Annotated in this window: 58 protein-coding genes (1 of these 58 only partly in view); 33 read left to right on the top strand and 25 right to left on the bottom strand. The window is 59.8% G+C overall.

Features of this window, described 5'->3' with window-relative positions; all coding sequences use genetic code 11:
- Nucleotides 1–79, top strand: the end of a protein-coding gene (locus ACOYQJ_RS13435; protein WP_422906542.1) for a taurine ABC transporter ATP-binding protein. The gene continues 728 nt to the left of window position 1, outside the view; the window shows 79 of its 807 coding nt (coding positions 729–807); its start codon lies beyond the left edge, outside the window; the stop codon is at nt 77–79.
- Nucleotides 76–1,341, top strand: coding sequence for an ABC transporter permease (locus ACOYQJ_RS13430; RefSeq protein WP_422906541.1), 1,266 nt, complete (start codon nt 76–78; stop codon nt 1,339–1,341). Before ACOYQJ_RS13435 ends, ACOYQJ_RS13430 begins: the two co-directional genes overlap by 4 nt.
- A gap of 61 nt (nt 1,342–1,402) precedes the next feature.
- Here the strand turns inward: ACOYQJ_RS13430 and ACOYQJ_RS13425 are convergent, their stop codons facing one another.
- A complete protein-coding gene (locus ACOYQJ_RS13425; RefSeq protein ID WP_422906540.1) occupies nt 1,403–2,335 on the bottom strand; it encodes a zinc-ribbon domain-containing protein in 933 nt (310 codons plus the stop codon).
- Nucleotides 2,336–2,487: 152 nt separating this feature from the next.
- On the opposite strand from ACOYQJ_RS13425, the gene ACOYQJ_RS13420 reads away from it, so the two are divergent.
- Genes ACOYQJ_RS13420 through ACOYQJ_RS13405 form a run of 4 tightly spaced genes read left to right on the top strand, consistent with a single transcriptional unit; the run spans nt 2,488 to nt 5,381 of the window.
- Nucleotides 2,488–3,165, top strand: a complete 678-nt coding sequence (locus ACOYQJ_RS13420) for a cell division ATP-binding protein FtsE (protein WP_422906539.1) — start codon at nt 2,488–2,490, stop codon at nt 3,163–3,165.
- Between the two features lie 14 nt (nt 3,166–3,179).
- Nucleotides 3,180–4,067, top strand: coding sequence for a cell division protein FtsX (locus tag ACOYQJ_RS13415; protein ID WP_422906690.1), 888 nt, complete (start codon nt 3,180–3,182; stop codon nt 4,065–4,067).
- On the top strand, nt 4,067–4,801 hold the full coding sequence (locus ACOYQJ_RS13410) for a lysophospholipid acyltransferase family protein (RefSeq protein WP_422906538.1): 735 nt from the start codon (nt 4,067–4,069) through the stop codon (nt 4,799–4,801). The genes ACOYQJ_RS13415 and ACOYQJ_RS13410 overlap by 1 nt, the downstream gene beginning before the upstream one ends.
- Nucleotides 4,779–5,381: a pyridoxamine 5'-phosphate oxidase family protein gene (locus ACOYQJ_RS13405; protein WP_422906537.1), complete on the top strand. Its 603-nt coding sequence runs from the start codon at nt 4,779–4,781 to the stop codon at nt 5,379–5,381. The genes ACOYQJ_RS13410 and ACOYQJ_RS13405 overlap by 23 nt, the downstream gene beginning before the upstream one ends.
- Before the next feature lie 6 nt (nt 5,382–5,387).
- Here ACOYQJ_RS13405 and ACOYQJ_RS13400 read toward each other — a convergent pair whose 3' ends face one another.
- From ACOYQJ_RS13400 to ACOYQJ_RS13390, 3 genes are all read right to left on the bottom strand, one after another.
- Nucleotides 5,388–5,903: a hypothetical protein gene (locus tag ACOYQJ_RS13400; RefSeq protein WP_422906536.1), complete on the bottom strand. Its 516-nt coding sequence runs from the start codon at nt 5,901–5,903 to the stop codon at nt 5,388–5,390.
- A gap of 100 nt (nt 5,904–6,003) precedes the next feature.
- Nucleotides 6,004–7,392, bottom strand: coding sequence for a dihydrolipoyl dehydrogenase (lpdA, locus tag ACOYQJ_RS13395; RefSeq protein WP_422906535.1), 1,389 nt, complete (start codon nt 7,390–7,392; stop codon nt 6,004–6,006).
- 118 nt (nt 7,393–7,510) lie between these two features.
- A complete protein-coding gene (locus ACOYQJ_RS13390; protein WP_422906534.1) occupies nt 7,511–7,900 on the bottom strand; it encodes an MAPEG family protein in 390 nt (129 codons plus the stop codon).
- A 92-nt stretch (nt 7,901–7,992) separates the two neighbouring features.
- Between ACOYQJ_RS13390 and ACOYQJ_RS13385 the strand changes: the two genes are divergently transcribed.
- Nucleotides 7,993–8,214: a hypothetical protein gene (locus ACOYQJ_RS13385; protein ID WP_422906533.1), complete on the top strand. Its 222-nt coding sequence runs from the start codon at nt 7,993–7,995 to the stop codon at nt 8,212–8,214.
- Nucleotides 8,215–8,298: 84 nt separating this feature from the next.
- Here ACOYQJ_RS13385 and odhB read toward each other — a convergent pair whose 3' ends face one another.
- From odhB to mdh, 8 genes are all read right to left on the bottom strand, one after another.
- Nucleotides 8,299–9,834: a 2-oxoglutarate dehydrogenase complex dihydrolipoyllysine-residue succinyltransferase gene (gene odhB, locus ACOYQJ_RS13380; RefSeq protein WP_422906532.1), complete on the bottom strand. Its 1,536-nt coding sequence runs from the start codon at nt 9,832–9,834 to the stop codon at nt 8,299–8,301.
- A 46-nt stretch (nt 9,835–9,880) separates the two neighbouring features.
- Complete coding sequence (locus ACOYQJ_RS13375) at nt 9,881–12,847, bottom strand: 2-oxoglutarate dehydrogenase E1 component (RefSeq protein WP_422906531.1); 2,967 nt, start codon at nt 12,845–12,847, stop codon at nt 9,881–9,883.
- 112 nt (nt 12,848–12,959) lie between these two features.
- Nucleotides 12,960–13,721, bottom strand: coding sequence for a hypothetical protein (locus ACOYQJ_RS13370; protein ID WP_422906530.1), 762 nt, complete (start codon nt 13,719–13,721; stop codon nt 12,960–12,962).
- A gap of 2 nt (nt 13,722–13,723) precedes the next feature.
- Complete coding sequence (sucD, locus tag ACOYQJ_RS13365) at nt 13,724–14,611, bottom strand: succinate--CoA ligase subunit alpha (protein ID WP_422906529.1); 888 nt, start codon at nt 14,609–14,611, stop codon at nt 13,724–13,726.
- Nucleotides 14,612–14,644: 33 nt separating this feature from the next.
- On the bottom strand, nt 14,645–15,190 hold the full coding sequence (locus ACOYQJ_RS13360) for a hypothetical protein (RefSeq protein ID WP_422906528.1): 546 nt from the start codon (nt 15,188–15,190) through the stop codon (nt 14,645–14,647).
- Nucleotides 15,191–15,194: 4 nt separating this feature from the next.
- Nucleotides 15,195–16,388, bottom strand: coding sequence for an ADP-forming succinate--CoA ligase subunit beta (sucC, locus tag ACOYQJ_RS13355; protein ID WP_422906527.1), 1,194 nt, complete (start codon nt 16,386–16,388; stop codon nt 15,195–15,197).
- Between the two features lie 607 nt (nt 16,389–16,995).
- A complete protein-coding gene (locus ACOYQJ_RS13350) occupies nt 16,996–17,259 on the bottom strand; it encodes a hypothetical protein (RefSeq protein ID WP_422906526.1) in 264 nt (87 codons plus the stop codon).
- Between the two features lie 262 nt (nt 17,260–17,521).
- Nucleotides 17,522–18,484, bottom strand: a complete 963-nt coding sequence (gene mdh / locus ACOYQJ_RS13345; RefSeq protein WP_422906525.1) for a malate dehydrogenase — start codon at nt 18,482–18,484, stop codon at nt 17,522–17,524.
- A gap of 159 nt (nt 18,485–18,643) precedes the next feature.
- Here mdh and ACOYQJ_RS13340 point away from each other — a divergent pair, with 159 nt between their 5' ends.
- On the top strand, nt 18,644–19,399 hold the full coding sequence (locus tag ACOYQJ_RS13340; RefSeq protein ID WP_422906524.1) for a sulfite exporter TauE/SafE family protein: 756 nt from the start codon (nt 18,644–18,646) through the stop codon (nt 19,397–19,399).
- A 115-nt stretch (nt 19,400–19,514) separates the two neighbouring features.
- Here the strand turns inward: ACOYQJ_RS13340 and ACOYQJ_RS13335 are convergent, their stop codons facing one another.
- Nucleotides 19,515–19,835 (bottom strand): hypothetical protein, encoded by a 321-nt coding sequence (locus ACOYQJ_RS13335; protein WP_422906523.1) that lies wholly within the window; start codon nt 19,833–19,835, stop codon nt 19,515–19,517.
- Nucleotides 19,836–20,148: 313 nt separating this feature from the next.
- Here ACOYQJ_RS13335 and ACOYQJ_RS13330 point away from each other — a divergent pair, with 313 nt between their 5' ends.
- From ACOYQJ_RS13330 to ACOYQJ_RS13260, 15 genes are all read left to right on the top strand, one after another.
- Nucleotides 20,149–20,997, top strand: a complete 849-nt coding sequence (locus ACOYQJ_RS13330) for an HpcH/HpaI aldolase/citrate lyase family protein (RefSeq protein ID WP_422906522.1) — start codon at nt 20,149–20,151, stop codon at nt 20,995–20,997.
- Between the two features lie 36 nt (nt 20,998–21,033).
- Nucleotides 21,034–21,579 carry an NnrU family protein gene (locus ACOYQJ_RS13325; protein WP_422906521.1) on the top strand — a complete coding sequence of 182 codons (546 nt, stop codon included), beginning with the start codon at nt 21,034–21,036 and terminating at the stop codon, nt 21,577–21,579.
- Between the two features lie 5 nt (nt 21,580–21,584).
- Nucleotides 21,585–21,788: a DUF1737 domain-containing protein gene (locus ACOYQJ_RS13320; RefSeq protein WP_422906520.1), complete on the top strand. Its 204-nt coding sequence runs from the start codon at nt 21,585–21,587 to the stop codon at nt 21,786–21,788.
- A gap of 2 nt (nt 21,789–21,790) precedes the next feature.
- The gene (locus tag ACOYQJ_RS13315; RefSeq protein ID WP_422906519.1) at nt 21,791–22,819 is read left to right on the top strand and encodes a MaoC family dehydratase; all 1,029 of its coding nucleotides are present in this window, start codon (nt 21,791–21,793) and stop codon (nt 22,817–22,819) included.
- Nucleotides 22,820–22,928: 109 nt separating this feature from the next.
- Nucleotides 22,929–23,132: a hypothetical protein gene (locus tag ACOYQJ_RS13310; RefSeq protein ID WP_422906518.1), complete on the top strand. Its 204-nt coding sequence runs from the start codon at nt 22,929–22,931 to the stop codon at nt 23,130–23,132.
- A gap of 215 nt (nt 23,133–23,347) precedes the next feature.
- Nucleotides 23,348–23,731, top strand: a complete 384-nt coding sequence (gene sdhC / locus ACOYQJ_RS13305; RefSeq protein ID WP_422906517.1) for a succinate dehydrogenase, cytochrome b556 subunit — start codon at nt 23,348–23,350, stop codon at nt 23,729–23,731.
- Between the two features lie 14 nt (nt 23,732–23,745).
- Nucleotides 23,746–24,117 (top strand): succinate dehydrogenase, hydrophobic membrane anchor protein, encoded by a 372-nt coding sequence (sdhD, locus tag ACOYQJ_RS13300; protein ID WP_422906516.1) that lies wholly within the window; start codon nt 23,746–23,748, stop codon nt 24,115–24,117.
- Nucleotides 24,118–24,134: 17 nt separating this feature from the next.
- Nucleotides 24,135–25,937, top strand: a complete 1,803-nt coding sequence (sdhA, locus tag ACOYQJ_RS13295) for a succinate dehydrogenase flavoprotein subunit (protein WP_422906515.1) — start codon at nt 24,135–24,137, stop codon at nt 25,935–25,937.
- A complete protein-coding gene (locus ACOYQJ_RS13290) occupies nt 25,937–26,344 on the top strand; it encodes a hypothetical protein (RefSeq protein WP_422906514.1) in 408 nt (135 codons plus the stop codon). The genes sdhA and ACOYQJ_RS13290 overlap by 1 nt, the downstream gene beginning before the upstream one ends.
- Nucleotides 26,344–26,667 carry a hypothetical protein gene (locus tag ACOYQJ_RS13285; protein ID WP_422906513.1) on the top strand — a complete coding sequence of 108 codons (324 nt, stop codon included), beginning with the start codon at nt 26,344–26,346 and terminating at the stop codon, nt 26,665–26,667. Before ACOYQJ_RS13290 ends, ACOYQJ_RS13285 begins: the two co-directional genes overlap by 1 nt.
- Nucleotides 26,668–26,677: 10 nt before the next feature.
- A complete protein-coding gene (locus ACOYQJ_RS13280) occupies nt 26,678–27,457 on the top strand; it encodes a succinate dehydrogenase iron-sulfur subunit (RefSeq protein WP_422906512.1) in 780 nt (259 codons plus the stop codon).
- A gap of 183 nt (nt 27,458–27,640) precedes the next feature.
- Nucleotides 27,641–27,772, top strand: a complete 132-nt coding sequence (locus ACOYQJ_RS13275) for a hypothetical protein (protein WP_422906511.1) — start codon at nt 27,641–27,643, stop codon at nt 27,770–27,772.
- A gap of 429 nt (nt 27,773–28,201) precedes the next feature.
- Nucleotides 28,202–28,921, top strand: a complete 720-nt coding sequence (locus tag ACOYQJ_RS13270; RefSeq protein WP_422906510.1) for a hypothetical protein — start codon at nt 28,202–28,204, stop codon at nt 28,919–28,921.
- Between the two features lie 210 nt (nt 28,922–29,131).
- Nucleotides 29,132–30,316 carry a type III PLP-dependent enzyme gene (locus ACOYQJ_RS13265; RefSeq protein WP_422906509.1) on the top strand — a complete coding sequence of 395 codons (1,185 nt, stop codon included), beginning with the start codon at nt 29,132–29,134 and terminating at the stop codon, nt 30,314–30,316.
- Nucleotides 30,317–30,570: 254 nt separating this feature from the next.
- Nucleotides 30,571–31,416, top strand: coding sequence for an urea carboxylase-associated family protein (locus ACOYQJ_RS13260; protein ID WP_422906508.1), 846 nt, complete (start codon nt 30,571–30,573; stop codon nt 31,414–31,416).
- Nucleotides 31,417–31,646: 230 nt separating this feature from the next.
- On the opposite strand, the gene deoD is transcribed toward ACOYQJ_RS13260, so the two are convergent.
- From deoD to ACOYQJ_RS13245, 3 genes are all read right to left on the bottom strand, one after another.
- Nucleotides 31,647–32,351: a purine-nucleoside phosphorylase gene (gene deoD / locus ACOYQJ_RS13255; protein WP_422906507.1), complete on the bottom strand. Its 705-nt coding sequence runs from the start codon at nt 32,349–32,351 to the stop codon at nt 31,647–31,649.
- A 12-nt stretch (nt 32,352–32,363) separates the two neighbouring features.
- Nucleotides 32,364–32,672, bottom strand: coding sequence for an H-NS histone family protein (locus ACOYQJ_RS13250; protein WP_422906506.1), 309 nt, complete (start codon nt 32,670–32,672; stop codon nt 32,364–32,366).
- Nucleotides 32,673–32,845: 173 nt separating this feature from the next.
- A complete protein-coding gene (locus ACOYQJ_RS13245; protein ID WP_422906505.1) occupies nt 32,846–34,810 on the bottom strand; it encodes a methylmalonyl-CoA mutase family protein in 1,965 nt (654 codons plus the stop codon).
- Between the two features lie 261 nt (nt 34,811–35,071).
- Here ACOYQJ_RS13245 and ACOYQJ_RS13240 point away from each other — a divergent pair, with 261 nt between their 5' ends.
- From ACOYQJ_RS13240 to ACOYQJ_RS13220, 5 genes are all read left to right on the top strand, one after another.
- Nucleotides 35,072–36,415 (top strand): 1-acyl-sn-glycerol-3-phosphate acyltransferase, encoded by a 1,344-nt coding sequence (locus tag ACOYQJ_RS13240; protein WP_422906504.1) that lies wholly within the window; start codon nt 35,072–35,074, stop codon nt 36,413–36,415.
- 189 nt (nt 36,416–36,604) lie between these two features.
- Nucleotides 36,605–37,891, top strand: a complete 1,287-nt coding sequence (gene ccrA, locus ACOYQJ_RS13235; protein WP_422906503.1) for a crotonyl-CoA carboxylase/reductase — start codon at nt 36,605–36,607, stop codon at nt 37,889–37,891.
- 356 nt (nt 37,892–38,247) lie between these two features.
- The gene (locus tag ACOYQJ_RS13230; RefSeq protein ID WP_422906502.1) at nt 38,248–38,976 is read left to right on the top strand and encodes a helix-turn-helix transcriptional regulator; all 729 of its coding nucleotides are present in this window, start codon (nt 38,248–38,250) and stop codon (nt 38,974–38,976) included.
- Between the two features lie 113 nt (nt 38,977–39,089).
- A complete protein-coding gene (locus ACOYQJ_RS13225) occupies nt 39,090–39,728 on the top strand; it encodes an acyl-homoserine-lactone synthase (RefSeq protein ID WP_422906501.1) in 639 nt (212 codons plus the stop codon).
- Between the two features lie 95 nt (nt 39,729–39,823).
- On the top strand, nt 39,824–41,353 hold the full coding sequence (locus ACOYQJ_RS13220) for an ATP-dependent DNA helicase (protein WP_422906500.1): 1,530 nt from the start codon (nt 39,824–39,826) through the stop codon (nt 41,351–41,353).
- Here ACOYQJ_RS13220 and ACOYQJ_RS13215 read toward each other — a convergent pair.
- Nucleotides 41,350–42,366, bottom strand: coding sequence for an NADP-dependent oxidoreductase (locus ACOYQJ_RS13215; RefSeq protein WP_422906499.1), 1,017 nt, complete (start codon nt 42,364–42,366; stop codon nt 41,350–41,352). The genes ACOYQJ_RS13220 and ACOYQJ_RS13215 overlap by 4 nt on opposite strands.
- A gap of 97 nt (nt 42,367–42,463) precedes the next feature.
- On the opposite strand from ACOYQJ_RS13215, the gene ACOYQJ_RS13210 reads away from it, so the two are divergent.
- Genes ACOYQJ_RS13210 through ACOYQJ_RS13190 form a run of 5 tightly spaced genes read left to right on the top strand, consistent with a single transcriptional unit; the run spans nt 42,464 to nt 47,180 of the window.
- Entirely contained in the window at nt 42,464–44,098 is a 1,635-nt protein-coding gene (locus tag ACOYQJ_RS13210; RefSeq protein ID WP_422906498.1) for a long-chain-fatty-acid--CoA ligase, read from the top strand.
- Nucleotides 44,070–44,531, top strand: coding sequence for a MaoC family dehydratase (locus tag ACOYQJ_RS13205; RefSeq protein WP_422906497.1), 462 nt, complete (start codon nt 44,070–44,072; stop codon nt 44,529–44,531). The genes ACOYQJ_RS13210 and ACOYQJ_RS13205 overlap by 29 nt, the downstream gene beginning before the upstream one ends.
- The gene (locus ACOYQJ_RS13200; protein WP_422906496.1) at nt 44,532–45,767 is read left to right on the top strand and encodes an acyl-CoA dehydrogenase family protein; all 1,236 of its coding nucleotides are present in this window, start codon (nt 44,532–44,534) and stop codon (nt 45,765–45,767) included.
- Nucleotides 45,767–46,786 (top strand): phosphotransferase family protein, encoded by a 1,020-nt coding sequence (locus tag ACOYQJ_RS13195; protein WP_422906495.1) that lies wholly within the window; start codon nt 45,767–45,769, stop codon nt 46,784–46,786. The genes ACOYQJ_RS13200 and ACOYQJ_RS13195 overlap by 1 nt, the downstream gene beginning before the upstream one ends.
- Nucleotides 46,779–47,180 carry a PaaI family thioesterase gene (locus ACOYQJ_RS13190; RefSeq protein ID WP_422906494.1) on the top strand — a complete coding sequence of 134 codons (402 nt, stop codon included), beginning with the start codon at nt 46,779–46,781 and terminating at the stop codon, nt 47,178–47,180. The genes ACOYQJ_RS13195 and ACOYQJ_RS13190 overlap by 8 nt, the downstream gene beginning before the upstream one ends.
- A gap of 16 nt (nt 47,181–47,196) precedes the next feature.
- Here ACOYQJ_RS13190 and rpe read toward each other — a convergent pair whose 3' ends face one another.
- The 8 genes from rpe to ACOYQJ_RS13150 all read right to left on the bottom strand — a co-directional run.
- Nucleotides 47,197–47,880, bottom strand: coding sequence for a ribulose-phosphate 3-epimerase (gene rpe, locus ACOYQJ_RS13185; RefSeq protein ID WP_422906493.1), 684 nt, complete (start codon nt 47,878–47,880; stop codon nt 47,197–47,199).
- A 28-nt stretch (nt 47,881–47,908) separates the two neighbouring features.
- Entirely contained in the window at nt 47,909–48,844 is a 936-nt protein-coding gene (locus ACOYQJ_RS13180) for a 2-hydroxyacid dehydrogenase (protein WP_422906492.1), read from the bottom strand.
- Nucleotides 48,844–49,983 carry a rod shape-determining protein RodA gene (gene rodA, locus ACOYQJ_RS13175; protein WP_422906491.1) on the bottom strand — a complete coding sequence of 380 codons (1,140 nt, stop codon included), beginning with the start codon at nt 49,981–49,983 and terminating at the stop codon, nt 48,844–48,846. The genes ACOYQJ_RS13180 and rodA overlap by 1 nt, the downstream gene beginning before the upstream one ends.
- Nucleotides 49,980–51,896 carry a penicillin-binding protein 2 gene (gene mrdA / locus ACOYQJ_RS13170; RefSeq protein WP_422906490.1) on the bottom strand — a complete coding sequence of 639 codons (1,917 nt, stop codon included), beginning with the start codon at nt 51,894–51,896 and terminating at the stop codon, nt 49,980–49,982. Before mrdA ends, rodA begins: the two co-directional genes overlap by 4 nt.
- A complete protein-coding gene (locus ACOYQJ_RS13165; RefSeq protein WP_422906489.1) occupies nt 51,893–52,432 on the bottom strand; it encodes a rod shape-determining protein MreD in 540 nt (179 codons plus the stop codon). Before ACOYQJ_RS13165 ends, mrdA begins: the two co-directional genes overlap by 4 nt.
- Nucleotides 52,425–53,345 carry a rod shape-determining protein MreC gene (gene mreC / locus ACOYQJ_RS13160; protein ID WP_422906488.1) on the bottom strand — a complete coding sequence of 307 codons (921 nt, stop codon included), beginning with the start codon at nt 53,343–53,345 and terminating at the stop codon, nt 52,425–52,427. Before mreC ends, ACOYQJ_RS13165 begins: the two co-directional genes overlap by 8 nt.
- Nucleotides 53,346–53,420: 75 nt before the next feature.
- A complete protein-coding gene (locus tag ACOYQJ_RS13155; RefSeq protein ID WP_422906487.1) occupies nt 53,421–54,467 on the bottom strand; it encodes a rod shape-determining protein in 1,047 nt (348 codons plus the stop codon).
- A 610-nt stretch (nt 54,468–55,077) separates the two neighbouring features.
- Nucleotides 55,078–55,215 (bottom strand): transposase (locus ACOYQJ_RS13150; RefSeq protein WP_422906275.1); only part of this gene is annotated, 138 nt, incomplete at its 5' end.

The following is a 55,215-nucleotide window of genomic DNA, read 5'->3' as shown; positions in this document are numbered from 1 at the left end:
GCCAAAACGCGAAGAGATCCTCAGCATGATCTGGGACATGGAAGAGGAAATCATGGGCCGCACGGAGGAAAGCGCATGATCGTCCTTCTGCTTTATGTTGCGATCTTCGTCGCCGCCTTCTTTATCGTCAAATTCGTCGCGCATAAAACGGTGAACGACTACACCTCGCTCAAGACCGTGACCTTTGGTGACGAAAGCGCGGTGACCCCGAACCGGATCGCCTCGGTTGTGTCGATCCTTGCGATTTTCCTGCTTTGGGGGGCCTTCACCGGCTCCAGGCTGATTCCCTCCTTCCTGCACGCTCCGGGCCCTTTCATGGGCGACGCGACATTTACCTATACCGCCGAGGCCGACGGCGTCGCGCCAGACGATGCCACCGTAACTGTCCGTGTCTTTGAGGTGGGGCAAGATGTAACTGCCCCCGAGGTCGATCCGGGCGACGGATGGGCCAAGAACGACAGCGAAACCGTCGGCGCATGGCGGTCGGGGCTGATCCGAGTAGACAAGAACGATGACTTCGGGCGCGACGCGAACCACCGTGTCGTGGCGGTCAACGGCCAGCCCATTGCTCCCGGAGGCTCGGTCCAGACGGACTTTGGCCGGGTGGGCATGTCGCCGAAAGGGACGCTGAACTTTGAACCGGCCAAGGGCTGGCAGATGGAGCCGATCTGGCTGCCAGCCCCCGAGGCCGTGCTTGCACGCCTGTCCGAGATTGCCAGCGAAGGGTATCGCGGCAGCACCCTGTGGGAGCATTTGGGCTATTCGCTGTTCCGCGTCGTGGTGGGCTTTGTACTGGGCGCGCTGGTGGGCATTCCGCTGGGCTACGCCATGGGCCTGTCGAACTGGTTTCGCGGCTGGTTTGATCCGATTGTCGAGTTCATGCGCCCGGTGCCGCCCTTGGCCCTGATCCCGCTGGTGATCATCTGGGCGGGGATTGGCGAGACCGGCAAGATCATCCTGCTGTTCCTTGCTGCGCTCTGGATCATGGCAATTTCTGCGCGCTCAGGGGTGTCGGGGGTGAATATCTCGAAGGTGCATGCGGCCTATTCGCTGGGCGCAAGCAAGGTGCAGATCATGCGCCATGTGATCGTGCCGAATTCACTTCCGGAGATTTTCACAGGCGCGCGCGTTGCAATGGGGGTGTGTTGGGGAACGGTTGTGGCCGCTGAACTGGTCGCCGCCGAAAAGGGCGCGGGCATGATGATCATGGTCGCATCCAAGTTTCAGCAGACCGATATCGTGCTGATGGGGATCATCCTGATCGGCGTGATCGGCTTTGGTATCGATATCCTGATGCGGTTGGCAGAAAAATCTCTGGTGCCGTGGAAAGGCCGGAGCTGATCGGCTGGCAGAAACGCAAAAGGGCGGGAGTTTCCCGCCCTTTCCTTCAATTTTCCAGGTCTTAACCTTGGTCTTCCGGGGTCGTCTCTGAACTCATCCCGTCAAGCGAGTGCATCAGGGTGGTGACCTTCGCGTCCAGCCAGATCCGCAAGGCATCGACCTTGGCGACATAGGCATCCATTACGGCAGCCGACTGCGGCAGCGCCTCTTTGATGCGCGGGGCCGAGGCATAGGAGCCAATCGCAAGCGCGAAGAGAAGCACCACCAGAAAGAAGCCGCGAGAGAACCCGCCTTTGGCGCGCGGGGCGGCCTCCTCGACTGTGACCCGGCCTTCGTTCGAATCGGTGACCCGTGGCTCGGAACTGGCGCGCAGGGTCTGGTTGATCTCTTCCACGTCCGGCAACAGTTCGCGCCGGGATTCTGCGGCAGCGGCGGCGGCTTCGGCGGCGGCACGACCAGCCAAGGCTGTCTCCGAGAGAGGTTGCGCAGGTTCGGGCTGTTCGGCCGGAGCGTCGGATTCCTCTTCAATCAAATCCTCGCCGCGGATATGGGCCATGCGTTCGCGGGCTTCGCGCGAACGGCGGGCCTGCTCGTCTTGGTCGGGATCACGCAGACCCAGATCGGGCTGCATTTCGAAAGACGCGGCTTCGGCCTTGCGCTGACGGCGCTCGCGCTCGGCCTCTTCACGCAGAACTTCGGCCACCTGCGGATCAAGCCCGCGCTTGGTTGGCGCCGGGGCTTCGGGCGCATCATCCTGTTCGAGGTCGTCCGCATCATCGGACGCCGGCGGCGCATCATCTTGCGAGTCCCATTCCTCTGCCGGGCTGGGCTGGCCAAGTTCATCGGCCAATTCCACATCGTCGTCAGGATGGCGTTGAAACCAGGTATGCGCGCAATTCGAACATTGCACGTCGCGCCCGCCTTCAGGGATCACCTCGACAGGCACCTCGTATTGAGCGCCGCAATTGGGGCAGATCAGCCGAATTCTGCTCACGTCCAGTCCTCTTCCCGTCCACGGAACGTTTTCTCTACAATAAGTTGCCTGTCTGTAGGGGAAAAGTCCAATCCTTAACAGCGGAACATTGAAACCTGTGCGAAGCTGTAGCAAATAGGGTGAACCCAAAGGCAGGAACAGGGCAGACAGACGTGATCGAGCTGGACAACGTGGCCTATTCCTACAGTGGCGAAGCGCTGCTGACGGATCTGAGCCTAAGACTTGCTGCGGGGTCCTTTCATTTTCTGACGGGGCCATCGGGTGCGGGCAAAACGACCTTTCTCAAGCTGTGCTATGGCGCGTTGAAGCCGACCGAAGGGTCCGTGCGCCTGTTCGGTGAGGACATGACGACATTTGACCGCGATGCGGTGGCCTATGCGCGGCGCAGGATCGGCGTGGTCCATCAGGATTGCCAATTTCTGGATCACCTGTCGGTTTCCGAGAATATCGCCTTGCCGCTGAGCGTGACGGGGCAGGCGACACCGGATCAGCTGGATAACCTCAACGAGCTTTTGACATGGGTGGGCCTGACAGGGCGCGCCGATGCTTTGCCGCCGGAATTGTCTGGGGGCGAACGTCAACGCGCCGCGCTGGCCCGCGCGCTGATCCTGTCGCCCGACGTGATTCTTGCGGACGAGCCCACCGGCAACGTGGATTGGGAGATGTCGCAGCGTCTGTTGCGGCTTCTTGTCGAGCTGAACAAGATGGGCAAGACGGTGATGATTGCCACCCACGATCTGGCCCTGATACGGGCCGCCAAAGCGCAGGTACAGGCGCGCGTTCTGCGGATATCCAATCGCAGTATTCAGGCTGCAGGGGCAGACCTTTGAGCGCCTGGATCGAGATGATGCGCGCGGTGCTGACCCGCGATGCCGGCGCGGACCGCGTGGTTCCCCCGGCGGGTTTTACCGTCTGGCTGACGCTGTTCACCAGCGGCGCCATGGCCTTTCTGACGGTCTTTGCCCTGGCGCTGTCGCTGGCCTCTGGGCGGCTGGCCAGCGCCTGGGATCATGAATTGGCGCGCAGTGCGACGCTGCGCATCTCGGCCCCGGCCGACCAGATGGCGGCACAGACCGCTGCCGCCTTGCGCGTGCTTGAACAAACGCCCGGAATTGCCTCGGCCCGCGCACTGACTGATGAAGAACAAAAGGCACTGCTTGAGCCGTGGTTTGGCCCCGACCTGCCAATCGAGACCCTGCCGGTGCCGCAACTGATCGAAGTGATCGAAGCCGACGACGAATACGACAGCGAAGGCCTGCGCCTGCGCCTGCAAGCCGAGGTGCCCGGCGCCGTGCTGGACGAACACACTCGCTGGCGCCGCCCGCTGGTTGCGGCGGCAGCGCGGCTGCGATCGCTGGGCTGGCTGTCGATCCTGTTGATCGCCGCTACTACGGGCGCGATGGTGACGCTGGCGGCCAATGCCGCGCTGGCGGCCAACTCGCGGGAGATCGCCGTTTTGCGGCTGGTCGGCGCGACGGACGGCTATATCGCCAGCGCTTTTGTCCGCAGGTTCACTCTGCGTACGCTGATCGGCGCCGGCGTTGGGTCGGCCTTGGGGTTGATCGCGATCCTGTTGATGCCCGGCGCGGGGGATACCGGCGACTTCCTGACCGGCTTGCGGTTCCAGGGCTGGCATTGGCTTTGGCCGTTTCTCGTTCCGCCACTGGCTGCCTTGGTGGCTTTCCTGGCCACCGGCTTTGCCGCAAGGCGCGTACTTGAGGGGCTTGACTGATGCTGCAATGGATCCGCTCCTGGATCTTCTTGATCCAGATGTATCTTGCGATGGCGGTGCTTGGCATCGTCTTTTTCCCATTCGCTTTGGTCTCGCGCCATGCCGCGCGATATGCCTGCCGAACATATACGCGCTGGGTACGCTGGACGGCATCGTGGATGGTCGGGCTGCGCAGCGAGGTGCGCGGAGAGATACCCTCGGGCGAGGTGCTGATTGCCGCCAAGCACCAGTCGTTTCTGGACATCATCATGATCTTCGGATCACTTCCGGCCGCCAAGTTCATCATGAAGCGTGAATTGCTATGGACGCCGTTCATCGGCCTCTACGCATGGCGCATTGGTTGCGTCCCGGTGGACCGGGGCAAACGGGCGCAGGCGATTACCAAGATGATGAAAGATGTCCAAAAGGGTGCGGCCGAGGCCGGTCAGTTGATCATCTATCCGCAAGGCACGCGCATCGCGCCGGGGGTAAAGGCACCCTACAAGGTCGGTGCGGCGGTTCTGTACAAACAGATGCAGCAACCCTGCGTTCCCGCCGCCACAAATGTCGGCGTTTTCTGGCCGCGCACCGGGGTGTATCGCAAACCCGGTCTGGCGGTGGTCGAATTCCTGCCGCCGATCCCGCCGGGTTTGCCGCAGGCCGATTTCAACCTCCGGCTTGAGCAAGAGGTCGAAGCGGCCTCTGACGCCTTGATGAAGGAGGCGGGCTTTGATGCGCAAACTGCAAACACTTAAGGATTTGCACGCGCTTTACGGCGATCCGGTTCCGACCTCGATCGCAAAGGTCGCCCGGCATCTGACGCCGCTCTATCAACGCTGGATCGAAGGATCACGCTTTTGCGTTCTGTCGACGGTTGGTCCCGAAGGGGTGCACGGCAGCCCGCGCGGCGACAACGGTCCGGTTGTGCGTGTGCAGGACGACAAGACGCTTTTGATGCCCGATTGGTGGGGCAACAACCGCTTGGATTGCCTGCGTGACATCATCCGCGATCCGCATGTCGCACTTCTGTTCCTCGTTCCGGGTTCGACAACGACTGTGCGGGTCAACGGTCGCGCATTTCTGACCGATGATGTCGATCTGCGAGCCAGTTTCGAGAAGAAGGGGCGCCAGCCTGCCACCATTGTGGTGATCGAGGTGGACGAGGTTTACAGCCAATGTGCCAAGGCACTGATCCGCTCGGAAATCTGGAAGCGGGATGACAAGCATACCGTGCCAACGGTTGGGCAAATTCTGGCGGATATGATGGGTGGAGCCGAAGGTGGCGCGGATTACGACGCCAATTATGAGGCCAAGGCGCAACCCAAGCTGTGGTAAGCACTTTCAGGCCCGGGCGCGCACATCCAAGGCCCGATGCGCGCGAAATTTGCGCGAACTGACAAACGTGGCGCTCCCAAATAGCAATGCCAATATACCCAAGCCCCAGGCTTTGGTCAGCCGCTCGCGCAGGAGCAAAGCTGGGACCGTGGGCAAGGTCTGCGGCACCAGACCGAGGCTTTGGATCTGTGTGAACTCGGCCAGCGACAATTCCATGAAGATGTCGGTTACGCAGGCATTGGTGGCCAACGCATATGCCTTGGCGTTGTGCCACATGGGAACGGACAGCGCGTGGAACGTACGGGTTATCTGGCAAAGCGACAGCGGTTCGCCATCTGCGCCGGGGATGGCGCTTGGGGCAACATAACTCAGGGTTTCAATACGTCTGCCGAGGCCCGAATTGGGCTCGGCCAGCGCGCCTGATGCTGAACTTGCCGCGAAAAGAGCGGCGAATACATGCTGTAAAATACCCATTACATTTAACTCAGCTGTCCACTCCTTGGGGTTGAGTGGTGTACCCATTTGGCGACTTTAACGCGTTTCTATGCTTAAATCTTGGCAGTTAATAAAATGTAGCCCCCGGTCAAAACCTGTCTGACCGGGGGCAGAGTATTGAGGACGTTCAGGCGTGGATCGCGCCGTCGCCGCAAGCAAGGGCAGCCTCGCGCACGGCCTCGGAGAAGGTCGGGTGCGCGTGGCAGGTCAGCGCGATATCCTCGGCGCTGGCACCGAATTCCATGCCGACGCAAATCTCGTGGATCAGATCGCCTGCGCCCGGTCCAATGATGTGACAACCTAGCACGCGGTCGGTTTCCTTGTCCGCCAGAAGTTTGACAAAGCCGTCACCTTGGAACACGGCCTTGGCGCGGCCATTGCCCATAAAGCTGAACTTGCCAACCTTGTAGGACACGCCCTCGGCCTTAAGTTGATCCTCTGTCTTGCCGACGCTGGCAACCTCGGGGGCGGTGTAGATCACGCCGGGGATCACGCCATAGTTCACGTGGCCATGTTTGCCCGCGATCACTTCGGCGGCGGCCATGCCTTCGTCTTCGGCCTTGTGCGCCAGCATCGGGCCTTCGATCGCGTCGCCGATGGCATAGATGCCAGGGACGTTGGTGCGCCACTGGTCGTCGGTCTTGATCTGGCCACGGTCGGTCATCTCGATGCCCAGAGCGTCAAGGCCCAGACCATCGACATAGGGGCGGCGACCCGTGGCAACCAGCACCACATCGGCGTCGATATCATGCTCGCTGTCGTCCTTGCGCAGCTTGTAGGTGACCTTGGCCTTGGTCTTGGAAGCTTCGACCTTTTGCACGGCGGCGCCCATGGTAAACTTGAGACCCTGCTTGGTCAGGATCTTCTGGAAGGCGCGCTGCACTTCGCTGTCCATTCCCGGGGTGATGAAATCGAGGAATTCGATCACCTGCACTTCGGTTCCCAGACGGGCATAGACGCTGCCCAATTCCAGCCCGATGACGCCCGCGCCGATCACGACCATCTTTTTCGGTACCTTAGGCAATTCCAACGCGCCGGTCGACGTCACGACAACCTTTTCGTCGATCTCGACACCCGGCAGGCTGCTGGGTTCCGAGCCGGAAGCGATCACGATGCTCTTGGCCTCATGGATATCGTCGCCGACCTTGACCTTGCCGGCCTCGGGGATGCTGCCCCAGCCCTTGAGCCAGTCGACCTTGTTCTTCTTGAACAGGAACTCGATGCCCTTGGTGTTCTGGCCAATCACGTCGTCCTTGTAGGCCAGCATCTGTTTCCAGTCGACCGAAGGGGATTTGCCCTTGAGGCCCATCTTGGCAAAGTTGTGCTCGGCCTCGTGCAACTGGTGCGACGCGTGCAGCAGGGCCTTGGACGGGATGCAGCCGACGTTCAGGCAGGTGCCGCCAAGGGCGTCACGCCCTTCAACGCAGGCGGTTTTCAGGCCAAGCTGCGCGCATCGGATCGCCGAGACATAGCCGCCGGGGCCCCCACCGATGATGATCACGTCATAATTTGCCATTGGATTTCCTTTCGTTTTCGCGGGCAGGGCCGTGGCCCCTCACTCCCGGGATATTTGTGGTCCTTACTGAATGGGCTGGTGGCGCGGCGTCCAGAGCCAATTTCTCCGTTTCGGACAATCATAGCAGGGCCAGAACAAGCATGGCGAGTGTTGCAAGAAACCCGACCGCCCAGATCAACGACCGCCACGGCGCAAGGCCCAGCAGATAGGCGGGCAGGTACAGCACGCGGGCGATCAAGTATATCACAGCGAGCAAGGCCGTGGTTTCCGTTGCCTTGTCGGCAAAGGTCAGGGTCAGAGCGGCGATGCCGAACAGGATCAGCCCTTCGAAGTGGTTGTTCATCGCCCGTTGCGCGCGGCCTGCGATACCGGTCAATTGGCGCGGCGTGTCGCGGGGGGAAGCGGCGTATTTTGTGCCGACCTGCATCTGTGCTGTGACCGAGTAGATCGAGAAGTGGATCACTTGCAGGAGGGCGGCGAGGGTGAGGGCGGTGAGTTCGGGGGTCATGACAGCCTTAACCTGTACTTCTGCTTGATCTTTCCCTTGCTGAAGGAAAGGCTGAGGTCGAAGGATCGAAAATTGCAATTGAAAGGGCCAAAATGGACGATGAACTCTTTGAAACGGTAAAAGACTTGCTTGCCAAGGCAGCGGCCCAAGAGATTGCAATGCAAATTATCGTGGCAGGCTTAGACAGTGCAAAGTCTGGCCTAAAAGAAAAAGTGGTTGCAGCTTTGCATGATGCTGCTCGACAATCTTCAAGAAACTCAGAAATGCAAGACGTCACTGCCGAGTTGCAGCATCTGGCTCTACTTCTCAAGTAGCCAACGAACATCAAGCAATCCATTCTTCGTAAGTTGCGTCTTCAACGAACGATTTTGTCGTTCGTTGAAGACTAGCTTGTGGGATCACAGATCCATCAACAACCGGCGCGGGTCCTCAAGCGCTTCTTTGACGCGCACGAGGAAGGTCACTGCGCCTTTGCCGTCGACGATGCGGTGATCGTAGGAAAGCGCGAGGTACATCATCGGGCGGATCTTGATCTCGCCGTTGATGACCATCGGACGGTCCTGGATCTTGTGCATGCCGAGGATGCCGGACTGCGGGGGGTTGAGGATCGGCGAGGACATCAGCGAGCCATAGACGCCGCCGTTCGAGATGGTGAAGGTGCCGCCCTGCATTTCCGCCATCGACAGCTTGCCGTCGCGGGCGCGCTTGCCCTTTTCGGCGATGGCCTTCTCGATCTCGGCAAAGGACATCTGGTCGGCGTCGCGGATGACCGGAACGACGAGGCCCTGCGGGGTGCCCGCAGCGATGCCCATGTGCACGAAATTCTTGTAGACGATGTCCGTGCCGTCGATCTCGGCGTTCACTTCCGGCACTTCTTTCAAAGCGTGGCAGCAGGCCTTGGTGAAGAAGGACATGAAGCCAAGCTTGACGCCGTGCTTCTTCTCGAAGAGTTCCTTGTACTCCTTCCGCAGCGCCATGGTCTCCGTCATGTCCACCTCGTTGTAGGTGGTCAGGATCGCGGCGGTGTTCTGCGCGTCCTTAAGGCGGCGGGCGATGGTCTGGCGCAGGCGGGTCATCTTGACCCGCTCTTCGCGCGCGGCGTCATCGGCAGGCACCGGTGCGCGCGGCGCGCTGGCCGGGGCCGAGGCAGCAGGCGCGGATTTCGCGGCGGCAACAGCAGCAGAGACATCGGCCTTGGTCGCGCGGCCATCACGGCCCGAACCCGTGACCTGGTCGCGGCTGATGCCAGCCTCGGCCATGGCCTTTTCGGCGGCGGGGCCATCCTTGATGTCCTTGCCGGGTCCAGCATTCCCCGCCTCGGGCGTGTCGTACTGCGCTCCTTTCGAGGCGTCGTCGCCGGTGGCCGGGGCCCCGGCGTCACCGGACGAGATCACCGCCAGCTTGGCGTCGGCCTGCACCGTGTCGCCTTCGTTCGCGACGATCTCGGTCAGGGTGCCAGCCGCGGGGGCGGGCACTTCGACCGACACTTTGTCGGTTTCCAGCTCGCAAAGCATTTCGTCCTGTTCGACGCTGTCGCCAACGTTCTTGAACCAGGTCGAAACGGTCGCTTCGGAAACGCTTTCGCCCAGGGTCGGGACCATCACGTCAACCGTTTCGCCACCATTTGCAGGCTTCAGGCCAACCTCTTCCTTTTGCGAGCCTTCGGCGCGCGGCTTTGGATCGGACGGCCCGGCATTGTCCGACGCCGAGATATTGGCCAGCAGGGCATCGACGCCGACGGTTTCACCTTCGCCCGCCACGATATCGGCCAGGATGCCGGCGACGGGCGAGGGGACCTCGACCGTGACCTTGTCGGTTTCCAGCTCGCAAAGCATTTCGTCAACAGCCACGGCATCGCCCGGCTTCTTGAACCAGGTTGCCACGGTTGCCTCGGTTACCGATTCCCCCAGCGTGGGGACGCGCACTTCGGTCATAGTCATAGTTCCTTTTTGTTACCCTAGCGCTTGGCTACTTGAGGGTTCAATCAATCGTCAGCGCTTCGTCAACGAGCGCGGCTTGCTGTGCTTTGTGCTGGCTGGCCAGACCCGTCGCGGGCGAGGCCGAGGTGGCGCGGCCCACGTAACGTGGTCGCTTGTGGGTGGCGTCGATGCGCCCCAGCACCCATTCGAGGTTGGGTTCGATAAAGGTCCATGCGCCCTGGTTCTTGGGCTCTTCCTGACACCAGATCATTTCGGCGTTCTTGAAACGCTCAAGCTCTTTCACGGCGGAGATCGCCGGGAAGGGGTAGAACTGCTCGAAACGCATCAGATAGACGTCCTCGATGCCGCGGGCATCGCGTTCTTCGAGAAGGTCGTAATAGACCTTGCCCGAACACATCACGACGCGCTTGATCTTGTCGTCAGAGACCAGCTTGGTGTCGGAATGGCCTTTCTCCGCATCGTCCCAAAGGACGCGGTGGAAGGATGAACCAGTGGTGAACATCTCGGCGTCCGAGACGCAGAGCTTGTGACGCAGCAGCGATTTCGGCGTCATCAGAACCAGCGGCTTGCGGAAGCTGCGGTGCAGCTGGCGGCGCAGGATGTGGAAATAGTTTGCCGGGGTCGAACAGTTCGCCACGATCCAGTTGTCCTGACCGCACATCTGCAAGAAACGCTCCAACCGCGCGGACGAATGCTCGGGTCCCTGACCTTCAAAGCCATGCGGCAGCAGGCAGACCAGGCCGGACATGCGCAACCATTTGCTTTCGCCCGAGGAGACGAACTGATCGAACATGATCTGTGCGCCGTTGGCAAAGTCGCCGAACTGCGCTTCCCACAGGGTCAGGGCGTTGGGTTCAGCCATCGAGTAGCCGTATTCAAAGCCCAGCACCGCGTATTCGGACAGGGCGCTGTCGATCACTTCGTACTTGGCCTGACCTTCGCGGATGTGGTTCAGCGGGTAATAGCGTTCTTCGGTCGACTGGTCGATAAAGGCGGAGTGGCGCTGCGAGAAGGTGCCGCGCGTGCTGTCCTGTCCGGCCAGACGCACCGGATAGCCTTCGGTCAGGAGAGAGCCAAAGGCCAGCGCCTCGGCGGTTGCCCAGTCATAGCCCTGACCGGTTTCGACCATGTTCGCACGGGTTTCCACGAGTCGGCCAACCGTCTTGTGCAGCGGGAAGCCGTCGGGCACGCGGGTGATCGCGCCGCCAACTTCCTTGAGCGTCGATTCTTCGATCGAAGTCTTGCCGCGCTGGTATTTGCCTTGCTTCTGGCGATCCAGATGCGACCAACGGCCGTCCAGCCAGTCGGCCTTGTTCGGCTTGTAGGTTTTTCCAGCCTCGAATTCTTCGTTCAGCCTGGCCTGGAAAGCGGCCTTCATATCCTCAATCTCCCCCTCGGGGATGAGGCCATCCTTGACCAGCCGTTCAGTGTACAGCGACAGGGTCGTTTTGTGGCCCTTGATCTTTTTGTACATGATCGGATTGGTGAACATGGGCTCATCGCCTTCGTTGTGACCGAAGCGGCGATAGCAGAAAATGTCGATGACCACGTCCTTGCCAAACTTCTGACGGAACTCGGTCGCGACTTTGGCGGCATGCACCACGGCCTCGGGATCGTCACCGTTGACGTGGAAGATCGGCGCCTCGACCACCAGCGCGTTGTCGGTGGGGTAGGGCGAGGAGCGCGAGAAATGCGGCGCCGTGGTAAAGCCGATCTGGTTGTTCACCACGATATGGATTGTGCCGCCGGTCTTGTGACCGCGCAGACCGGACAGGGCAAAACATTCCGCAACCACACCCTGACCGGCAAAAGCGGCATCGCCGTGCAGCAGGATCGGCAGAACCTTGGTGCGGGTCGGATCGCCCATCTGGTCCTGCTTGGCGCGAACCTTGCCCAGAACCACGGGGTTCACCGCCTCAAGGTGCGAGGGGTTGGCGGTCAGCGACAGGTGCACGGAGTTGCCATCGAATTCGCGGTCCGAAGACGCCCCGAGGTGGTATTTCACATCGCCCGAGCCGTCGACATCCTCGGGCTTGAAGCTGCCGCCCTGGAATTCGTTGAAGATCGCCTTGTAGGGCTTTTGCATGACGTTCGCCAGAACCGACAAACGGCCACGGTGGGGCATGCCGACGACGATTTCCTTGACGCCAAGGTTGCCGCCGCGCTTGATGATCTGCTCCATCGCGGGGATCAGGCTTTCGCCACCATCAAGGCCAAAGCGCTTGGTGCCCATGTATTTGACGTGCAGGAATTTCTCGAAACCCTCGGCTTCGACCATTTTGTTCAGGATGGCTTTGCGGCCTTCACGGGTGAACTGGATTTCCTTGCCAAAGCCTTCGATCCGCTCTTTCAGCCAGGCGGATTGCTCGGGGTCGGAAATGTGCATGTATTGCAGCGCGAAGGTGCCGCAGTAGGTGCGTTTGACGATGCTCAGGATCTCGCGCAGCGAGGCGATCTGCAGGCCCAGCACGTTGTCGATAAAGATCGGGCGATCCATGTCGGCTTCGGTAAAGCCATAGGATTTCGCGTCCAGTTCCGGATGGTTGGTGCTGTCCCGCATCCCCAGTGGGTCCAGGTCGGCGGCCAGATGGCCCCGGATCCGGTAGGCGCGGATCAGCATGAGCGCGCGGATGCTGTCCAGAACAGCGCGCTGGATGGCTTCGTCGCTGACCTCGACACCCTTGGCCGCAGCGGCGTCCTTGATCTTTTGACCTGCGCCCTTGGCTTCGGCAGGGACCATCGGCATCGGCCATTCGCCTGTCAGCGCGCCGGTCAGGTCGTCATTGGGAACGGGCGGCCAGTCGCCACGCGCCCAGGACGGGCCTGCGGCCTCTTTCTTGACGTCCATGTCGTCGTCGCCGAGCTGCGAAAAGAAGGCCTGCCACGAGGCGTCTACCGCGTTCGGGTCATTGGCATAGCGGGCATACATCTGTTCGAGGTATTCCGCGTTGTGCCCCTGCATAAAGCTGGAAGCATGAAACAGGTCATTGGGGCTTTGGTCGTTCATTTTAGCACCTCGGGGTTGCGGGGGCGTTGGGTCACGTTGGGCAGGGTGTCTGGATTATCGGATTTGCACGGCGTGTCGGGTCGGTGCCGCAAGGCCATCAGGCATCGCGTGGTCATATCTGGCCTTCCCTCTGAAACGTGGCAAGGCCGTCCGTCGGCCCGCTCCAGCCGGCTTGGCGGCAGGCCGGCGGCTGCAGTGCATCATCGGGATGGCGGGAGTAGCCGTAAAGATCGAAGATCCAACCATAGGCGGCCTCAATTCTGCGGCGGGCGTCCGGCGAAATGAATTCGCCCGGATGGCGGGATTTGAGCGCATTCTCGTTCGACTGGAGGCGCGGCCGGGAGGGGTGCGGCGGGGTAAGTCCGCGATCCGCGGCCAGCGCCTGAAGATCGCCTTCGAGGGTCTCCGTGAACAGGATATGGGTCAGGGCATATCGCCCGTCCAGATGCGTGAGCTCCCGAGTCCTCAGACCCATGCCTTCGATATCCATGGCGTCGATCTGCCCGCGTACAACATCGGCATCCTCGCTGGCTTCGATCCGGCCCTGACGTTCCCAGACATTCCGGATCGACATCGTCCGCGTGTAAGGATTTCGCATGTTCGACACGATGGCACAGCGATCCCAGATCTCGGCTCCAAGGCCCGCGTGCATGGCGTCGAGCGCCATGTGGACCTGAAACCGCGGCTCAACCGTAAAGGTCTCGCGCGCGCCAACACGTCCGACGACACCGGAGTTCGAGATGATCTCCGGCGTCCAGGGGGTCGTTGGGGTGAAGTCAGGGCCACAAAACTGACGCAGGTAGAGCCCGGTCGAAGAACTCCCCGTCCGGTTCAACTGCGAATAGATAAAGGCGTGGCCCCGACTGTACAGCATTCTCAGCCCTTGTTGATCGCTTCCATCACGGCCTCACCCAGCGTGGCGGGGCTGTCGGCGACGACGATGCCAGCGGCCTTCATCGCTTCGATCTTGTCCTCGGCGCCGCCCTTGCCACCGGCGACAATCGCGCCAGCGTGGCCCATGCGGCGGCCCGGAGGTGCCGTGCGGCCCGCGATGAAACCAGCGGTTGGCTTCCAGCGGCCCTTCTTCTTCTCGTCGGCCAGGAACTGCGCGGCTTCTTCTTCCGCGCTGCCACCGATTTCACCGATCATGATGATCGAGGTGGTTTCCGGATCGGCAAGGAACATCTCCAGCACGTCGATATGCTCGGTGCCCTTGATCGGATCGCCGCCGATGCCCACGGCGGAGGACTGGCCAAGGCCGATGTCAGTGGTCTGCTTGACAGCCTCGTAGGTCAGCGTGCCCGAGCGCGACACAACGCCGACGGAGCCGCGCTTGTGGATATGGCCCGGCATGATGCCGATCTTGCAGGCCCCGGGCGTGATTACGCCGGGGCAGTTCGGCCCGATCAGACGGCTCTTGGAGCCATCCAGAGCGCGCGCCACGCGCATCATGTCGAGCACCGGAATGCCTTCGGTGATGCAGACGATCAGCTCCATCTCCGCGTCGATCGCTTCGAGGATACTGTCGGCGGCGAAGGGGGGCGGGACGTAGATCACGGAGGCATTGGCCTCGGTGACATGCTTGGCCTCATGGACCGAGTTGAAGACCGGCAGGTCGAGGTGCGTCATGCCACCCTTGCCCGGTGTCACGCCTCCGACCATCTTGGTGCCATAGGCGATGGCCTGTTCGGTGTGGAACGTGCCCTGCGAGCCGGTAAGGCCCTGACAGATCACTTTGGTGTTTTCGTCGATGAGGACTGCCATTTTGGCGTTCTCCTTGATTTTTCAAGCTCGTTTTCAGTTGTCTGAAACGGAATGAACGATGTGGACAGTGAAAGAACCGACCGGCCCTTTCGATGATTTGAAGTGAAAAGCTTCGAGTAGCAGCGAGCGACCCTTGGACTTGAATTCGGCACGGCGGCCAGAAATGTAACGGTCGTAGGGAGCATCATCCCATTTCGCCGGTCCTGTAGAGGTGGGTTTCTTTCCGTTGCCCGCCTTCTTTTGGACCCATGCGAAATACTTGGTTACATCGTCCGCTGTCAGGTCTTTCGACGAAACATGGCACCAATAGTCGCTTTCGGTTCTGTCGCGAGAAACCGTCACCTCCGGACGACCCGACAGTCCTTTTGTTATTCCCTGCCGCTTTGCAGCTGCAAACGTATGATCTGCAACTGCAACCGCTCGAACGCCGTCCTCAAAGGAGCTTCGCCTATCTAGGGCGAGAGCCTCGGAGTTCAGACAGGCGCTAACGAACAATTTGGCGCCGCGTTCTGCCAAGTCTTGAGCGCTGGCTGGTCCAGCCAAAACCAAGCAAAAGGGGATAATCGCCGCAAGCCTCAAAGCCTTATCCCTTCACAGCTTTCACGATCTTCTCCGCGCCGTCGCTCAGGTCATCCGCCGCGATCACGTCAACATCGCTGTTGTTGATGATGGCTTTGCCCTCTTCGACGTTGGTGCCCTCAAGTCGGACTACCAGCGGAACTTGCAGGCCGACCTCTTTCACAGCGGCAATGACGCCCTCGGCGATCACATCGCAGCGCATGATGCCGCCGAAGATGTTGACGAGGATGCCTTTGACGTTGGGGTCAGAGGTGATGATCTTGAACGCCTCGGTGACCTTTTCCTTGGTCGCGCCGCCGCCCACGTCGAGGAAGTTGGCAGGCTCTGCGCCGTACAGCTTGATGATGTCCATCGTCGCCATCGCCAGTCCCGCGCCATTGACCATGCAGCCAATCTCGCCGTCCAGCGCGATGTAGTTCAGGTCGTACTTCGACGCTTCGAGCTCCTTGGAGTCTTCCTCGGTTTCATCGCGAAGTTCCGCGATGTCGGGATGGCGGTACATGGCGTTCCCGTCGAAACCGACCTTGGCATCCAGAACCTTGAGGTCGCCGCCGGGCATGACGATCAGCGGGTTGATTTCCAGCATCTCCATGTCCTTCTCGACGAAGGCCTTGTAGAGAATGCCCATTAGCTTGACGCACTGCTTGACGGCACCGCCGGTCAGGCCCAGCGAAAAGGCAACGCGGCGGCCGTGGAACGGCTGGTAGCCGGTCGCGGGATCAACTGAGAAGGACAGGATCTTTTCCGGGGTCGATGCGGCGACCTCTTCGATGTCCATGCCGCCCTCGGTCGAGCAGACAAAGGAAATGCGGCTGGTCTGGCGGTCCACCAGCAGTGCGAGATACAGCTCACGCTCAATGTCGGAACCGTCTTCGATGTAGATGCGGTTGACTTGCTTGCCTGCGGGGCCGGTCTGGTGTGTGACCAGAGTCTTGCCGAGCATCTTCTTGGCTTCTTCGGCGGCCTCTTCGACCGACTTGGCAAGACGGACACCGCCCTTTTCCCCAGCTTCAGCCTCTTTGAATTTGCCCTTGCCGCGACCACCTGCGTGGATCTGTGCCTTTACGACCCAAAGGGGCCCGTCCAGTTCACCTGCGGCATTCTTGGCGTCTTCGGCTTTCGTGACGGCACGGCCGTCCGAAACCGGTGCGCCGTAGGAACGCAAAAGCGCCTTGGCCTGATATTCGTGGATGTTCATGGGTCGGTTATCCCCGTTTTGCTGCGATTTCAGACGGTATAGGCCCGCCTAGCAGGCCGAGTTAAACAAAAAATTGGTGTTAGCGGAAAAATCCCGCGAGTTTTCGACATTTGTGATCACAGCTTTGCCGGGTGTGATCACAAGTTGATAAACTGTTAGCGCTTGGAGGCGCCGAAGCGCCGGTTTAGGCTTGAGTCGATAAAGATTCTCAGGGGTGATTTGTGGCCAATTGGGCTATCGCCATGACGGTTTGCGAGCCTGCTCAGTTGGTTCTGAGGAATGATGCATGGCATCTGGCAACCGGCGCGCATGAGGTCCATGTTTATCTCGATGATCCCCAAGATCCCGTCGCCGAAACACTGGCCGCGCTAACGGGGGCATCGTGACACCTTGCCCAGCAGGATCTTGCCCCGCGCCGCCAAAGGCCCGCATCGATCAACCGTCGGCAATCTCTGAACGCAAATCACTCTCTGGCCCGAACCCATGCTGACTGGCTGTTTCACATCAATGCAGATGAATTCCTGTTGCAGTCGCGTCCCTTGGCGGATGAATTGAGGGTCTTGTCCGAACTGGACTGCGAATTGCACCTGCCCTTGGCCGAGCGGCTTTATGCGGCCAATACCCCGATCAACGCGATTTTGATGGAGTTTTTCGCACCTCGACCAAGGGGCTGAATCGCCGCGCGGACGGCAAGACGAACGATCCGGTGATCCTTGGCGATCATCTGGCTGTGCTGCTGCAAGGCGTACTTGGCCATTGCGCGGGCAAATGCGGCGTGCAAGCCTGCGGGCCTTTGCGCTTTGGCATTCATTTGGCTTTCAAGGGCAACACCCGCGACCGGGCCGAGCGGTACAAAAGTACCTCGACGCATCTGTTGCACTTTGATGGACTAGCTCCGGCGCACTGCTGATCGAAGCCCCCCTTTGACCCGCGTCCCGAGATCACCCGGATTTTGTCGCAGATGCCGGATCTGTCGCCTGCCAAATTCGATTCGGCGCTGGTGGCGCGGCAGCCTCAGTTGGGCGCCATCCTCGACAAACACTTCGGCCTGCCCTTGGTCTGAGACCCGGTCAAAAAGAAGCCCCGGGGACCGCCTGGGTTCCCGGGGCTGCATTCATAAAATCGATTGCGGATCAGGTCAGCGAGCTGTCGATCGCCTTGCAGGCTTCGACCAGACCTTTGACCGCATCAACCGATTTGTCGAACATCTCTTGCTCTTCTTTGTTAAGCTTGATGTTCAAGACCTTCTCGATGCCGCCAGCGCCAATCACGGTCGGCACGCCGACATACATGTCCTTCACGCCCAGCTCGCCATCGCAATGGGCGGCGCAGGGCAGAACGCGCTTTTGGTCTTTCAGATAGGCTTCGGCCATCTCGATCGCCGAGGTTGCCGGGGCGTAGAACGCCGATCCGGTCTTCAGCAGGCCAACGATCTCGGCGCCGCCGTCACGGGTGCGCTGTACGATGGCGTCAAGCTTGTCCTGTGTGGTCAGGCCCATTTCGACCAGATCGGGCAGCGGGATGCCGCCAACGGTCGAGTAACGCACCGAAGGCACCATGGTATCGCCGTGACCACCCAGAACGAAGGCACTGACGTCTTTCATCGAGACATCGAATTCCAGCGACAGGAAGTGGCGGAAGCGTGCGCTGTCCAGAACACCGGCCATGCCGCAGACCTTGTTCGCGGGCAGGCCCGAGAACTGCTGCAAAGCCCAGACCATCGCGTCGAGCGGGTTTGTAATGCAGATCACGAACGCGTCGGGGGCGTTATCGCGGATGCCTTCGCCAACCGACTTCATGACCTTGAGGTTGATCCCGAGGAGGTCGTCGCGGCTCATGCCGGGCTTGCGCGGCACGCCAGCGGTGACGATGCAGACGTCTGCGCCAGCGATATCGGCATAGTCCTGTGTGCCGCGCAGCTTGGCGTCAAAGCCTTCGCTGGGGCCGGATTCGGCGATGTCGAGCGCCTTGCCTTCAGGCGTGCCCTCAGCAATGTCGAACAGGACGACGTCGCCCAATTCTTTCATTGCTGCAAGGTGAGCAAGCGTTCCGCCAATCTGTCCCGCGCCGATCAGGGCGATTTTGGGTCTGGCCATGGATTTTGTCTCCAGTCCTACGTGAATTTGGCCGTTTGCCTAAGCCTTTACGAAGCGTCGCGCAAGGGTGCTGCGCCGCGGCACATTTGCCGTTAGGGCTATCACTTTGATCGCCGGCGCGATAATGGCTGATTAATCGACAGCTTAGAGGTGATCCAGTTGGAATTATTTAGCCTTTCAGTTTTTGCCTTTACGATCCCAGCCGTGATCTTTGCGGGGATTTCCAAAGGCGGTTTTGGCTCTGGGGTCGCCTTTGCCAGCGCGTCGATTCTTGCGCTTGTGCTGGATCCCGGGATCGCGCTGGGGTTGATGCTGCCGCTTTTGATGCTGATCGATGCCAGCAGTCTGCCCGCATACTGGCGTAAATGGGATTGGCCTTCGGCCAAGGTGCTGCTGCTGGGCGGAATTCCCGGCACAGTGATCGGCGCGCTTTTCTATGCTTGGGCAAACCCCGATGCGATCCGCCTGATCATCGGCGTGGTGGCCTTGCTTTTTGTCGCTTGGCAAGCGGCACAAAAGTTTGGCCTGATCCGATTGGGCCGTACGCGATTTGGCAGGCGCACTGGTTTGATTGCTGGATTGGTATTGGGGTTTACCAGTTTTGTAAGCCATGCGGGCGGGCCGGCCGCCGCGGTTTATCTGCTGGGGCAGGGGCTGGCCAAGACACGCTATCAGGCGACGACGGTCCTGATTTTCTGGGCCGTCAACCTGTTCAAGTCGGGCTTTTACGCCGGCATGGGCATTTTCACCAAAGAGACGCTTTTGATGGATCTTGCGCTGGCCCCGTTTGCCGTTCTGGGCACCTGGCTGGGCATCAAGGCACACCATAAAATGCCCGAAAGCCTCTTCTTTGCAGTTACCTATGTGGCGCTGACCTGCACTGGTCTGAAGTTGATCTATGACGTACTGACCTGAAACGCCGCGCCTGTCTCACAGGTTGTCAAATATTCCGGGGGGAGGGGGGCGCCTTGGCGACAGGGGTAGAGCCCCCCTCACTCGATTTTTGCCGGCTTATCGTCTTCCCTCTGGATCAAGCATCGTCACCTTTGGGTGGGAGCGCCTCTGCAAGTTCCTCAAAGGCCTGGCCGCTGGCCACCAGGCAGGTCACGCCCTGAGCCGTCGTTACGGTGATGGTCCAGGAGCCAGTCTCGACCGAGGCGAACACCTCCATCATGGCGTTGTTGCTGCCCAATCCCATGGACTGGCGCGTTTCACCGTATTTATCCGCCAGCCGCGTCACGACCAGATCGCGCGGCGCGCAATTCTGCGCGCTTTGTGCCTTGACCATCGTGGCCGCAGCCAGCAACACGCCTGCTGACAGCATCGTCAGTTTCACAAACTTTTCCGTCATCGCATTACCCTTTTGGTTGCGCACCGGCTTGATCGCGGCTTTGCCGCCCGTCCGGTCCCTTTTGGGTCCCCTCGATCCGGGTGGGCGGCCCTGTTTCGCCCTTTCCCTCGCCGCTTTTCGGCGATGTCCATACCATCCGGTCTCAGCCGCTTAGATAAGGTTAACGACGCGCGCGGTGCGTCGAATGCGAAATAATTCGCCTGAAAAAGCATCGCATTTTCGTGTATTTTCTGCACTGCGGCGTATTTAGTCTTGAACTTTCCAACTAAAAATGCCCCTTTGCGCGCAACATTATTGCCCTCAGGAGGTTTTCATGGACATGGCAGCCCGCCCCTACCGCTCGGTTCTCTATATCCCCGGCTCCAAGGATCGTGCCTTGGAAAAGGCCCGGACGCTGCCCATCGATGCGATAATCTTCGATCTCGAAGACGCGGTGGCCCCCGGAGAAAAGGTGGCCGCCCGCGGCACGCTGACGGCCGCCCTCAAGACCAGCTATGGCAATCGCACCCGCATCGTTCGCATCAACGGTCTAGACACCGAATGGGGCGAGGCGGACGCCAAGGCCGTCGCAGAAATGGACTGTGATGCCATCCTGCTGCCCAAGGTTGAAAACGCCGCTCAGTTGGATGCGTTGGCAAGCCTGTGTGACAAGCCGCTTTGGGCGATGATGGAGACGCCCAAGGGGATGCTTGCGGCCGCCGAGATTGCCGCGCATCCGAAATTGGCAGGTATGGTGATGGGCACCAACGATCTGGCCAAGGAACTGAACAGCCGGTTCCGGGCTGACCGCTTGCCGATGTTGCCAGGGATTGGCCTATGCCTTCTGGCCGCGAAAGCCCACGATGTGGTGATCGTCGATGGAGTTTATAATGCTTTCAAGGACGATGAAGGCCTGAAAGCGGAATGCGAGCAAGGCCGCGATATGGGTATGGATGGCAAGACGCTGATCCACCCGGCGCAAATCGAGGTTGCCAATGCGGCCTTTGCCCCGTCTGAAGCTGAAATCGATCTTGCCAAGCGCCAAATTGACGCTTTCGAAGAGACGGTGGCAAAGGGCGGCGGTGTCGCCGTGGTCGACGGCAAGATCGTTGAAAACCTGCATGTCGAAACCGCCCGCAAGACCCTTGCCAAGGCCGAAGCCATTGCGGCTCTGACAGAATAAAGCGAGGCTGCACCTAAACGAAACAGGGAGACTGTAATGCTGCTCTTGATTCTGGGTGTCGCGCTTTGGTGGGCTGCGCATTTGTTCAAACGGCTGGCGCCTGATGCGCGAGCCAATCTGGGTGACAAGGGGAAAGGGCTGATCGCCGGGGCCCTCGCCGTTTCGATCCTGATGATGATTTTCGGCTATCGCGCCGCAGACGGTGCCTTTTTCTGGGGTCGCCACCCGGCCACCGTGGGCATCAACAACATGATCATGATCGTGTCGCTTTATATGTTCAGTCCCGGCCCCTCCAAAGGCGCGCTGTTCTACAAGATGCGCCACCCGATGCTGACCGGTTTCCTGCTCTGGGCCGTAGCGCATCTTTTGGTGAATGGCGATGTGGCGTCCTTTATCCTGTTCGGTGGGCTCGGGGCATGGGCCTTGGTGGAAATGGCCGTGATCAACCGGGCCGAGCCAGAGTGGACGCCGCCTGTCAAAGGCACCATCAAGAAAGATGTCATTTTTCTTGTTGCCTCGGTCGTGTTGCTGGGTGTGATCGGTATGATCCACACTTGGCTTGGATACCCAACGTTCGGATAACACTCATGAAACTCTATCGCTTTTTGTCCGAGGACGACACCTCGGCCTTCTGTCACAAGGTCACGGACGCCCTGAACAAGGGCTGGGCGCTGCATGGCGATCCGACCTATGCCTTTGACGCAGCCAATGGCGTGATGCGTTGCGGGCAGGCTGTGGTGAAAGAGGTCGAGGGCACCTACACCCGTGATGTAAAACTGGGAGAACAGTAAGAATGGCAAAGACCAATCCGGGCCGCTTTTTCGAAGATTACGCCATAGGTCAGGTCATCGACCACGCCGTGCCCCGGACAGTCTCGGGCGGGGAGCGGGCGCTCTACCACGCGCTTTATCCCGCCCGCCACGCACTGTATTCTTCTGACCAGTTCGCACAACGCTGCGGGCTGAGCGCCTCTCCGATCGACGATCTGGTGGCGTTTCACGTGGTTTTTGGCAAGACGGTGCCGGATGTCTCTTTGAATGCTGTCGCGAACCTTGGCTATGCCGAGGGCCGCTGGCTGATGCCAGTCTATCCGGGTGATACGCTGCGTTCCACGTCCGAGGTGATCGGGCTCAAGCAGAACTCCAACGGCAAGACTGGCGTTGTCTATGTGCGCACCCGGGGGATCAACCAGCGCGACGAAGTCGTGATGGAGTACTGTCGCTGGGTCATGGTGCGTAAGAACGACCTTGATGCGCCGGCGCCGGACACCGTTCTGCCCGATCTGAAAACGGCCCTTGATCCGGGCGATCTGGCGATCCCGCAGGGCCTTGATTTCAGCGATTACGATTTTACCCTCGCCGGCGAGCCGCATCGCTGGGGCGACTACGAGATTGGCGAAAAGATTGACCACGTCGATGGCGTCACCATCGAAGAGGCCGAGCACATGATCGCGACGCGCCTATGGCAGAACACGGCCAAGGTTCATTTCGACCTGACCTTCCGCCCCGAAGGCCGCCTGATCTATGGCGGGCATGTCATCTCAATGGCGCGTGCGTTGTCTTTTAATGGGCTGGCCAATGCCCAGATGATCGTCGGGTTGAACGGCGGCGCCCATGCAAACCCCTGTTTCGCGGGCGACACCGTCAAGGCCTGGAGCGAGGTGCTGGACAAGGCCGAGACGTCGGCTCCCGGCGTTGGTGCCATCCGCCTGCGCCTTGTGGCGACCAAAGGAGGGGAGCCATTCACCTTGAAGGGCGAGGACGGCAAGTATGGCAAAAATGTTCTTCTGGACCTCGACTATTGGGCGCTGATGCCGATGTGATGTTGTTGTCGTCCCGGGGCAGGTCACAAAAAGGAGTCACTCGTGCTCCGATCAAAAGTTAAGGTTTTGTCAGGGAGAGAGAGATTCGCACACTCGATGGGGGCTTTTCATGCCACATACTTCGCTGCCACATGTATCCGAAGAGGTGCTGGCCATACCCGAGGCCAATATCCCTGAAACGCTGCGCGCCTTGATCGAGCAACAAAAATTGTCGACCCTCATGGCGCGAATACACAGAGAACTGAGCTCCGACGATCAAGGGTTGCGTCAGCAAAGCCGGGCGGCCCTCAATCGACTTGGTTTTCCTGAGTGAAATATTCAGGCTAAGAATCAAAGGCATCGTTGGTTAGCGACAAATTCTTTTTGTGTTGCCATGAATTTGTGATCACGGTTTTTCGTGTGTGATCACAAATTAACAGAAAAGACCCAAGTTGCGCCAAAAAACCGCGCTTGTTAGCGCTGTGCCCCCGTGACTTGTGCCACAAAACCATTACAACACAAGTCAAGGGAACCGAAAGGACATCGCTCATGGCCGACGTGAACCGTGGCAACCGCCCGCTGTCACCGCACCTGCAGATTTACCGCCCGCAGTTGAACTCCATCACCTCGATCCTGACCCGCATCACCGGAAACGGTTTGATCGTCGGGTCGCTGCTGATCGTTTGGTGGCTGCTCGCCGCTGCGACCTCCGAAGACTATTTCAACACGGTCAACGCTTTCGTCACCTCTTGGTTTGGCGATCTGATCATGTTCCTGTCGCTTTGGGCGTTGTGGTATCACACGCTGGCAGGCATCCGGCACCTGATCTGGGACAATGCCAAGATGCTTGATCTCGAGAGCGCCGAGAAACTGGGTTGGGCCGTTGTCGGCGGCTCGGTAATCCTGACAATTCTCACCGCATTGATCGTGTAAGGGAGCGCTGAACTATGGCATTTCTGACCGACCGCAAACGCGCCGTTGGCATGGGTTCTGCGAAATCCGGCACTGGGCACTTCTGGGCCATGAAGAAAAGCGCTGTTGCGCTGCTGATCCTCATCCCGTTCTTCGTCTTCACCTTTGGCAGCGCCCTTGGGGGCACGTACGAAGAGGTGCTGGCCTATTACAGCCGCCCCTTCCCGGCGATCATCGCCGCGCTGACCATCGCCGTTGGCTTCAAACACTTCAACGATGGCGCCCAGGTCATGATCGAGGACTACGTCCACGGCACCACCGAGAAAGTGGTGATTTTGCTTGTGACCTGCCTCAGCTATGGCGCCGCCGCTGTCGGCATCTTCGCCATTGCGCGACTGGCCCTCTAAATTCAAGGTAAAGAACAATGGCTGCATACGAATACGAGACGCATGATTATGACGTCGTGGTCGTCGGCGCCGGCGGCGCGGGACTTCGCGCGACGCTGGGCATGGCCGAGCAGGGGCTGCGCACCGCTTGCGTCACCAAGGTTTTCCCGACCCGCTCGCACACTGTTGCCGCGCAGGGCGGCATTGCCGCGTCGCTGTCCAACATGGGCCCCGACAGCTGGCAATGGCATATGTTCGACACTGTAAAAGGGTCGGACTGGCTTGGCGATACCGACGCGATGGAATATCTCGCCCGTGAAGCGCCCAAGGCGGTTTATGAGCTTGAGCATTACGGCGTGCCGTTCAGCCGTACCGAAGAAGGCAAAATTTATCAGCGCCCGTTCGGTGGGCACACCACAGAATTCGGCGAAGGCCCTCCGGTGCAGCGCACCTGCGCGGCCGCTGACCGCACCGGCCACGCCATTCTGCACACGCTCTATGGCCAGTCGCTGAAGAACAATGCGGAATTCTACATCGAGTATTTCGCCATCGACCTGCTGATGGAAGACGGTGAATGCAAAGGCGTGGTTTGCTGGAAACTCGATGACGGCACGATGCATGTCTTCAACGCCAAAATGGTCGTTCTGGCGACCGGTGGCTATGGCCGCGCCTATTTCTCCGCCACCTCCGCGCACACCTGCACCGGCGACGGTGGCGGCATGGTCGCCCGCGCAGGGCTGCCGCTGCAGGATATGGAATTCGTTCAGTTCCACCCCACGGGCATCTACGGTTCCGGCTGCCTGATCACCGAGGGCGCACGCGGTGAGGGCGGTTACCTGACCAACTCCGAAGGCGAGCGTTTCATGGAGCGCTACGCGCCGACCTACAAGGATCTCGCGCCACGTGACTACGTCTCGCGCTCCATGACCATGGAGATCCGCGAGGGCCGCGGTGTTGGCGAGGAGGGGGACCACATCCACCTCAACCTGTCGCACCTGCCTGCCGAAGCGCTGGCCGAGCGTCTGCCCGGCATTTCAGAAAGCGCCAAGATCTTTGCCGGTGTCGACGTCACCAAGGAGCCGATTCCGGTTCTGCCCACGGTGCACTACAACATGGGCGGCATCCCAACGAACTATTGGGGCGAGGTGCTGAATCCCTCCAAGGATGACCCGCAAGCGATTGTGCCGGGCCTGATGGCCGTGGGCGAGGCGGGCTGTGCCTCGGTGCATGGCGCCAACCGTCTTGGCTCGAACTCGCTCATTGACCTTGTGGTCTTTGGCCGTGCCGCCGCCATCCGCGCTGGCAAGATCGTCAACCCGGAGACCGCGACGCTCAAGGCACCCGCGTCAGAGATCGACAAAGCCTTTGACCGTTTTGACGGTCTGCGCAATGCCAACGGTGGCACCCCGACTGCTGAGCTGCGCCTTGAGATGCAGAAAACCATGCAGCGCGATGCTGCGGTGTTCCGCACGGCCAAGACCATGGCCGAAGGCGTCGAGGCGATGACCGCCATCGCGGCGAAGTTGGACGATATCAAGGTCACAGACCGCAGCCTCGTCTGGAACTCGGACTTGATGGAAACGCTGGAGCTGACAAACCTCATGCCCAACGCGCTGGCCACCATCGTTGGTGCCGAGGCACGCAAGGAAAGCCGCGGGGCTCATGCACACGAGGATTTTGCCACTCGCGACGACGAAAACTGGCGTGTGCACACGATTTCGCGCGTCGAGGGCAACAAGGTTGATCTGACCTACCGCCCGGTGATCGTCGATCCGCTGACCACCGAAGCGGAAGGCGGCATTGAGTTGAAAAAGATTGCTCCAAAAGCGAGGACGTTCTGATGCGCAAGGTTTTGACAGGGGTAGGGGCCGCCGCGATTCTGGCCGTTTCGCTGAGCGGCAGCGCAGGGTTTGCCGACTCGGTTCAGGCCGAATCCGAACGCGGCCAGCGCGATATCCTGCTGGCCTGTCAGGACCGCCTGTTTGGCGTGCCGCCCAATGGCGCTGAAACCTATATTGAGACGACCTATCGCAATGGCTATCCCATGCTGAGGGTGGTCGAAGGCGGGGTCGTCAGTGCTGGCGCCGCGCACGAGATCAATGCCTGTGCGGCGCGTCATCTGGGCTTTGCTGGCCCAGAGGGCAGCGGTTACGTGACACGCTCCAACGGCGGGATGATGAATTTGTCGGCCGGATGCAACCCGGGCGCGCCCAAGTTGTACAAGGGAAACTCCTATTGTTTCAACTGATGGGACATAGGGTTCGCGGGGCCGTCTTGCTTGCGGGCCTTGGTCTGGCGGCGTGCTCGCCGCAGGCACAGGATCAATTCGCCCGCGAGGCTGCGCGCTCGGCCATCACCCCGGTGGTTGCCGAACGCTTTCCCGGTGTTCCGGTCGAGCCCACGATTAATTGCATCATCGACAATGCCAGCGCTCCGCAAATCCGGGCGCTTGCGCTCGACAGCGTGGCTGGCCCGACCCAATCCACGGTGGAGATTGTCACCAACATCGTCTCAAAGCCCGAGACATTGACCTGCCTGGCAGCCGAAGGCTTGCCCGCTTTGCTTCTATAAGGAGAGAGAGATGGTTCAATTCACCCTCCCCAAGAATTCCAAGATCCGCACGGGTAAGACATGGCCCAAACCGGAAGGATCGACCAACACCCGCAAGTTCCAGATTTATCGCTGGAGCCCGGAAGATGGAGAAAATCCCCGTGTCGACACTTACTTCCTCGACATGGACAAATGCGGGCCGATGGTTTTGGGCGCGCTCATCAAGATCAAGAATGAGATCGACCCGACCCTGACCTTCCGTCGGTCCTGCCGCGAGGGCATCTGTGGGTCTTGTGCGATGAACATTGACGGGATCAACACGCTGGCCTGCATCTATGGTCTCGACGAGATCAAGGGCGACGTTAAGATCTATCCGCTGCCGCACATGCCGGTGGTCAAGGATCTGATCCCTGACCTGACCCATTTTTATGCGCAGCACGCCAGCATCATGCCTTGGCTCGAGACCAAGACCAACCGCCCGGCGAAAGAGTGGAAGCAGTCCATCGAGGATCGCAAAAAGCTTGATGGTCTGTATGAATGCGTTATGTGCGCGTCCTGTTCGACCTCTTGCCCGAGTTACTGGTGGAATGGCGACCGGTACCTTGGACCGGCGGCGCTGCTGCATGCCTATCGCTGGATCATCGACAGCCGCGATGAGGCCACAGGCGAGCGTCTGGATGAGCTTGAGGATCCCTTCAAGCTGTATCGCTGCCACACCATCATGAACTGCGCCCGCACTTGCCCCAAAGGGTTGAACCCGGCGCTGGCGATTGCCGAAATCAAGAAGATGATGGTGGATCGCGCTGTGTAAGCGCCGAATCCTGTAAATTGCTGAAAAGCCGGTCCTTTTGGGCCGGCTTTTTGGTTTTGGATTCCCCTGCGGAAACTTGCTTCTGCCGCAAACCGCCTTTGCGCGATTGTTTGATGTACGAGGGCAGGGCAAGGCATAGTTTGCGGTCAGGGAAGAGGAGTCACAAACAGGAAGACACCTCCTATGAACAAACTGCAGAAGTCCCCCGCAGAACGCGCCCTTGAAGCCCTTGAACAGGCATGGGCCTATTATACCCCGGAAAAGCGTCCGGTTTGCGAGTCGCCCGTTTACGAAGACTTGCCAGTCGCGGCTTGATCCGGATTGGTACGATCCAGAAAGCTGAACACGCAATGTTTGGACCGTCGCAGATCACACGCCGTATCTGCTCGGAATCTGACTGATCTCCACCCGGGATCACGGGTTTCTCAGCCTCGGGGTTGAAACTCATGGACCCGGGAGCCGCATGTTGACAATTCCTGCGCATATCAGTCGCACCATGCCTCTGAGTGCGGCCCTTGCGGCAACTTTCAGAGCTGCCTAGGCTTTTGGAATGATTGTTGTCGTCGGCGTTCTCATCGCTTTTCTTCTTGTCGTCATCTTTTCGAACCGGGCAACGCGCCGGTGCCGTTGGCGTGAATATCGTGACGGAACCGAAAGCCGTTGGACCTGCGTCAATTGCGGTAAGGAAACACGCGGACCGCAGGGCAAACCCCCCAAGATCTGCGTGAATCAGAGCGACCAGCGATGAGCGAGATTTCGTTCCTCTGCCCGCCCGAACTTGAGGGCCGGATCCCACCGCCTGTACCCGCCTCCAAGGAACTTCCGGAGTGGTTCCGCGCCTTGCCCCGAGAGATGGACATGATGGACGCGCATGGGTTGCCCGGATTGACCGTTCGCGCCTGTCTGCCAGTGGCCGATGTGATGTCGCTTGGCTGGATCATTCCACTGCCTTACAGCATTTCGACCGGGGCAGATCCTCAAACCGGCCAGTTGCAGTTTCACTGGAGTCGTGACGTCGCCTTTGCCCCCTTGGACCTTCATCATCCCGGCCAAATTGGCGCTGACAAACCGCCTTTTCAAGGCAAGCAACCGCTCAAATTCATCAACCCGTGGCGGGTGGTTCTGCCTGCCGGATGGTCAGCGGCATTTCTTCATCCGATCAATCATTTTGAGCTTCCATTTCAGACGTTCAGTGGTTCCGTGGATTGCGACGCGCTGGATGTCCCTATCAATGTGCCATTTCTCTGGACCGGTGAGACCACCGAGATGACATTGCCCGCAGGTACGCCGATGGTGCAGGTCATTCCCTATCAGCGCGCGGCAATGACCCTGCCGTCCGAAACCCGGGCCGAGACCCCGCAAGAAGCCGCCGCCCGTGCCCAGGCTCTGACACGAAAACACAGTGAAGAATCTGTCTATGCTCGCGAATGGCGCCGCCGCCACGAACGCGGCAGCCGGGAATGATGTATCCCACAAACATTTATTTCAAAATTTCTCGTAAAAGGGGAAATTTCTTCTTGATCGAATCCGCCTTTGGCCTCATATGCCCGCTCACAGACGCCAACGCACGCACCTCTGGCGAAAGGGGTTACACCCCTAAGGTTACGTAGCGACGGTAACGTCTCCCTTTATACTGGTCGGGCCATGTTGGCCCGGGTCTGATCGGAGATGACTATGAACGCCTACGTAACCGGGCTCGCCGCCTGTGATTCCCTGTCCGCAACCCAATCTTCGCTCAGCGCCGCAGAGGCCTATATCGGCATGCACAGCTTTGAGCGCCCGACGCTGGTGATTGATCGTGCCGCCGTCGCACGCCAGTATGCTGCGCTGGCCCAAGGTCTGGGACGTGCGCACATCCACTATGCCGTAAAAGCCAACCCAGCCCCTGAAATCTTGTCCACTCTGGTTGGGCTTGGCTCGGGATTTGATGCCGCATCGCGTGTCGAAATTCAGGCTTGCCTGGCCGCTGGCGCCACGCCGGACCGCATTTCCTTTGGCAACACCATCAAGCGGGCCTCCGATATTGCATGGGCGCACGAGGCAGGCATCACCCTGTTCGCCGCAGACGCCGAAGAAGAACTGCTGAAGCTGGCGCAAAATGCGCCCGGTGCCCGCGTCTATATCCGTGTCATCGTCGAGAATTGCGAAGCCGACTGGCCGCTGACCCGCAAATTCGGCTGCACCCGTGACAAGGTGCTTGGCCTGATCGACCTTGCCAAGTCGCTGGACCTGTACCCGGTTGGCCTGTCCTTCCACGTCGGCTCGCAAACGCGCCGCGCCGCGATGTGGGCGCCGGTGCTGGATCAGGTGGCGGCGATCTGGAAAGCCGCGCAAGACGCTGGCCACGAGCTGACCTTGCTTAACATCGGCGGCGGGTTCCCGGCCTTTCACGGCCAGAGCATCGACGCACCCGCAAACTATGCCGCTGAGGTTATGTCGCAGATCCGCGCTCGTTTTGGCGCTGTCGAGCAGATCATGGCCGAGCCGGGCCGCGGCCTTGTGGCCGAGGCAGGCGCAATTGCCGCCGAGGTTCTGCTGGTTTCGCGCAAGTCTGACAATGATCTGCACCGTTGGGTCTATCTCGACATTGGCCGTTTTTCGGGACTTGCCGAAACCGAAGGCGAAGCGATCCGCTATCAATTCATGACCTCGCGCGACCACGAGCCGACAGGCCCCTGTATCCTTGCAGGCCCGTCCTGCGACAGCGCGGATGTGCTGTACGAAAAGCAGCCGGTCCAATTGCCGCTGGGTCTGGCTTCGGGCGACCGGATCGTGATCCGCAATTGCGGAGCTTACACCTCGACCTATGCGTCGGTTGGCTTCAACGGCTTCCCGCCGCTGGATGTCGTGGTGATCTGACCCCATCAGCGTGTTCCTTGACCGGGGCGCGCCGACAATTTCGGTGGTCGTGAATAGCGGCGACTGCGGGCCTGCGGTTAACCCTGACCGTAGGCCCTGCCTTTTTTGGGCTTACGTTGTGGTGAGGGTCGGGGTTTGGGTGCTCCGGCACAGTTTCTTTTCCAAATCCCGAAAACCAGCTCGCTTCACTGGGCGCATGTGTCTGGACAGAGCGCAGCCAAAGGCCTTAGCTGTGCAAAACCACAGGAGAGGCCATGACTCAAGCCCCATCTGACGCCGAGGCGCGCCGCGCCGTTTTGCCTGTCATTTGCTATCCCAACGAAAGCCTGCCGCAACCGGATATGGCGCTTTACGGGCGTGCCTTGGCGACCGCCGCTGTGACGGAAACCGTGATCGCCGAGCCGCGCCAGGCTTGTTCGTTCAGTGTTCCCAAAGGTCACTTTTTCCGCATTACTTGCACCGAGGGCTCACAAGTTGGCGATTTGAACCTGTGGAATGCCAACGATCTGTCCGAACGGTTCTATTCAGGCAAGACCCGCGCTTTGCACGGCACGCATCTGTCCGTTGGAGAACGGATGTGGTCGAACTTTCCGAATTTGCGGCCGATGGCGACGATCGTCGAGGACACGCTGGAGTGGTATGGCATCGACGCATTCGGAGGCTCGGTCCATGACGTGATCGGGACGCGGTGCGATCCTTATACCGGGAACCTATTGCAGGGCAGCCAGTATCACCATTGTTGCCATTCGAACCTGACCCGCGCTCTGGCGCAGGCGATGGATCTTCGTCTGGATCAAGCTGAGCCACATGTCCACGACGTTCTGAACGCCTTCATGTGCACGGGCTTTACCCGTGATACCGGGCAATATTTCATGAAGGCCAGCCCGGTTCGCCCCGGCGATCATCTGACTTTTTTCGCCGAGATCGACCTTTTGGGCGCGCTAAGTGCCTGTCCTGGCGGCGATTGCGGGTCCGAGCACAGTTCGGATATGGCATCCTGTCATCCACTGAAGGTCGACATTCTTGCGCCCGATCCACAGATGTTGGAGGCGTGGCACGAACCAGCGCGAAATGGCTATGACGGCAGTCATGGGCTGTAGGGCGGTGGTCTACTCGGTCACGGCCTGAGATGACATGCGCGCGATCGGATTCCTGTTGCCGTGCGGCGACCTCAACGACCTGAATCCCAAAATTTTTGGCGTTGAATGTCACCAATTTTGTGGTTTTCGACGGTGGCAACAATAGCGCCGCTCTTGCTGCCCACAAAAAGGGAGGCCCCGCCAGTGCCAAAGGCGCTGTGCGGGGGGGGCTTTATCAAGGGGCTGTGATCTCAGGAAAAAGCGGCGTCCAACGCAATTTCCACCATGTCGCCGAAAGACCGTTCCCGATCCTCGGCGGGCAGGGCCTCATGGGTAATTAGGTGATCGGAAACAGTTAGGACCGCCAAGGCGCGCACGCCATAGCGCGCGGCAAGATTATAAAGTTCGGCCGCCTCCATTTCGACGCCCAGAATTCCATGTCGGGTCATCTGTTCGTTCAAATCGGGACGCTCGTCATAAAATACGTCTGAGGAATAAATACCGCCAACGTGGTGCGTTACGCCGCGTTTTTCTGCAACCTCGGCAGCCGCCCGCAAAAGGCCGAAGTCCGCGCAGGGTGCGAAGTTCAATTCCTTAAAAATTCCGCGCGACGGGGTTGAAAGTGAAGAGGCAGTCATTGCGAGAATAACGTCGCGAATACCGACGGTTTTCTGCATCGCGCCGCACGATCCAATTCGGACCAGCGTTTTTGCGCCATAATCCTTGATCAGCTCATTGGCATAGATCGACAGGCTCGGCATTCCCATGCCCGAACCGTGGATCGTCACACGGTTGCCTTTGTAAGTTCCCGTATACCCAAGCATTCCGCGGACGCGGTTGACGCATTCTGGATTGTCCAGAAAGGTTTGAGCCGCCCATTCTGCCCGCAGTGGATCGCCGGGCAAAAGGACTGTTTCTGCGATCTGCCCAGGTTCAGCGCCGATGTGAAACGTCATATCGCAATCCGATTAAAGGCTCAGATCGTCAAGCGTTTTTCCGGAGGCCAAGGCCTCGATCACCCAATTGGGTTTGCGACCGCGGCCTGTCCAGGTCTGGCTGGGATCGGCGGGGTTGGCATATTTTGGTGCGCCCTTGGACCCTTTGGCACCTGAGCCGATCACTTCATCCAACGAAAAGCCAAATTCTTTTGCGGCTTTTTCAGCAGCACGTTTCGCCTCGGCCATTCGGCGCGCATCAACAGATTTCAGGGCTTTTTGAGCGTCTTTGATCAGAGCTTGCAGCTCGTCCCTCGAAAGGTTGTCCAGATCGATATTCATTCTTTGTCTCCATATACCAGTTGGAGAAATAGAAATTATCGCCAATATCACAAGGCATTATTTTGTGGCAGGCGCAATTGAACGAGCATATTGGCTGGAATTCGCGCAAAAAAAACAAGGCCACGCCCTGTTATAGGGAATGGCCTTGCGAGCTCGCAAGCTGCGGTTGAGCCTTATTCGGCGGCAACTGCCTTGGGATCGGCCAGAGTCACGACATCGCGCATAATGGCGTTTAGTTCGAAATCCTTTGGGGTATAGACCTTGGCGACGCCCATGGCCAATAGCCGCGCCGCATCGTCGTCCGGGATGATTCCGCCGACAACGACCGGAGTACCTAGTCCGGCCTCGCGCATGCGCTGCATAACCTCTTCGACCAATGGGATATGGCTGCCAGAAAGGATCGAAAGACCCAAGACATGGGCGCCGTTCTTTGCGGCCTCGACAATCTGCTCTGGCGTCAGGCGAATACCCTCATAGTCGATGTCCATTCCGCAATCTCGCGCACGAAATGCAATCTGTTCAGCACCGTTGGAATGACCGTCAAGCCCCGGCTTGCCGACAAGGAATTTCAATCTTTGACCAAGGCTGTCGCTGACCGCGTCGACCATGGCACGCAGGTCGTCCAGACCTTCGGTCTTGTTCGACACAGCCTTTGAAACCCCGGTGGGCGCACGGTATTCGCCATGAACGGCGCGCATCTCGCCCGCCCATTCACCGGTGGTGACGCCCGCCTTGGCACAGGCGATCGACGCCGGCATGACGTTTTCGCCCTTTGCAGCTGCTTTTCTCAGGGCTGCGAGTGCGGATTTGACAGCCACGTTGTCCCGCGTCGCACGCCACTCGTTCAGGCGTCCGATCTGTTCCTGTTCAACCGCCGGATCGACCACCATGATGCCACCGTCTTCGCCGACCAACGGGCTGGCTTCTCCGTCTGTCCAGCGGTTCACGCCGACCACAACGGTTTCGTTGCGCTCGATCCGTCCCAGACGTTCGGCGTTCGAGTCCACCAAGCGGCCCTTCATATAGTCGATCGCGCCAATCGCGCCGCCCATTGACCCGATATTCGCCAATTCGGCGCGCGCTCCGTCCTTCAGCGCCTGGACCTTGCGATCCACTGCAGGATTGTCATCAAACAGGTCGTCGTATTCCAGCAAATCGGTTTCATACGCCAGGATCTGCTGCATGCGCATTGACCATTGTTGATCCCACGGGCGGGGCAGGCCAAGCGCCTCGTTCCAGGCCGGCAACTGTACGGCACGCGCGCGCGCTTTTTTGCTCAGTGTCACTGCGAGCATTTCGATCAGAATGCGGTAGACGTTGTTCTCGGGCTGTTGTTCCGTCAGGCCAAGGCTGTTGACCTGCACGCCATAGCGGAACCGGCGGTATTTGGGTTCGTCTACGCCATAGCGTTCCAACAGGATTTCGTCCCAGAGATCGACAAATGCGCGCATCTTGCACATCTCGGTGACGAAACGGATGCCTGCATTCACAAAAAAGGAAATCCGCCCGCAAAGCGCCGGGAAATCTTCGTCGGCGACGCGCGGCTTTAACTCGTCCAGAACGGCAATTGCCGTGGCAAGCGCAAAAGAAAGCTCTTGTTCGGGGGTCGCGCCAGCCTCTTGCAAGTGATAGGAACAAACATTCATCGGATTCCATTTGGGAACATGTCGATAGCAGTATTCAGCCACATCCCCGATCATCTTGAGGCTAGGTTTCGGCGGGCAGATATAGGTGCCGCGCGACAGGTATTCCTTGATCAGGTCGTTCTGCACCGTGCCTTGAAGCTTGGAGATATCCGCCCCTTGTTCCTCGGCCGCCGCAATATAAAGCGACAGCAGCCAAGGGGCTGTCGCGTTGATCGTCATTGAGGTGTTCATCTGCTCCAGCGGAATTTCCTGAAACAGCGTGCGCATGTCACCCAGATGACAAACTGGGACACCGACCTTGCCAACCTCGCCGCGCGCCAGAACATGGTCGCTGTCATAACCCGTCTGTGTCGGCAGGTCGAAGGCCACAGAAAGACCGGTCTGACCCTTGGCAAGGTTATTGCGGTACAGCGCGTTGGAGGCGGAGGCCGTCGAATGGCCGGCATAGGTGCGGATCAGCCAAGGCTTGTCACGTGTCTGGGTTTCGGTCATCTGGGTCTCCGGTCAGGGCAATTTGGCGTGGCAATCTTATTGCGTTTGGAAAGCATTACGCGAAAGAATATGTCTCTGTCAATTCGCCGCGATGCGGCGATTGCAGTTGCAGCATAGTCTGAAGGCCTGCGTGTCGCCAATGCAATGCGGTATTTTTGCGGTATCAGACCTGTGCAGTCTGTTCGCTGACCGAGCAATGCCCTGAGAGCTGCTTGCGTTCTGCCTCTTGCGCAGGCAGTTTTCGCCTGCCACCGTCAAGCCATGATGTCCCCTGTGACTCTTCCGCTCTGGCTTTTCGTCCTGATCCTGCTTTTTGCGGGTGTGACTTTTGCCTCGCATTTTCTGTTCCCTTCAGTGCGCTGGTTCTTCCGGCGCAGGATGGAGCGGGCCGTTGCCCAATTGAACAAGCGCCTGCAACGTCCCATCCAGCCCTTCAAGCTGCTTCGGCGCTACGATCTGATCCAGCGGCTGTGTTATGATCCTGAGGTGACTCAAGCCATTGTGGATTACGCCCAAAAGAATGGCGTAAGAGAGGACGTCGCCTTTGAGCAGGCCCGCCGTTATGCGCGTGAAATCGTGCCGTCATTTTCGGCCTTTGCCTATTTCGGCTGGGGCGTGCGGGTGGCGCGGATTTTGTCGAATGCGCTTTACCGCGTGCGTCTGGGCCACCATGACCCGCAAGAGCTGGCAGGGATCGATCCAAATGCCACGGTGATTTTCATCATGAACCATCGCTCTAATATGGATTACGTTCTGGTCACTCATCTCGCGGCGGATCGGACCACACTGTCTTATGCCGTAGGAGAATGGGCGCAGGTCTGGCCGTTGTCACGGTTGATCCGCTCGATGGGCGCCTATTTCATCCGGCGTCAGGCGCACGATGCCCTGTATCGCAAAGTCTTACGGCGCTACGTGCAAATGGCCACAAGCAGTGGCGTCGCTCAGGCGATTTTCCCTGAAGGTGGGCTAAGCCTGAATGGGGCGTTGCGACCGCCCAAGCTTGGCCTGCTCAGCTATATTGTCGAGGATCTCGACCTTGAGGCGCGGGATGTGGTCTTTGTGCCTGTGGCCCTGAATTATGATCGGGTGCTCGAAGATTCGGTTCTGATTGAAAAGGCGAAATCCAGATCTGAACGCTTTGGCGCGTCGATCACCGTGGTCTTTCTGGCTGTTCTCAAACAGCTCTGGTTGCGGGTGACCGGGCGGTTCCACCGATTTGGCTATGCCGCGGTGAGTTTTGGCAAGCCGTTGTCCTTGCGGCTTTATCCCGAAGTCGCTGAAGACCCAGAAGTGCTTTCCGAAGTATTGATGAACCGCGTCGCTGAGATTGTGCCTGTGCTGCCCGTTCCGCTTGTTGCCCACATAATGCTGCAAGGCCCCGCGACCCGTGCCGAGATTGAGCGCGCCTTTTCCAAAGCCCTTGAGGCTTTGAACGAAAGCCATGTGCATCTACCGCGCGGAAATCGTGACTACGCAGTGGAAACCGGCCTGCGTCCACTTCTGGAACGCGGTGTTCTTTTGGAGCAGGACGGAGTGTTTTCCATCGAGGATGGCAGGCGGGAGGTGGTGGAGTTTTACGCCAACTCGATCTCGCACCTGTTTTAGCGCCCGCTGCCCCCAGCCCAATTTCTGCGCGAGCATCCGTAATTCTGCGATTGCTCGGTTATAAAATTACAAAAAAGCTTTTCTTGGCGTTGCAATGTTGCGCGGCGACGCGTATTCAGGGGGTCAACACCGCGATTCTGCGCTGCAATCGCGAAAGAGTTAACAACTGGACAATGACAGGAGGCCACTATGGCTCTGGACACGCAAACGGGGATCGCCCAGTACGACGCGCCGGAAAAAGACCTCTATGAGATCGGTGAAATGCCCCCCTTGGGCTATGTGCCCAAGAAGATGTACGCTTGGGCGATCCGGCGGGACCGGCACGGCGAGCCCGACAAGTCGTTCCAGCAAGAGGTTGTGGACACTTGGGAAATCGACAGTCACGAGGTTTTGGTTCTCGTGATGGCGGCCGGGGTGAACTACAATGGTGTCTGGGCTGGCCTTGGCGTGCCAATCAGCCCGTTTGACGGCCACAAGCAGCCCTATCATATCGCAGGCTCTGACGCCTCCGGGATCGTTTGGGCGGTCGGCGACAAGGTAAAGCGCTGGAAGGTCGGTGATGAGGTTGTCATCCACTGCAACCAGGACGACGGCGACGATGAAGAGTGTAACGGCGGCGATCCGATGTTCTCTCCCACTCAGCGGATTTGGGGCTATGAGACGCATGACGGCTCGTTCTCGCAGTTCACACGGGTGCAGGCCCAGCAGTTGATGCCACGCCCCAAGCACCTGACTTGGGAAGAGGCGGCTTGCTATACGCTGACGCTGGCCACGGCCTACCGGATGCTGTTCGGCCACCACCCGCACGAGTTGAAGCCGGGCCAGAACGTTTTGGTTTGGGGCGCCTCGGGTGGTCTGGGGTCTTATGCGATCCAACTGGCCAACACGGCGGGCGCCAACGCGATTGGTGTGATCTCGGATGAAAGCAAACGGGATTTCGTTCTGGCGCAGGGCGCCAAGGGTGTCATCAACCGCAAGGACTTTAACTGTTGGGGCCAGTTGCCCACGGTCAACACGCCTGAGTACAACGAGTGGCTCAAAGAGGCCCGCAAGTTCGGCAAGGCGATCTGGGACATCACCGGCAAAGGCGTGAGCGTTGACATGGTGTTCGAGCACCCGGGCGAGGCAACTTTCCCTGTGTCGACCCTGATCGTGAAGAAGGGCGGGATCGTTGTGATCTGCGCTGGCACCTCTGGCTTCAACTGTACCTTTGACGTTCGGTACATGTGGATGCACCAAAAGCGTCTGCAGGGCTCGCACTTTGCCAACCTCAAGCAGGCCGCTTCGGCCAACCGCCTGATGATCGAGCGCCGCCTTGATCCCTGCATGTCCGAGGTCTTCCCGTGGAACGAGATTCCCGCGGCTCACATGAAGATGCTGAAGAACGAGCACAAGCCCGGCAACATGGCCGTGCTGGTTCAGGCCCCCCGTACCGGGCTGCGGACATTCGAGGACGCACTGGAAGCCGGCAAGTAGCCCAACCACAACTGAACATCAGAAACGCCCGCGAATCGCCCCACGGCTGTCGCGGGCGTTTCTCGTTCGAGGGGGGCTTGTGAGAAAACAAAGACTTGTTTTTTGCACCCTCGCAGTTTTTGGGGAGGGGAATTCTGTGAATATTGGCCCGAATTCGTGCGTGCTATAGTTGATTTAACGCTTCATTAACTACTAGGAAGAGAGGTTCCCAATGGGACATGATTGGATACTCGACGTTCTGACCGACCTGAAGACATTCGCACGTGCCAACGGGCTTCCTACGCTCGCCGCACAACTGGATGACGCGTCGCTGGTGGCGCAGGCCGAGATGGCGTCCCGGGTTGAGGGGACTGGAAGTGGGATTTGCGGAAAGCACGCCGCACTTGGAAGGACTAATCGAGCAATTGGAGCGCGCTGAAGGTCTGGATGACCTGCAGGGCGTTATCGAAGTCCTGCGAGACGCGTTCGGTGTAGATCATCTGATTTATCACTGGGTGAACAGCAATGGCGATCAATATGGCTGCGGCACGTACGATATGGCTTGGGTCAACAAGTATGTTGAAAAAGGCTATCTGCGGATCGATCCGGTCATCGTTGGCTGTTACCAGCACTTTCACCCGGTGGACTGGAAGCAACTTGACTGGTCCAGCAAGGCCGCGCGCAATTTCATGCAGGACGCAATTGCGCATGGCATTGGGAATCAGGGTTATTCCATCCCGATCCGCGGCCCGAACGGCCAGTTTGCCCACTTTACTCTAAGCCACAATTGCACCGACGCAGAATGGGAGACATTCACCAATAAACACCGACGTGCCCTGATCCTGATCGCGCATTCATTCAATCAAAAGGCGCTGGAGTTCGAGCCTGGCCGGAAGCCGGAAGCCTCTCAGCCCCTGTCCCCCCGCGAGATCGAGGCCATGACCCTTCTGGCCATTGGATATAACAGGGCACAAGCGGCGGATAGCTTGTCAATTTCGGAACATACCCTGCGGGTTTACGTGGAAAGCGCGCGCCACAAGTTGGGCGCTATGAACACCACACACGCAGTCGCACGGGCCCTGAGCCGAGGGTTGATCGTGGTCTAAGCTGGGCCGGAGGTAAACTCCGGCTTAGGTCGGCGCGCGCTGAGGTTAAATATCGTTAACCTGGCTGCCGCAAATTTTCCCCATCACGACTTATCGTTTAGGGGAATAACACCATGATCCGTTACATCTACGGCGAAGACCTTCACAAGTTCCCGCGTCTGGCACGCACCATGTTCCAGGATCGCGCGGCGCAGTTCAAATCTCGTCACGACTGGGATGTTTCTGTCGATGCCGATGGTCTTGAGCGCGATGAATACGATCACGAGAACCCGCTTTATATCATCTACCAGAACCCCGATGGTACGCATGGCGGTTCTCTGCGCCTGATGCCCACTGTCGGGCCGACCATGGTGAACGATCATTTCACCCACCTGACCGATGGCGTCACGATCAAAAGCCCGCTGATCTGGGAATGCACCCGATTTTGCCTTGCCCAAGGCGCGCGGCCAGGCGTCGCCGCAGCGTTGATGCTGGCGGGCGGCCATGTCATGGAAGAATTCGGGGTCGAGCATTTCGTTGGCGTGATCTTTGCCCATATGGTTCGTGTTTTCCGCCGCATCGGCTCTACCCCCGAGGTGCTTGGCACCGTTGGTGAAGGCCGCGAAGCGATCAGCGTCGGCCTCTGGGACTTCACGCCGGAAACGCAGGCCCGGGTCGCCAAAAGCGCAGGCATCTCGATCGATCTGTCCAAGCGTTGGTTCGAAATCTCCTTCGGTCAAGTCTATCAGACCGAAGAACTCGCGGCCGCCTGAGGCCGTCTGCGAAAGGGGGGCAACGTCCCCCTTTGCCCACGAATAGGGCATATCTAGCACTGGTACGCGATCATCGGGGCAGGTACTGTGCCCGCATGAACGCCCCCGCCATCATATTCTCTGACGATCAGGCTTCGGCCTATGACAGCGTGACCGAGCTTTTGCGCAGCGCGGGCGTTGATCTGCACGAAGGAATTTGCCTGCCAGCTCAAGAAGGGGACAGTCGCGTGATGGCCCTGATGGGCAAGGCAGGCAGCGGCAAAACCCTGCTTCTGGCCGAACTGGTCAAGGCGCTGGATGCGGCGGGTGTCGAAACGGTTTCGGGCGATTACGAAAGCAAGCGAAGCAAGGATCGCCGGACACTGGCCATTCTCGCGCCGACGAACAAGGCCGCCAGCGTTTTGCGCATGCGCGGCGTTCCCGCGACGACGATCCACCGCATCATTTATACCCCGGTTTACGACCCAGAGTATGAAAAGCTGGCCGAATGGCTGATGGGCAATGGCGAAAAGCCTGACCTGGAAGACCTGACCGACGAAGGATTCGCCCGGGCGCAGGCCAGCTATGAGGCGCATAAATCCATTCCCGCCGCGCTGGCGGCTGCCGGCCTTCGGGGCAGCGATTTCATAACCGGATGGAAGCGGCGGGATGAGCCTCTGGATATCGGGTTTGTCGACGAAGCCTCGATGCTGGATGATCGGCAATTCGATGATCTCAAAGAGATTTTCCCCAATCTTGTGCTGTTCGGTGATCCTGCGCAGTTGGCACCCGTCAACCAGTCCGGAAAGCTGATCTTTGACGGTTTGAAAGAATCGCAAAAGCTGGAACTCAGCCGCGTTCACCGGCAGGCGGCGGACAACCCGATCCTTGATCTGGCCCACGCATTGGCGGACCCCGAGCTTGGCTTTGAAGATTTCGAGCGCATGGTCGAAGCCAAGGCGGCGCAGGATGACCGCGTTGTCTGGGCGCAGCGAGTCGAGGTGGACCTGATGGCCCGCAGTCCGGTGCTTGTCTGGCGCAATGCGACGCGAATCCGCTTGATCAATGCCTTTCGCAACGTCCACGGCGCGCCGGAAACGGAACTTTTGCCCGGTGAGCCCCTGATCTGCGACGGCATCGAACTGCCGCTGAAGCATCGCAAGAAACGTCTTGATCTGGAGGCGCGCGGGCTGATCAAGGGGGCGCAGGTCATCTATTTGGGGCCGGGGCGCAAACCCGGCTTCTCGCGTCTGCATGTGGTTGGTGCGCCGGAGCCGCAAGTCTCGGCAGCCTCGATCGTCAAAGTCGAAAAACCGGACGAGGAAGAACCGTTCATCCCCTACGCCGCGCGCATGGGGGCGACCTTTCTGCACGGCGCGGCTGTTACGATCCACAAGGCGCAGGGCTCGCAATGGGACAATGTGCAGGTCTTTGCGCCAGACCTGTACGCCGCCGCGCGTATGGGGCGGACCGAAGCAGGCCAGCCGCTGTGGAAACGGCTGGCTTATGTGGCGATAACCCGGGCGCAGACACGCCTGCTTTGGGTGGTGCGCAATCGTCTGGCACGGCCTTCTCAGGGGCTGCGGATCGACGATCTGGGCGGCACCCCGGCCCCCTTGGCGCTTGAGGCGGAAACCGAGCTTTAGACTTTGATGATCGTTTTGCCGGTGTTGCCGCCCGTCAGCATCCCGATAAAGGTCTGAGGTGCGTTTTCCAGCCCCTCGGTGATATCCTCAAGATAGGCAATCTCGCCCGCCGCGATCTTGGGCGCGACTTCCTCGAGAAACGCCGGAAACCCGTCCCAATGGTCAAAGATGATAAAGCCGTTGACGGACAGCCGCTTTGTCAGGATCGCGCGCCAGACCTGCGGCAGGCGGTTAGCGGCTTCGTCGCTGCCGCCGTACCAAGCAATCGTGCCGCACACCGGAATGCGTCCATGCACATTCATCAGCGGCGTGACAGCCTCCAAAATCTTGCCTCCAACATTTTCCCAATAGATATCAACGCCGTCAGGGCAGACCTCGGCCAGCGCCGCGCGCAACGAGTTTGCCTCCGAATGGGCGCGGTGGTCGATGGCGGCATCAAAACCGAATTTCTCCAGAGCCAGTTGGCATTTCTGATCCCCTCCAGCAATGGCGACGGTGCGCAGCCCCGCGGCCTTGGCCAGCTGGCCGACCATGGCCCCGACCGGCCCGGTTGCGGCGGCGATTACAAGGGTTTCGCCGGCTTTGGGGCGGCCGTATTCGCGCAACGCCGTCCAAGCGGTAAACCCAGGCATCCCCAGAACCCCAAGCGCGGTTGTGGCAGGCACAGACGGGTCAAGCACACGCAGCTGATCGCCCGGCAGAACCGCGTGGCTGGCCCATCCGGTCATCCCGGTGACCACATCGCCTTGGGCAAAACCCTCGGCCTCTGATGCCAGCACGCGGCCAATGCCTTGGCCAATCATTGTCTCGCCCAGTTCCAGAGAGGCGGCGTAACTGCCTGCGTCGTCCATGCGTCCGCGCATGTAGGGGTCGAGCGAATGGTGGCTCACCTCGATCAGCACTTCGCCTGCGCCGGGTGTCGGGATCGGTCCGGTTTCCATTGCGAAATCTTCGGGCACCGGCACTCCGGAAGGGCGGCGGGCAAGGGCAATGCGGCGCATCTGGCTGGTCATGAAACTTCCTGACGTCATCTTTTTCAAAACAGGTTGCGCAACGCGCGACAACTCGACCACTGTAGACCTAATAAAGCAGACGACAAGGGAGGGTCAGATGCAGGGCATGATGATGAAAATGCCGCTCTCGATTATCGAGCTATTGCGGTACGCGTCCGAAGCGCATCCGGGCGGAGAAATCGTATCGGTCAGAACCGAAGGAGATCTGCACCGCGAAAGCTATGCCGAGGCGTTCCAGCGCACCGCGCAACTGGCACACGGCTTGGCGGGGATCGGTGTCCAGCCGGGGGACCGGGTCGCAACGCTGGCGTGGAATGGCTATCGCCACTTTGAATTGTATTTTGCGATCAGCGGGATGGGCGCTATTTGCCACACCATCAACCCGCGACTTTCCGCAGAACAGATGCTGTTTATCATCGGTCACGCCGAGGATAAGGCTCTGTTCGTTGACACGACATTTGTACCCATTCTCGAAGCGCTGGCCGAGCATCTTCCCAAGGGTCTCAAACTGGTGGCGATGACGGACCGGGCCCATATGCCCGAGGGCAAGCTGGACTGGCTCTGCTACGAAGACTTGCTGGACGGCCAGCCCCAGACCTACGACTGGCCGGTGATGCCCGAGGATACGGCGGCTGGCCTGTGCTACACCTCCGGCACTACGGGCCATCCGAAGGGAGCGCTGTATACGCACCGTTCGACCGTGCTGCATGCCATGTATCTGGCGATCACCATTTCGCGCAGCCTTTATGAAGGCGCCCGCATTCTTCCCGTCGTGCCGATGTTCCATGTCAATTCCTGGGGGCTGCCCTACGCCGCGCCCCTGGTTGGCGCGTCGCTGATCATGCCGGGCGGGAAACTGGACGGCCCTTCCTTGTTCGATCTGATGGAAAGCGAACAGGTTACGGCAAGCTGGGGCGTTCCGACTGTCTGGCTTGGCCTCCGGTCGGAGATCGAACAGCGGGGCGCTGCGCCTGCGTCGTTGGATCAGTTGGTGATCGGCGGCTCGGCCGCGCCGCGCGCGATGATCGAGTTTTTCGAGACCCGGGGTGTGGACGTTTGCCACGCCTGGGGCATGACGGAAATGAGCCCGGTCGGAACGCACGGTCAATTGTCCAAACCCATGCAGGGTCTGCCCTTTGATACCCGGATGGAGATCAAGTCCAAACAAGGCCGCCGAGTCTTTGGCGTCGAGCTGAAGATCGTTGATGAGAACGGCAATCGCCAGCCCCACGACGGCAAAGCCGTGGGCGAGTTGTTCGTGCGCGGCAATACCATCATCTCGGGTTATTTCAACAACCCCGAGGCGAGCGCCGCCGCCATGGATGCCGAAGGCTGGTTTGGCACCGGGGATGTGGCCAGCATCGACGCGGATGGTTTTCTTTACATTCAGGACCGCGCCAAGGATCTGATCAAATCGGGCGGCGAGTGGATTTCGTCCATCGATCTGGAGAATATCGCCATGGCGCATCCCAAGGTGGCCAATTGCGCGGTGATCGCCATTCCACATCCGAAATGGGACGAACGTCCCTTGCTGGTTGTCGTCCCGCGCGCCGCTGAAGACCCGCCATCGTTGGAGGACATCCATCAGTTGATGTTGGAACACGTGGCCAAATGGCAGCTTCCTGATGCAATGGAATTGGTCGAAGACCTTCCCCTGACCGCCACGGGCAAAGTGTCAAAACTGACGTTGCGCAAACGCTTTGATGGATACGTTCTGCCCGATGCTGGTTGATGAACTGCGGGGAAAGGCTCCGGTAACAACCGATTGGTTCACGCTGGATACGGCAAAGGTGCAGGCCTTTGCCGACGCCACCGAAGATTGGCAATTCATCCATCTGGACGAGGCCCGCGCCGCGGCGGAAACCCCCTTTGGCGGGGCCATCGCGCATGGGTTCCTGACGCTCTCGATGTTGTCGGCCATGTCCTATCAGGTGGTGGACAAGCTGCCCGGCGTGACCAGCAGCGTGAACTATGGCTTTGACCGCATCCGCTTTGTCAGCCCGGTCCGTGTTGGCAGCCGCATTCGCGGGCTGTTCACCGTCGCGTCGGTTGATGAACGCGATAGCGCGCTGGATGTACATTGGGACGTGGACGTGCAGATCGAAGGGCAGGACCGCCCGGCGCTTGTTGCCAACTGGATCACACGATTTTTCTTGGAGGGGTAGATGGATCTTGGAATGACTGAGCGGGTGAAACCGCTGATCGAAAAAGTGCGCCACATGATCGAAGAGGACATCGCGCCGCTGGACGCTGAATTCCACGCCGAGGTGGGCAAGCATCCCTCGGGCGACCGGTTTCAGCATACCGAGCGCCAATTGGAAATTCTGAACGGTCTGAAAGACTTGGCCAAGGATCGCGGGCTGTGGAATTTCTGGTTGACGGATTCAGACCGTGGCTTTGGTTTGACCACGGTGGAATATGCCTATCTGGCCGAGGAAATGGGAAAGGTGCATCTGGCCGCCGAGGTCTTTAACTGCAACGCGCCTGATACAGGTAACATGGAGGTACTGGAACGCTACGGGGAAGGCTGGATGAAGGACCGCTGGCTGAAACCGCTGCTGAACGGCGACATCCGCTCGGCCTACGTCATGACCGAGCCGGACGTGGCCTCTTCTGACGCTGCGCAACTGGCCTTTGAGGCCAAGCGCGACGGCGATGATTTCATTCTGAACGGGGAAAAATGGTGGATCAGCGGGGCAGGCGATCCGCGTTGCGGGCTGTATATCCTCATGGCCTGCACGGATCCCGAGGCTGCCAAACATTCCCGCCACACCATGTTCGTAATGGACCCGGACCTGCCGGGGATCGAGGTGCTGCGCCCCATGCATGTCTTTGGTCAGGACGATGCGCCGCACGGTCATATGCACATCCGGTTCACCAACGTCCGCGTGCCGGCGAATAACATTGTCCTGGGCGAAGGGCGCGGGTTCGAGGTGGCACAGGGGCGCCTTGGACCGGGTCGCATCCATCATTGCATGCGCGCAATCGGTCAGGCGGAAAAGGCGCTGGACATGATGTGCAAACGTGGGCTGGCCCGCGAGGCCTTTGGCAAGCGGATCAGCGACTTGGGGGCGAATTACGACATCATCGCCAACGCCCGGATGGAGATCGAGATGGCCCGCCTCCTGTGCCTCAAGGCGGCATGGATGATGGACACCGCCGGGGTGCGTGCGGCACAGCCATGGATTTCCAAGATCAAGGTTATCGCGCCCTTGATGGCTGGCAAGGTGATCGACGAAGCCATGCAATTGTTTGGCGCGGGTGGCATCAGTCAGGACTATGACCTTGCCCATATGTGGACCCACGTCCGCACTCTGCGCTTTGCTGACGGCCCGGACGCGGTGCATCGCCGCCAGGTTGCTCGCGCCGAGTTGCGCAAGCATGCAAACGAGAAGATTTGATGGATCCACAGCAGCTTGAGTCCGTGGCGGGGTGGATGTCCCGCCACGTCGCGGGCTTTGAAGGCCCGCTGACTGCGACAAAATTCGAGGTCGGCCAGTCCAATCCAACCTTTCGGCTCGACAGCCCTTCGGGGGCCTATGTGCTGCGCCGCAAACCCCTTGGGAACTTGCTGAAATCCGCCCATGCGGTGGACCGCGAATTTCGTGTGCAAAAGGCGCTGGCCGAAACGCAGGTACCTGTCGCCCGGATGCACGCCCTTTGCGAGGACGAGAGCGTGATCGGATCGATGTTCTATGTCATGGATCTGGTCGAAGGACGCAGCTTTGTCGATCCTTCGATGCCCCAAGAAACGCCGCAAAACCGCGCCGCGATCATCAATGAAATGATCCGCGTTCTGGCGGCGATCCATGACGTTGACCTGACCGCGACCGGGCTTGCGGACTACGGCCCCCCGGGCAGCTATTACGAAAGGCAATTCGCGCGCTGGGTCAAACAATACCGCGCCAGTGAAACCGAAGAGATTACGGATATGGAGGCGCTGATCGACTGGCTTGGCGCGCATATGCCCGCCGACGATGGTCAACGAACGCTGGTGCATGGCGATTACCGAATCGACAATATGCTTTTTGCGCCGGATGGAACCGACTGCCGCGCCGTGCTTGATTGGGAGCTTTCGACCCTCGGGCACCCTTATGCAGATCTTGCGGGGGTCATCATGCAATGGCAATTACCGCCGGGCGCCGAGGGTCGCGGCCTTGCGGGCATAGATCGCGCCGCCGCCGGTCTGCCGTCGGACGCGGAATTCGTTGCCCGATACTGCGCGCTGCGCGGGCTGTCCTCGATCGACAACTTTGGTTTTTATGTCGCCTTCGCGTTTTTCCGCATGGCCGCGATCCTGCAAGGCGTCAAGAAGCGCGCCCTTGACGGCAACGCGGCCAATCCGGAAAAGGGCCTGAAACTTGGCGCTTTCGTGCCGCGCTTTGCCGAACTGGGGCTGGAGGCCCGATCCCATGGATGATCGCTTTCGCGAAGAGCCCTATGCCTGGTCTGCCCATATCGGCATGAACATGCTGGACTGGAGCGATGGCTACGCCAAGTTTGAACTGCCGCTTGCCGATTTCATCATGAACCGCCACGGCAACCCGCACGGTGGCGCGCATGCCTCGTTGCTGGATACTGTCATGGGCTATGCGGGCTGTTGGACCGGCGACCCGGACCACCAGCAGATGTGTCTGACGTTGAGCCTGAACGTCCAGTACCTGTCGCGTCCGCGCGGTCAGACCTTCATTGCCGAAGGCCGCAAAACCGGCGGAGGACGCTCAACCTTCTTTGCCGAAGGCGAGATTCGCGATGAAACGGGCGAAATAATCGCCAAGGGCACAGGCACCTTCCGTTACCGAAAAAGCACCTGACCCCCACTTAAGGACATCAGATTTCCTGGGCTGCTGCCCGGATCGCGGCGATATTCTCGCCATAGGGCGCGGGATTGTCCACCGATCCGCCGCGGAAAACCGCTGATCCCGCAACAAGAACATCCGCCCCAGCCGCGGTCACCAAAGGTGCGGTCACAGGATCAACGCCGCCGTCGATCTGGATATGCACCTCGCGGTCGCCGATCATCTCGCGGACCTTGCGGACCTTGGCGGTCATGTCGATGAACTTCTGCCCGCCAAAGCCGGGGTTTACCGTCATCACCAGAACCATATCCGTCAGATCCAGCAGGTCGCTCACGACCTCGGCGGGGGTGCCCGGGTTCAGCGCCACGCCCGCCTTCATCCCGGCGCCGCGAATGGCCTGCAAGGTGCGGTGGATATGCGGTCCGGCCTCGACATGGGCAGTCAGCATGTCGGCCCCAGCCTCGGCATAGGCGTCGATATAGGCATCGACAGGCGAGATCATCAGGTGCACGTCCATGAAGGTTTTCACGTGCGGACGAAAGGCTTTCACGGCGGGCGGGCCAAAGGTCAGGTTCGGGACGAAATGCCCGTCCATGACATCGACATGCACCCAGTCGGCGCCCTGCGCTTCGATGGCCTGAATCTCGCGCCCGAAGTCGGCGAAATCAGCGGAAAGGATCGACGGCGCGATCTTGATGGAACGGTCAAAGCTCATGGGGGCGGCACTCCTGTTTGCCAAGGGCTTAATAGCCTGCGTCCCGGTCAACAAGATGCAGAAACGGCAGACCTGCCTCGCCGCGACGAATATTCTCGGCAATCACCCGCGACGCCGATGCCGGCCGCGTTTCCGAGGCGATATGCGGTGAGATCGTGATCTTCGGGTGGCTCCAAAAGCCGTGATCCTTCGGCAAAGGCTCAACCCGAAAGACATCCAGCGTGGCATGACCGACCTGCCCGCTGTCCAGTGCCTGCCACAGCGCATCATCGTCGATCAGCGGGCCGCGACCGGGATTGATCACCACCGCGCCGGGCGCCAGCAGGGATAGGCTTGACGCGTTCAGGATATTTTCTGTCTCGGGGGTTGCAGGCAGCAGCAGCACAACGATCTGTGCTCCGCGCAGCGCTTGCGCCAAGCCTTCGTCGCCATGCACACACCGCACATTCGCCACCCGCTTTTCCGAACGGCTCCAGCCGGTCACGGGAAAGCCAAGGCCCCGCAACGCCCGTGCACACGCGCGCCCCAATGCGCCCATGCCAAGTATCGTCACGGGCCTTTCGGGGGCCAGCGGTGGGGCGACGGGTTCCCATTTGTGATCGGGGTTCACGATATGCGCGTCCATGCCCAGATGGTGGCGCAGCACATGCCCGGTAACCCATTCCACCATGCCTTGCGTCAGCCCCTCTTCATCGACCATACGGGCAAGGGGGGCTTTCAGCGTGGCATTGCCGACAACATCTTCAACCCCGGCCCAAAGATTCAGAACGGCCTTGAGACGGGTAAAGGGCGTGAAATCCTGCACGTCGGAGTTGGGCGCGTAGACGATGTAATCCACCTCGTCCGGCGGCATTTCGGTGGCCAGCACATAGTCCAGCCCGGCGTTGTCCAGTGCCTCTTTCAACGGCGCTTCGTATTGGTCCCAGCGCGAGGCATGGGCGGAAAAAAGGATATGTGCAGTCATCAACGGGGCCTATGGATATGCGCGCTTTGAACCAGACCGAATGCGATCATCAAGACCAACATGGCAGAGCCGCCATAGCTCACCAATGGTAAAGGCACGCCTACCACGGGCGCCAATCCCATCACCATGGACATGTTCACAGCAAAAAACAAAAAGAACGTCAGCCCGATGCCCAGCGTCAAGAGCGAAGAAAACCTGTCCTTGTTCTGGACCGCCGAGAAGATGCAGAACACCAGCACCAGAACGTAAAGCGCCAGCAGGGAAAAGCCGCCGACAAAGCCGAATTCCTCTGCAAGTGTGTTGAAGATAAAGTCGGTGTGTTTTTCCGGCAGGAAGTTCAGTCGCGATTGGGTGCCCTGCATAAAGCCGCGTCCAGTCCACCCACCCGAGCCCATGGCGATCTTGGCCTGGGTGATGTGATAGCCTGCACCCAGCGGGTCCGAAGACGGGTCAAGGAAGGTGTCGATGCGGCGGAATTGGTAGTCTTTGAGCAATTGCCAATCGGTTCCCCGGCTTTCAAAAACCGTCCAGATGCCAGCGATGCCCGCCCCGATCACGGTTGCGAAATAGGCCCAGTGCACCCCGGCAAGAAACATGATCAACCCACCGCCGATCACCAGCAACAGTGCGGTGCCAAGGTCTGGTTGGGCCAGCACCAGAAAGGTCGGCAAGAGGATGATGGCGATCGGCACCAGAACCCAGAACGGGCGCGAGGTCTTGGATAAAGGCAACCAGTCGTAGTAGGCGGCCAGAAACATCACCAGCGTGATTTTCATCAGTTCCGAGGGCTGCAAGCGCATGAACCCGATGTCGATCCAGCGCTGCGCCCCCATCCCGACAGCGCCGAAAAACTCCACAAGCAGCAGCAGGCCCAGTGCGATCAGATAGGCCACAAGCGCAAGGTTGCGCCACAGCCAGATCGGCACCATCGCCACGGCGAACATTGCGGCCAAACCAAGCGCATAGCGTTTCATCTGCGGCTCGGCCCAAGGCGTGAACGAGCCGCCCGCGACGGAATAGAGCATCAGGAATCCGACGCTGGCGACTGCCGTCAACAAAACCACCAGTGGCCAGTTCAGATGCAAGATCTTTCGCCAGCCCGTCGGAACCGTTTTGACAGAGTATTCAAGATAGGTCATGCGCGGCTGTTCCGTTCAGCCTCGCGGGCCTCGCGTTCGCGGGCGAGCCGTTCTTGTTGCTCCTGAATTTGACGGCGAACACCCGTCGGGTAGGCGTCCAGCGGTGGATCGCCGCCATAAAGCGCCTGCAAGGTCACGTCACGGGCAATCGGAGCCGCGGCGGTCGAGCCGCCTCCGCCATGTTCAACCACCACCGACACGGCAATCTGCGGCGCGTCATAGGGGGCGAAATTGACGAACAGCGCATGGTCGCGCTCTTCCCACGGCGCGTCGTTCTTGACGATACGGTTCAGCACCTGGGCGGTGCCGGTCTTGCCCGCCATCCGATAGCCTTCGCCGATGATGCGTGACCGGTAGGCCGTGCCGCGCCGGTTGTTCGACACCGCGTACATCCCCCGGCGCACCTGTTTGAGATGGCTTTCATTCAGCCCCAAAGGGTCGCCACCGCGGGACGGGGTTTCGATGCCATTGATGCTTTTGACCAACCGGGGGGTGACTGATCGCCCGGTGGCGATCCGCGCGCTCATCACGGCCAGTTGCAGCGGCGAGGTCAACACGAAACCCTGCCCGATCGAGGCGTTGACGCTGTCGCCGATCACCCAGGCGCTGCCGCGTTCGCGCAGCTTCCACGCCTTGTCAGGCATCAGTCCGGCGGTAACGGCCGACATTTCAAGCGGGTGCGCCTCGCCCAGACCCAAACGGCGGCCCATTGCGGCGATATTTTCGATCCCCACCTTCAGCGCAAGGTCATAGAAATAAACGTCACAGCTTTCGCGCAGCGCGCTTTCGAGGTTCATATGACCATGGCCGACGCGCTTCCAGCAATGGAACCGGCGAGAGCCGACCTCCATATGCCCGGGGCACCAGACCGTTTCATCCGGGGCCACAACGCCCGCATCCATAGCCGCCAGCGCCGTGACCATCTTGAAGGTCGAGCCGGGCGGATAAGCGTCCTGCACCGTCTTCGACGCCAAGGGGCGGTGATCGTTGTCGCGCAGTTCGCTGTAATCCTTGACCGAAATGCCGCGCACGAATTTGTTGGGGTCGTAAGACGGGGCCGAGGCGATGGCCAGAACATCGCCTTTCTCAAGGTCCATCACAACGACGCTTGCGGACTCGGGACCAAGGCGGGCCTTCACGTAGTCTTGCAAATCGCTGTCGACTGTCAGCTGAAGATCCGCGCCGGCCTCGCCTTCGCGGCGATCCAATTCGCGCATGACGCGGCCGACGGCGTTGACCTCGACCCGCTTGGCGCCCGCGTGGCCGCGCAATTCTTCTTCGAACTTGGATTCGACCCCGACTTTGCCGATCTGAAAACGCGGGATGCGCAGCAGCGGCGGCGGATCCTCGAAGCGCGACAGGTCGCGATCTGACACCGGGCCAACATAGCCCACCACATGGGCAAAGGTGTCGTGCTGCGGATAGACGCGGCTGTAGCCTTCTTCCGGCGTGACGCCGGGCAGGGCAGGGGCGTTCACAGCGACCCGGCTGATGTCCTCCCAGCTCACGCGGTCGGCGACGGTGACCGGAAAGAACGGTGCCGTGCGCTTCATCTCGGCCTGGGCGCGGTTCAGGTCGTCTTCGTCCAGTTCGACCAGCATCGACAGGCGTTTGATGACCTCTTCCACGTCGCCCGCATCCTCGCGCACCAGCGTGATGCGATAGGTCGGCTCGTTTTCGGCGATAACCACGCCATTGCGGTCAAAAATGCGCCCGCGGGACGGCGGAATTAGACGCATGTTGATACGGTTTTCTTCCGCCAGCAGGCGGAACTCATCGGCCTGATCCACCTGCAGGTGCCGCATGCGAAGCGCCAGCACAGCGGCAAAGGCAAGCTGCCCTCCGCCCAGGATCAATCCCCGGCGAGAAATGCGCAGAGCACTTTCAGAGGTTTCGCGCGGCGTGCGTCTCATGTGCGGCGTCCCATTGGATCAATTTCACCCGGGGCTGAACGCCGGACCCGAAACAGTACATGCGAGATCGCGACAACTACGGGATAGGCAAGCACCGTCATGGCGAATTCCATCACTGATAAGAAAAGCGCGCCGCCGGGCACAATCAAGACCCCAAGCACGATGCGATACGTCGCAGTGATGGTGAAAAGCACCGCAGTGACTGTCAGCCACTCGGCCACAAAGGTGGTGTCGCGCATCCGCCTGTCGCGGCGTTTCAGCCATTCCGAAGCAAGCAGAACCAGCAGCGCCCACAGGCCCGGCGGCCGTCCAAAAAGCATGTCCGTCAACAACATGACCCCGGCGATCAGGATTGCAGGCACATAATCGGGGCGGCGCAGCGCCCAGGCAAAGGTGAGCGCCACGATAAGGTCGGGGCCGGCAAAGTGCCGCGGCATGGTCTGCAGAGGTAGAAGGTGCAAAAAGATCACCAGCACCGAAATGGCCAAATAGATGCAGCGCATGGCCCAGATATGGCCGGGACCGCGCTCAACCATCGGCCGGAGTCTCTGGTTCTGGTTCGGGGGCAGGTGGCTCGCCCGCGTCAGGCAGGTCTTCGGGCAGGATCAGGGCGCTGGGGTTCGAAACCCGGCGCGCACCGTGGTCGCGCAGTACCCGCAAGAATTCCAGCCGCTCGTAATCGGCTGCCAGACGCGCGCGCAGGCGCCCGCCAGGGTCTTGTGCCACCTGACCGATCAGCAAGCCGGGCGGGAAGACTTCGCCATCGCCCGAGGTCACGATCCGGTCGCCTGCGCGCACCAGATCAGGGTTCTCGATAAAGTCGATGGGTGGCGCGGCAGTGTTGTCGCCCACCACCAGCGCACGCTGGCCCGAGGGCTGGATTTCCACCGGAATCCGCGAGGTCGTGTCCGTCAGCAGGATCACCCGGCTGGTCTGTTTGCCCACGCCCGAGACCCGGCCCACAAGCCCGATGCCATCCATCGTCGCCCAGCCATCCACGATGCCATCGCGGCTGCCGACGTTGATCAACACCGATTGCCGGAAAGGTGAGCCACTGTCGGCCAGAACAACGCCGGTGATATAGGTCAGGCGCGGGTCGATCTGCACGTTGTTGAGATCGCGCAGTCTCGCATTTTCCTGCTCAAGCTGTAGCGCGGCCTCTTTCCATGCGGTCATCTGGCGCAACTCGCGGCGCAATTCCTGGTTCTGCTCGTAAATGCGCTGGTAGCTCTGGAAATCCTGCAGGATGTTCACGGTGCCCGTGACCGGAGCCATCGCCCAATCCATCCGCGGAACGACCGCGTCGACCACGCGGGCGCGGAAACGTTCCACGCGGGGGCTGTCGATCCGCCACAGCAGAAAAGTTCCCGTCAGGCACAAGACAAGCACCGCCAGAAGCAAACGCTTGAGCGGAGCGGTAAAATCATCGCTGGAGCGGTCGTTGGCCACGGTGCCTCCGCAGGGATATGCCGTGATACTACAGCTGCGGCGCGGGTTTATACAAAAATCCGCGCCTGACCTTGTTTAGCTGTCGTAATCGATGGCGTGGCGAAGCAGCTTTTCGTACTCAAGCGCCTTTCCGGTGCCAAGTGCGACGCAATTCAGGCTTTCGTCCGCGATGGACACGGCCAGACCGGTCTGCTCGCGCAGCGCAAGATCGAGATCGCCCAGCAGGGCGCCGCCGCCGGTCAGCATGACACCGCGATCGACAATGTCGGCCGCCAGATCCGGTGGCGTGGATTCCAGCGCAGTCATCACCGCCTCGCAGATTGTTTGCACGGGTTCCGCCAATGCCTCGGCGACTTGTGCCTGACTGATCTCGGTTTCCTTGGGCACACCGTTCAGCAGGTCGCGGCCGCGTATCTGCATCGAGCTGCCGCGCCCGTCGTCAGGCATTCGCGCCGTACCGATCGAGGTCTTGATCCGCTCGGCGGTGCTTTCGCCGACCAAAAGGTTCTGTTGGCGGCGCAGGTAGTTGATGATCGCCTCGTCCATGCGGTCGCCGCCAACGCGGACGGACCGGGCGTAAACGATGTCACCCAGCGACAGAACCGCGACTTCGGTGGTGCCGCCGCCGATGTCGACAACCATGTTGCCGGTAGGATCGGTGATTGGCATGCCCGCGCCAATGGCCGCTGCGATCGGCTCGGAGATCAGCCCGGCCTTGCGTGCGCCCGCCGACAGAACCGACTGGCGGATCGCGCGTTTTTCGACCGGGGTGGCGCCGTGCGGCACGCAGACGATGATCTTGGGTTTGGAGAAGGTCGAGCGCTTGTGAACCTTGCGAATGAAATGCTTGATCATTGCCTCGGCTGTGTCGAAATCGGCGATCACGCCTTCGCGCATCGGGCGGATCGCCTCGATGCTGCCGGGCGTGCGGCCCAGCATCAACTTGGCGTCCTCACCAACGGCCAGCACTTTCTTGACGCCATCCTTGATGTGGTAGGCCACGACCGATGGCTCCGACAGGATCACGCCTCGGCCCTTGACGTAGACAAGCGTGTTCGCCGTGCCGAGGTCGATGGCCATGTCCGACGAAAATGCGCCTAATAGTTTGTCAAATCCAAACATTCGAGCCCTGCCCCATTAATTGAAAGGCCCGCGACTCCCCCGGGTCCGGACCGGTTGTCCTTATAGGCCCGCGTTGGATGGGGGAAAAGGGCCGGTTTCGTACTAATCAGCGTGAAACCGCCGCAGGGCAGGGATAAATAGCGATGACAGACTCTTGGGCACCCCGCTTTCGCCCGCAAAGGGCGAACCCCAATAGACATAAAGACTTTTCCACAACCGCTGGCAGGCTTTGGGTATCGGTTTTCTGACTTCGCCGGATGGGCTTGCCTGCGGCAGATTGTCGGATTCGCAATCGTTCGCTTTAACAGTTGACCGATGATCGCATCCGGCACCTGTTTCACCAAAACGGTGTTTTTGGGGGCCTTGCATGAAGGGCAGGTGGGTTGTCAAGCCAATGAAGCAGGATTGCCGGGATCAAAGAACCGATGTCGATCAATCACCTTTGAGGTGTGCCGAAGGGGGCGCGCGAAGTATCTTGGAACCGCGCAGCTGGGGCGTACATGCCAGTCGATAGGTTTGTCGTGGGCTGCTTTTTCATCACATCGTGCGTGAATTGAAAACAGCGCTCCTTTCGAAAATTATCCGAAAATGCTGCGCTTAGGGTCAGGATTCATAACCAGTAGATGACGACTGCAGCGAGGGCGATGGCCGAAAGGAAGACTTTTGGGCACCGGTCGTAGCGGGTTGCCACGCGCCTCCAGTCCTTGAGCCTGCCGAACATGATTTCGATGCGATTGCGCCGCTTGTA

Origin of the sequence: Pacificoceanicola algae (genome assembly GCF_049341065.1) — a bacterium.
In the GTDB taxonomy this organism is placed as follows: domain Bacteria; phylum Pseudomonadota; class Alphaproteobacteria; order Rhodobacterales; family Rhodobacteraceae; genus Pacificoceanicola.
The sequence above is the reverse complement of the archived record's forward strand: the minus strand, read 5'-3'. Positions and strand labels throughout refer to the sequence as shown.

What these genes read in the sequence shown, in the direction of transcription:
- ACOYQJ_RS13315 (WP_422906519.1), top strand. Translation starts at nt 21,791, where the DNA reads ATGGCAAAGACCAATCCGGGCCGCTTTTTCGAAGATTACGCCATAGGT.
- ACOYQJ_RS13330 (WP_422906522.1), top strand. Translation starts at nt 20,149, where the DNA reads ATGGACATGGCAGCCCGCCCCTACCGCTCGGTTCTCTATATCCCCGGC.
- ACOYQJ_RS13415 (WP_422906690.1), top strand. Translation starts at nt 3,180, where the DNA reads ATGATGCGCGCGGTGCTGACCCGCGATGCCGGCGCGGACCGCGTGGTT.
- sdhC (WP_422906517.1), top strand. Translation starts at nt 23,348, where the DNA reads ATGGCCGACGTGAACCGTGGCAACCGCCCGCTGTCACCGCACCTGCAG.
- ACOYQJ_RS13285 (WP_422906513.1), top strand. Translation starts at nt 26,344, where the DNA reads ATGGGACATAGGGTTCGCGGGGCCGTCTTGCTTGCGGGCCTTGGTCTG.
- ACOYQJ_RS13405 (WP_422906537.1), top strand. Translation starts at nt 4,779, where the DNA reads ATGCGCAAACTGCAAACACTTAAGGATTTGCACGCGCTTTACGGCGAT.
- ACOYQJ_RS13400 (WP_422906536.1), bottom strand. Translation starts at nt 5,903, where the DNA reads ATGGGTACACCACTCAACCCCAAGGAGTGGACAGCTGAGTTAAATGTA.
- ACOYQJ_RS13290 (WP_422906514.1), top strand. Translation starts at nt 25,937, where the DNA reads ATGCGCAAGGTTTTGACAGGGGTAGGGGCCGCCGCGATTCTGGCCGTT.
- ACOYQJ_RS13260 (WP_422906508.1), top strand. Translation starts at nt 30,571, where the DNA reads ATGACTCAAGCCCCATCTGACGCCGAGGCGCGCCGCGCCGTTTTGCCT.
- ACOYQJ_RS13220 (WP_422906500.1), top strand. Translation starts at nt 39,824, where the DNA reads ATGAACGCCCCCGCCATCATATTCTCTGACGATCAGGCTTCGGCCTAT.
- ACOYQJ_RS13385 (WP_422906533.1), top strand. Translation starts at nt 7,993, where the DNA reads ATGGACGATGAACTCTTTGAAACGGTAAAAGACTTGCTTGCCAAGGCA.
- ACOYQJ_RS13215 (WP_422906499.1), bottom strand. Translation starts at nt 42,366, where the DNA reads ATGACCAGCCAGATGCGCCGCATTGCCCTTGCCCGCCGCCCTTCCGGA.
- ACOYQJ_RS13275 (WP_422906511.1), top strand. Translation starts at nt 27,641, where the DNA reads ATGAACAAACTGCAGAAGTCCCCCGCAGAACGCGCCCTTGAAGCCCTT.
- odhB (WP_422906532.1), bottom strand. Translation starts at nt 9,834, where the DNA reads ATGACCGAAGTGCGCGTCCCCACGCTGGGGGAATCGGTAACCGAGGCA.
- rodA (WP_422906491.1), bottom strand. Translation starts at nt 49,983, where the DNA reads ATGACCTATCTTGAATACTCTGTCAAAACGGTTCCGACGGGCTGGCGA.
- sdhA (WP_422906515.1), top strand. Translation starts at nt 24,135, where the DNA reads ATGGCTGCATACGAATACGAGACGCATGATTATGACGTCGTGGTCGTC.
- ACOYQJ_RS13375 (WP_422906531.1), bottom strand. Translation starts at nt 12,847, where the DNA reads ATGAACGACCAAAGCCCCAATGACCTGTTTCATGCTTCCAGCTTTATG.
- rpe (WP_422906493.1), bottom strand. Translation starts at nt 47,880, where the DNA reads ATGAGCTTTGACCGTTCCATCAAGATCGCGCCGTCGATCCTTTCCGCT.
- ACOYQJ_RS13350 (WP_422906526.1), bottom strand. Translation starts at nt 17,259, where the DNA reads ATGCGTCGAGGTACTTTTGTACCGCTCGGCCCGGTCGCGGGTGTTGCC.
- ACOYQJ_RS13325 (WP_422906521.1), top strand. Translation starts at nt 21,034, where the DNA reads ATGCTGCTCTTGATTCTGGGTGTCGCGCTTTGGTGGGCTGCGCATTTG.
- ACOYQJ_RS13310 (WP_422906518.1), top strand. Translation starts at nt 22,929, where the DNA reads ATGCCACATACTTCGCTGCCACATGTATCCGAAGAGGTGCTGGCCATA.
- ACOYQJ_RS13210 (WP_422906498.1), top strand. Translation starts at nt 42,464, where the DNA reads ATGCAGGGCATGATGATGAAAATGCCGCTCTCGATTATCGAGCTATTG.
- deoD (WP_422906507.1), bottom strand. Translation starts at nt 32,351, where the DNA reads ATGACGTTTCACATCGGCGCTGAACCTGGGCAGATCGCAGAAACAGTC.
- ACOYQJ_RS13200 (WP_422906496.1), top strand. Translation starts at nt 44,532, where the DNA reads ATGGATCTTGGAATGACTGAGCGGGTGAAACCGCTGATCGAAAAAGTG.
- lpdA (WP_422906535.1), bottom strand. Translation starts at nt 7,392, where the DNA reads ATGGCAAATTATGACGTGATCATCATCGGTGGGGGCCCCGGCGGCTAT.
- ACOYQJ_RS13390 (WP_422906534.1), bottom strand. Translation starts at nt 7,900, where the DNA reads ATGACCCCCGAACTCACCGCCCTCACCCTCGCCGCCCTCCTGCAAGTG.
- ACOYQJ_RS13245 (WP_422906505.1), bottom strand. Translation starts at nt 34,810, where the DNA reads ATGACCGAAACCCAGACACGTGACAAGCCTTGGCTGATCCGCACCTAT.
- ACOYQJ_RS13335 (WP_422906523.1), bottom strand. Translation starts at nt 19,835, where the DNA reads ATGACGGAAAAGTTTGTGAAACTGACGATGCTGTCAGCAGGCGTGTTG.
- ACOYQJ_RS13250 (WP_422906506.1), bottom strand. Translation starts at nt 32,672, where the DNA reads ATGAATATCGATCTGGACAACCTTTCGAGGGACGAGCTGCAAGCTCTG.
- ACOYQJ_RS13370 (WP_422906530.1), bottom strand. Translation starts at nt 13,721, where the DNA reads ATGCTGTACAGTCGGGGCCACGCCTTTATCTATTCGCAGTTGAACCGG.
- ACOYQJ_RS13280 (WP_422906512.1), top strand. Translation starts at nt 26,678, where the DNA reads ATGGTTCAATTCACCCTCCCCAAGAATTCCAAGATCCGCACGGGTAAG.
- ACOYQJ_RS13165 (WP_422906489.1), bottom strand. Translation starts at nt 52,432, where the DNA reads ATGGTTGAGCGCGGTCCCGGCCATATCTGGGCCATGCGCTGCATCTAT.
- ACOYQJ_RS13205 (WP_422906497.1), top strand. Translation starts at nt 44,070, where the DNA reads ATGGATACGTTCTGCCCGATGCTGGTTGATGAACTGCGGGGAAAGGCT.
- mdh (WP_422906525.1), bottom strand. Translation starts at nt 18,484, where the DNA reads ATGGCCAGACCCAAAATCGCCCTGATCGGCGCGGGACAGATTGGCGGA.
- ACOYQJ_RS13320 (WP_422906520.1), top strand. Translation starts at nt 21,585, where the DNA reads ATGAAACTCTATCGCTTTTTGTCCGAGGACGACACCTCGGCCTTCTGT.
- ACOYQJ_RS13430 (WP_422906541.1), top strand. Translation starts at nt 76, where the DNA reads ATGATCGTCCTTCTGCTTTATGTTGCGATCTTCGTCGCCGCCTTCTTT.
- sucC (WP_422906527.1), bottom strand. Translation starts at nt 16,388, where the DNA reads ATGAACATCCACGAATATCAGGCCAAGGCGCTTTTGCGTTCCTACGGC.
- sucD (WP_422906529.1), bottom strand. Translation starts at nt 14,611, where the DNA reads ATGGCAGTCCTCATCGACGAAAACACCAAAGTGATCTGTCAGGGCCTT.
- sdhD (WP_422906516.1), top strand. Translation starts at nt 23,746, where the DNA reads ATGGCATTTCTGACCGACCGCAAACGCGCCGTTGGCATGGGTTCTGCG.
- ACOYQJ_RS13225 (WP_422906501.1), top strand. Translation starts at nt 39,090, where the DNA reads ATGATCCGTTACATCTACGGCGAAGACCTTCACAAGTTCCCGCGTCTG.
- ACOYQJ_RS13190 (WP_422906494.1), top strand. Translation starts at nt 46,779, where the DNA reads ATGGATGATCGCTTTCGCGAAGAGCCCTATGCCTGGTCTGCCCATATC.
- ACOYQJ_RS13180 (WP_422906492.1), bottom strand. Translation starts at nt 48,844, where the DNA reads ATGACTGCACATATCCTTTTTTCCGCCCATGCCTCGCGCTGGGACCAA.
- ccrA (WP_422906503.1), top strand. Translation starts at nt 36,605, where the DNA reads ATGGCTCTGGACACGCAAACGGGGATCGCCCAGTACGACGCGCCGGAA.
- ACOYQJ_RS13270 (WP_422906510.1), top strand. Translation starts at nt 28,202, where the DNA reads ATGAGCGAGATTTCGTTCCTCTGCCCGCCCGAACTTGAGGGCCGGATC.
- ACOYQJ_RS13155 (WP_422906487.1), bottom strand. Translation starts at nt 54,467, where the DNA reads ATGTTTGGATTTGACAAACTATTAGGCGCATTTTCGTCGGACATGGCC.
- ACOYQJ_RS13410 (WP_422906538.1), top strand. Translation starts at nt 4,067, where the DNA reads ATGCTGCAATGGATCCGCTCCTGGATCTTCTTGATCCAGATGTATCTT.
- ACOYQJ_RS13265 (WP_422906509.1), top strand. Translation starts at nt 29,132, where the DNA reads ATGAACGCCTACGTAACCGGGCTCGCCGCCTGTGATTCCCTGTCCGCA.
- mrdA (WP_422906490.1), bottom strand. Translation starts at nt 51,896, where the DNA reads ATGAGACGCACGCCGCGCGAAACCTCTGAAAGTGCTCTGCGCATTTCT.
- ACOYQJ_RS13240 (WP_422906504.1), top strand. Translation starts at nt 35,072, where the DNA reads ATGATGTCCCCTGTGACTCTTCCGCTCTGGCTTTTCGTCCTGATCCTG.
- ACOYQJ_RS13195 (WP_422906495.1), top strand. Translation starts at nt 45,767, where the DNA reads ATGGATCCACAGCAGCTTGAGTCCGTGGCGGGGTGGATGTCCCGCCAC.